This is a genomic window from Streptococcus sp. C150 (assembly GCF_000187445.1).
In the GTDB taxonomy this organism is placed as follows: Bacteria; Bacillota; Bacilli; order Lactobacillales; family Streptococcaceae; genus Streptococcus; species Streptococcus raffinosi.
Genome location: NZ_GL698449.1, coordinates 103,425 through 161,095, shown reverse-complemented (window position 1 = coordinate 161,095; position 57,671 = coordinate 103,425). Strand labels below are relative to the sequence as shown.

The 57,671-nt window shown below is 40.5% G+C and carries 53 protein-coding genes, 1 tRNA gene and 2 pseudogenes (1 of these 56 only partly in view); 4 read left to right on the top strand and 52 right to left on the bottom strand.

Annotated features, from left to right (window positions below):
* The 3 genes and pseudogenes from HMPREF0848_RS00755 to HMPREF0848_RS10785 all read right to left on the bottom strand — a co-directional run.
* Positions 1-291: pseudogene (locus HMPREF0848_RS00755) on the bottom strand (hypothetical protein) (it extends 152 nt beyond the left edge of the window).
* Positions 292-386: 95 nt separating this feature from the next.
* A complete protein-coding gene (locus tag HMPREF0848_RS00750; RefSeq protein ID WP_008533988.1) occupies positions 387-1,172 on the bottom strand; it encodes a hypothetical protein in 786 nt (261 codons plus the stop codon).
* Positions 1,173-1,237: 65 nt separating this feature from the next.
* The gene (locus tag HMPREF0848_RS10785) at positions 1,238-2,632 is read right to left on the bottom strand and encodes a hypothetical protein (RefSeq protein ID WP_232203272.1); all 1,395 of its coding nucleotides are present in this window, start codon (positions 2,630-2,632) and stop codon (positions 1,238-1,240) included.
* A 288-nt stretch (positions 2,633-2,920) separates the two neighbouring features.
* On the opposite strand from HMPREF0848_RS10785, the gene HMPREF0848_RS00740 reads away from it, so the two are divergent.
* Together HMPREF0848_RS00740 and HMPREF0848_RS00735 are read left to right on the top strand one after the other, a co-directional pair.
* Positions 2,921-3,676, top strand: a complete 756-nt coding sequence (locus HMPREF0848_RS00740; RefSeq protein WP_008533987.1) for a peptidylprolyl isomerase — start codon at positions 2,921-2,923, stop codon at positions 3,674-3,676.
* A gap of 141 nt (positions 3,677-3,817) precedes the next feature.
* Complete coding sequence (locus HMPREF0848_RS00735) at positions 3,818-4,444, top strand: hypothetical protein (RefSeq protein WP_008533986.1); 627 nt, start codon at positions 3,818-3,820, stop codon at positions 4,442-4,444.
* Between the two features lie 82 nt (positions 4,445-4,526).
* On the opposite strand, the gene HMPREF0848_RS00730 is transcribed toward HMPREF0848_RS00735, so the two are convergent.
* The 7 genes from HMPREF0848_RS00730 to HMPREF0848_RS00700 form a co-directional block, all read right to left on the bottom strand.
* Complete coding sequence (locus HMPREF0848_RS00730) at positions 4,527-5,918, bottom strand: amino acid permease (RefSeq protein ID WP_002888743.1); 1,392 nt, start codon at positions 5,916-5,918, stop codon at positions 4,527-4,529.
* A 170-nt stretch (positions 5,919-6,088) separates the two neighbouring features.
* Positions 6,089-6,346 carry a DUF896 family protein gene (locus HMPREF0848_RS00725; protein ID WP_002887595.1) on the bottom strand — a complete coding sequence of 86 codons (258 nt, stop codon included), beginning with the start codon at positions 6,344-6,346 and terminating at the stop codon, positions 6,089-6,091.
* A gap of 47 nt (positions 6,347-6,393) precedes the next feature.
* A complete protein-coding gene (gene glyS / locus HMPREF0848_RS00720) occupies positions 6,394-8,430 on the bottom strand; it encodes a glycine--tRNA ligase subunit beta (protein WP_008533984.1) in 2,037 nt (678 codons plus the stop codon).
* Positions 8,431-8,707: 277 nt separating this feature from the next.
* A complete protein-coding gene (gene glyQ, locus HMPREF0848_RS00715) occupies positions 8,708-9,625 on the bottom strand; it encodes a glycine--tRNA ligase subunit alpha (RefSeq protein ID WP_002886077.1) in 918 nt (305 codons plus the stop codon).
* Between the two features lie 457 nt (positions 9,626-10,082).
* On the bottom strand, positions 10,083-11,324 hold the full coding sequence (locus HMPREF0848_RS00710; RefSeq protein WP_008533982.1) for a YkvI family membrane protein: 1,242 nt from the start codon (positions 11,322-11,324) through the stop codon (positions 10,083-10,085).
* Positions 11,325-11,434: 110 nt separating this feature from the next.
* Positions 11,435-12,583, bottom strand: a complete 1,149-nt coding sequence (gene nagA, locus HMPREF0848_RS00705) for an N-acetylglucosamine-6-phosphate deacetylase (RefSeq protein WP_037608713.1) — start codon at positions 12,581-12,583, stop codon at positions 11,435-11,437.
* Positions 12,584-12,668: 85 nt separating this feature from the next.
* Positions 12,669-14,300, bottom strand: a complete 1,632-nt coding sequence (locus HMPREF0848_RS00700) for a Na/Pi cotransporter family protein (RefSeq protein ID WP_002887590.1) — start codon at positions 14,298-14,300, stop codon at positions 12,669-12,671.
* 447 nt (positions 14,301-14,747) lie between these two features.
* On the opposite strand from HMPREF0848_RS00700, the gene HMPREF0848_RS00695 reads away from it, so the two are divergent.
* The gene (locus HMPREF0848_RS00695) at positions 14,748-15,254 is read left to right on the top strand and encodes a YgjV family protein (RefSeq protein WP_008533980.1); all 507 of its coding nucleotides are present in this window, start codon (positions 14,748-14,750) and stop codon (positions 15,252-15,254) included.
* 18 nt (positions 15,255-15,272) lie between these two features.
* On the opposite strand, the gene HMPREF0848_RS00690 is transcribed toward HMPREF0848_RS00695, so the two are convergent.
* The 35 genes and pseudogenes from HMPREF0848_RS00690 to HMPREF0848_RS00525 form a co-directional block, all read right to left on the bottom strand.
* Positions 15,273-16,094, bottom strand: a complete 822-nt coding sequence (locus tag HMPREF0848_RS00690; protein ID WP_008533979.1) for a Cof-type HAD-IIB family hydrolase — start codon at positions 16,092-16,094, stop codon at positions 15,273-15,275.
* 23 nt (positions 16,095-16,117) lie between these two features.
* Positions 16,118-16,774 (bottom strand): glycoside hydrolase family 73 protein, encoded by a 657-nt coding sequence (locus tag HMPREF0848_RS00685; protein WP_008533977.1) that lies wholly within the window; start codon positions 16,772-16,774, stop codon positions 16,118-16,120.
* Positions 16,775-16,872: 98 nt separating this feature from the next.
* Positions 16,873-17,214 carry a P-II family nitrogen regulator gene (locus HMPREF0848_RS00680; RefSeq protein ID WP_021152223.1) on the bottom strand — a complete coding sequence of 114 codons (342 nt, stop codon included), beginning with the start codon at positions 17,212-17,214 and terminating at the stop codon, positions 16,873-16,875.
* Between the two features lie 10 nt (positions 17,215-17,224).
* Positions 17,225-18,460 carry an ammonium transporter gene (locus HMPREF0848_RS00675; protein ID WP_008533975.1) on the bottom strand — a complete coding sequence of 412 codons (1,236 nt, stop codon included), beginning with the start codon at positions 18,458-18,460 and terminating at the stop codon, positions 17,225-17,227.
* Positions 18,461-18,600: 140 nt separating this feature from the next.
* Positions 18,601-19,467 (bottom strand): 16S rRNA (cytidine(1402)-2'-O)-methyltransferase, encoded by an 867-nt coding sequence (gene rsmI, locus HMPREF0848_RS00670; protein ID WP_008533974.1) that lies wholly within the window; start codon positions 19,465-19,467, stop codon positions 18,601-18,603.
* Between the two features lie 2 nt (positions 19,468-19,469).
* Positions 19,470-19,790 (bottom strand): DNA replication initiation control protein YabA, encoded by a 321-nt coding sequence (gene yabA, locus HMPREF0848_RS00665; protein ID WP_002887582.1) that lies wholly within the window; start codon positions 19,788-19,790, stop codon positions 19,470-19,472.
* Positions 19,777-20,583, bottom strand: a complete 807-nt coding sequence (gene ricT, locus HMPREF0848_RS00660) for a regulatory iron-sulfur-containing complex subunit RicT (protein WP_008533970.1) — start codon at positions 20,581-20,583, stop codon at positions 19,777-19,779. The genes yabA and ricT overlap by 14 nt, the downstream gene beginning before the upstream one ends.
* On the bottom strand, positions 20,580-21,455 hold the full coding sequence (locus tag HMPREF0848_RS00655; RefSeq protein ID WP_008533969.1) for a DNA polymerase III subunit delta': 876 nt from the start codon (positions 21,453-21,455) through the stop codon (positions 20,580-20,582). Before HMPREF0848_RS00655 ends, ricT begins: the two co-directional genes overlap by 4 nt.
* An 8-nt stretch (positions 21,456-21,463) precedes the next feature.
* Positions 21,464-22,093: a dTMP kinase gene (tmk, locus tag HMPREF0848_RS00650; protein ID WP_008533968.1), complete on the bottom strand. Its 630-nt coding sequence runs from the start codon at positions 22,091-22,093 to the stop codon at positions 21,464-21,466.
* Between the two features lie 146 nt (positions 22,094-22,239).
* Positions 22,240-22,312, bottom strand: a tRNA-Thr gene (locus HMPREF0848_RS00645).
* A gap of 104 nt (positions 22,313-22,416) precedes the next feature.
* On the bottom strand, positions 22,417-24,402 hold the full coding sequence (gene tkt / locus HMPREF0848_RS00640; protein ID WP_008533967.1) for a transketolase: 1,986 nt from the start codon (positions 24,400-24,402) through the stop codon (positions 22,417-22,419).
* Between the two features lie 393 nt (positions 24,403-24,795).
* Positions 24,796-25,554, bottom strand: coding sequence for a triose-phosphate isomerase (gene tpiA, locus HMPREF0848_RS00635; RefSeq protein ID WP_002887577.1), 759 nt, complete (start codon positions 25,552-25,554; stop codon positions 24,796-24,798).
* Between the two features lie 252 nt (positions 25,555-25,806).
* The gene (tuf, locus tag HMPREF0848_RS00630) at positions 25,807-27,003 is read right to left on the bottom strand and encodes an elongation factor Tu (protein ID WP_002887576.1); all 1,197 of its coding nucleotides are present in this window, start codon (positions 27,001-27,003) and stop codon (positions 25,807-25,809) included.
* A gap of 243 nt (positions 27,004-27,246) precedes the next feature.
* A complete protein-coding gene (ftsW, locus tag HMPREF0848_RS00625) occupies positions 27,247-28,527 on the bottom strand; it encodes a cell division peptidoglycan polymerase FtsW (RefSeq protein ID WP_008533966.1) in 1,281 nt (426 codons plus the stop codon).
* Positions 28,528-28,792: 265 nt separating this feature from the next.
* A complete protein-coding gene (locus HMPREF0848_RS00620; RefSeq protein WP_002887575.1) occupies positions 28,793-29,209 on the bottom strand; it encodes a F0F1 ATP synthase subunit epsilon in 417 nt (138 codons plus the stop codon).
* Between the two features lie 12 nt (positions 29,210-29,221).
* Complete coding sequence (atpD, locus tag HMPREF0848_RS00615) at positions 29,222-30,628, bottom strand: F0F1 ATP synthase subunit beta (RefSeq protein WP_002887574.1); 1,407 nt, start codon at positions 30,626-30,628, stop codon at positions 29,222-29,224.
* Positions 30,629-30,703: 75 nt separating this feature from the next.
* Complete coding sequence (locus HMPREF0848_RS00610) at positions 30,704-31,582, bottom strand: F0F1 ATP synthase subunit gamma (protein ID WP_002887573.1); 879 nt, start codon at positions 31,580-31,582, stop codon at positions 30,704-30,706.
* 18 nt (positions 31,583-31,600) lie between these two features.
* Positions 31,601-33,106: a F0F1 ATP synthase subunit alpha gene (gene atpA / locus HMPREF0848_RS00605; protein ID WP_008533963.1), complete on the bottom strand. Its 1,506-nt coding sequence runs from the start codon at positions 33,104-33,106 to the stop codon at positions 31,601-31,603.
* Positions 33,107-33,121: 15 nt separating this feature from the next.
* Positions 33,122-33,658 carry a F0F1 ATP synthase subunit delta gene (locus HMPREF0848_RS00600; RefSeq protein WP_008533962.1) on the bottom strand — a complete coding sequence of 179 codons (537 nt, stop codon included), beginning with the start codon at positions 33,656-33,658 and terminating at the stop codon, positions 33,122-33,124.
* Positions 33,658-34,155, bottom strand: coding sequence for a F0F1 ATP synthase subunit B (gene atpF / locus HMPREF0848_RS00595; RefSeq protein ID WP_002887571.1), 498 nt, complete (start codon positions 34,153-34,155; stop codon positions 33,658-33,660). The genes HMPREF0848_RS00600 and atpF overlap by 1 nt, the downstream gene beginning before the upstream one ends.
* A 20-nt stretch (positions 34,156-34,175) precedes the next feature.
* A complete protein-coding gene (atpB, locus tag HMPREF0848_RS00590) occupies positions 34,176-34,883 on the bottom strand; it encodes a F0F1 ATP synthase subunit A (protein ID WP_002887570.1) in 708 nt (235 codons plus the stop codon).
* Positions 34,884-34,913: 30 nt separating this feature from the next.
* On the bottom strand, positions 34,914-35,114 hold the full coding sequence (locus HMPREF0848_RS00585) for a F0F1 ATP synthase subunit C (protein WP_008533960.1): 201 nt from the start codon (positions 35,112-35,114) through the stop codon (positions 34,914-34,916).
* Between the two features lie 355 nt (positions 35,115-35,469).
* Positions 35,470-35,621: pseudogene (locus HMPREF0848_RS10780) on the bottom strand (DNA (cytosine-5-)-methyltransferase); the annotation flags it as partial.
* Positions 35,622-35,636: 15 nt separating this feature from the next.
* Entirely contained in the window at positions 35,637-36,428 is a 792-nt protein-coding gene (locus HMPREF0848_RS00580) for a hypothetical protein (protein ID WP_232203271.1), read from the bottom strand.
* A 24-nt stretch (positions 36,429-36,452) separates the two neighbouring features.
* On the bottom strand, positions 36,453-38,519 hold the full coding sequence (locus HMPREF0848_RS00575) for an ATP-binding protein (RefSeq protein ID WP_008533958.1): 2,067 nt from the start codon (positions 38,517-38,519) through the stop codon (positions 36,453-36,455).
* A 12-nt stretch (positions 38,520-38,531) separates the two neighbouring features.
* Entirely contained in the window at positions 38,532-39,695 is a 1,164-nt protein-coding gene (locus tag HMPREF0848_RS00570; RefSeq protein WP_008533957.1) for a DNA cytosine methyltransferase, read from the bottom strand.
* 71 nt (positions 39,696-39,766) lie between these two features.
* Positions 39,767-42,418 (bottom strand): valine--tRNA ligase, encoded by a 2,652-nt coding sequence (locus tag HMPREF0848_RS00565; RefSeq protein WP_008533956.1) that lies wholly within the window; start codon positions 42,416-42,418, stop codon positions 39,767-39,769.
* The gene (locus HMPREF0848_RS00560) at positions 42,411-43,820 is read right to left on the bottom strand and encodes a hypothetical protein (protein WP_050787991.1); all 1,410 of its coding nucleotides are present in this window, start codon (positions 43,818-43,820) and stop codon (positions 42,411-42,413) included. The genes HMPREF0848_RS00565 and HMPREF0848_RS00560 overlap by 8 nt, the downstream gene beginning before the upstream one ends.
* A gap of 19 nt (positions 43,821-43,839) precedes the next feature.
* Entirely contained in the window at positions 43,840-44,409 is a 570-nt protein-coding gene (locus HMPREF0848_RS00555; RefSeq protein WP_008533954.1) for a GNAT family N-acetyltransferase, read from the bottom strand.
* The gene (locus HMPREF0848_RS00550; RefSeq protein ID WP_037608709.1) at positions 44,396-44,974 is read right to left on the bottom strand and encodes a flavin reductase family protein; all 579 of its coding nucleotides are present in this window, start codon (positions 44,972-44,974) and stop codon (positions 44,396-44,398) included. Before HMPREF0848_RS00550 ends, HMPREF0848_RS00555 begins: the two co-directional genes overlap by 14 nt.
* Before the next feature lie 444 nt (positions 44,975-45,418).
* The gene (locus HMPREF0848_RS00545) at positions 45,419-45,622 is read right to left on the bottom strand and encodes a hypothetical protein (protein WP_008533952.1); all 204 of its coding nucleotides are present in this window, start codon (positions 45,620-45,622) and stop codon (positions 45,419-45,421) included.
* 131 nt (positions 45,623-45,753) lie between these two features.
* A complete protein-coding gene (locus HMPREF0848_RS00540) occupies positions 45,754-46,374 on the bottom strand; it encodes a PepSY domain-containing protein (RefSeq protein WP_008533951.1) in 621 nt (206 codons plus the stop codon).
* 123 nt (positions 46,375-46,497) lie between these two features.
* Positions 46,498-47,382 carry an EamA family transporter RarD gene (gene rarD / locus HMPREF0848_RS00535; RefSeq protein WP_037608707.1) on the bottom strand — a complete coding sequence of 295 codons (885 nt, stop codon included), beginning with the start codon at positions 47,380-47,382 and terminating at the stop codon, positions 46,498-46,500.
* Entirely contained in the window at positions 47,375-48,235 is an 861-nt protein-coding gene (gene thrB / locus HMPREF0848_RS00530) for a homoserine kinase (protein ID WP_008533949.1), read from the bottom strand. The genes rarD and thrB overlap by 8 nt, the downstream gene beginning before the upstream one ends.
* A gap of 82 nt (positions 48,236-48,317) precedes the next feature.
* Complete coding sequence (locus HMPREF0848_RS00525) at positions 48,318-49,604, bottom strand: homoserine dehydrogenase (protein WP_008533947.1); 1,287 nt, start codon at positions 49,602-49,604, stop codon at positions 48,318-48,320.
* Positions 49,605-49,777: 173 nt separating this feature from the next.
* Between HMPREF0848_RS00525 and HMPREF0848_RS00520 the strand changes: the two genes are divergently transcribed.
* Complete coding sequence (locus HMPREF0848_RS00520) at positions 49,778-50,656, top strand: polysaccharide deacetylase family protein (RefSeq protein WP_037608704.1); 879 nt, start codon at positions 49,778-49,780, stop codon at positions 50,654-50,656.
* 41 nt (positions 50,657-50,697) lie between these two features.
* On the opposite strand, the gene HMPREF0848_RS00515 is transcribed toward HMPREF0848_RS00520, so the two are convergent.
* The 7 genes from HMPREF0848_RS00515 to HMPREF0848_RS00485 all read right to left on the bottom strand — a co-directional run.
* A complete protein-coding gene (locus HMPREF0848_RS00515; RefSeq protein WP_008533943.1) occupies positions 50,698-51,828 on the bottom strand; it encodes an acetylornithine transaminase in 1,131 nt (376 codons plus the stop codon).
* A gap of 3 nt (positions 51,829-51,831) precedes the next feature.
* Entirely contained in the window at positions 51,832-52,569 is a 738-nt protein-coding gene (gene argB, locus HMPREF0848_RS00510; RefSeq protein ID WP_008533941.1) for an acetylglutamate kinase, read from the bottom strand.
* A 26-nt stretch (positions 52,570-52,595) separates the two neighbouring features.
* Positions 52,596-53,789: a bifunctional ornithine acetyltransferase/N-acetylglutamate synthase gene (argJ, locus tag HMPREF0848_RS00505; protein ID WP_008533940.1), complete on the bottom strand. Its 1,194-nt coding sequence runs from the start codon at positions 53,787-53,789 to the stop codon at positions 52,596-52,598.
* 28 nt (positions 53,790-53,817) lie between these two features.
* Complete coding sequence (gene argC / locus HMPREF0848_RS00500) at positions 53,818-54,840, bottom strand: N-acetyl-gamma-glutamyl-phosphate reductase (RefSeq protein ID WP_008533939.1); 1,023 nt, start codon at positions 54,838-54,840, stop codon at positions 53,818-53,820.
* A 125-nt stretch (positions 54,841-54,965) separates the two neighbouring features.
* Positions 54,966-56,147, bottom strand: a complete 1,182-nt coding sequence (locus HMPREF0848_RS00495) for a pyridoxal phosphate-dependent aminotransferase (protein WP_008533938.1) — start codon at positions 56,145-56,147, stop codon at positions 54,966-54,968.
* A 9-nt stretch (positions 56,148-56,156) separates the two neighbouring features.
* Positions 56,157-56,939, bottom strand: a complete 783-nt coding sequence (locus HMPREF0848_RS00490; protein WP_008533937.1) for a carbon-nitrogen family hydrolase — start codon at positions 56,937-56,939, stop codon at positions 56,157-56,159.
* A gap of 132 nt (positions 56,940-57,071) precedes the next feature.
* The coding region (locus HMPREF0848_RS00485; RefSeq protein ID WP_008533936.1) for an SH3 domain-containing protein at positions 57,072-57,671 on the bottom strand (600 nt) is incomplete at its 5' end.

Here is a 57,671-nt window from a genome sequence, read left to right as displayed (position 1 = left end):
TTCACGATTATATTCTTTACAAATTGCAAGCATGGCTTCTACATCTTTTATCCCCTCTTTTAACAAACTTGATTGTAGACCAGTATCAATATTTGATTCTTTTGGCAAATATTTGTTAACTTTATGTTTACGGACTACATGTCCATTAATTTTATAAAATACATCGAAACTGTACAAGCTATCAGCTATTGTATAGATAAATATGTTTTCAGCTTGAGCACGTACATATTCCGATGCAAGAGAAATCATACTTATTTGGACATCCATAAATTTATCTTCAAATTGCTTCATTTTTATTCTCCATTTATATTAGGTAATTTTTTAGAAAATTCTTCCCCATCAATCTTATAATTCACTTCAAAACCTGTTGGTCTTCTCGAAGCACCCTAACCCAGCATCCTCCTATACTCCTTCGACTTCTCTCCATACCAGTCCTTAGCTGAGTAGCCAAACTGCTCTCTATATTGTTCAGAATATTTAAAGAGGTAATAGCCTCGTAGTAGATCAATAGAAAAGACATAAGTCGCAAAGACAAATATTGCTGGCATAATAGGCAACAACACCGCATCGATGCTCCCTCTTAAATTACTCCCAGTGGAGCGGTCAAACAGCACAAGTCCGGCTGTAATCCCCGTTCCACCTAAAAAGACCAAGCCATCCGAAATCTTTTCAGTCACAAGTGCTACCATGGGGCTAAACTCTGTCTGATTTTGAACGGCTTCTTTCAGTTTACGGGGAACCGTTCGAATCAAATAATAAATGGAAAGAAGAAACATGGCACCCGATAATATACTGACAATATTTCGTCGTGTCATCATCATTATACCAGCACATACTGTAAAGATAGCGAGTAAGACTACCATGTAAAAGTAAGTACAAAATTTCAGCTTCATCGGACTTTTTCTGTACCTTATTGAAAAGAGCAGATAAACCAGATACATGATAAGATACAAGAAAATCATGGGCCACTGAATCCAAGAAAATGTAGGACTTTGTTCAACGGTCAAGCCCTTTATAAACAACGGTACAGCAATGGAGGAAAAGTAAATAAGGATTGAAGTGATAAATAAACCAATAAAACGTTTCCAGCTTCCTTTTTGATTGAGCTTTTCTACGGTCTCCTTAGTGACAAGAGACTGACTTTGCTCGAATGTATAATTTAAAAATCTCAATAGTTTTCTCCTTTTATCAAGAAAAAACAGGAAGGTCTCCCCTCCTGTTTCCTTAATCAGCTTAATTAATCGCCATCTGGACCTGATTTATAAGTAAGGTAGAATGTATCACCATCTTCTGTAGTGTCAAATGACAAGTAAACACTCTTAAGTTTACCATCTTCAGCTTTAAAGTCGTTATAAGAAACGCTCAATTCTTTCTTGAACTCACCTTCACGAACGGTTGAGATGGTGTACTCAGCGTTTGAAGCTTTAGGGTGATCCTTAAGGATATCTTCGAGTTTTGTTCCGTTTGATGGATTACTGTAATCTCCCTTATTAAGAGCATCAAACTGTTCTTTCGTCCAGTCAGATTTGTATGAGTCATCAGTTTGTACAGCATCTGTAGGGAAGTTTCCTGAAGCGTGTGACAAGATAAAGGTACCATCATACTGTTTCTTAAAGGTTAGGTAAACATGTTCACTATAGTCTTTGCCAGAATAAGTCATGCTCAAGTCATCACCTGACATTTGAGCATCTGATGCTTTACCATAAGTCTTCATAATTGACTTAGCAGAGTCTTTTCCAGCTTTCAATTTCTTGAACTTAGATTCATTCCAGTCAAATTTAGCATTTTTGTCAATGTAATCGTTGACGTCAGTGCTATCACCTTTTGAGTCAGATTTTGAATCAGATTTTGAATTAGATTTTGAATTAGATTTTGAATCAGATTTTGAATCGCTGTCATCATCTTCATCATCTTTGTCAGCAACTTTTGATGTTTTGCTTGAGCCTGCATTGTCATTTGAGTTTTGAGAAATTTGGAAAATCAAACCACCAATAGAGACAAGGAGCACGACTCCAGCTACTGCCGTTGCAATGATAGAGAGCAATTTCTTGCTTGATTTAAGGCTAAAGATAAGTGAAACCATTGCCAAAGCGAGTGCAAGGACTGTCAAGATGATGAAGAGCCAAGCAGGACTAACAAACCATGACAAGATGGCAAAGATTACTGAAAGGGCAATCGCAACAATCGGCAAGATAAGGTTGAAGACAGGTTTATCTGCTGAGCTAGGTGCTGGATTAGGAACTGCTCCAAATCCTTGAGTTGTCGGAATAGAAGCCTTTTCAAACATGCTTGAATCAAATTGTGGTGTTGGTTGTTGAGCAGGCGCTTCTGGGAAGGCTGCTGTTCCAAATGGTGATTCATTGCTTGCTTGTTCAGCGACAGCATCTTCAGCTGTCTCAGCAACATCAGCGATATCGTCTTCTTGAGCGACTTTCTCGGTATCTGCAACGACTTGACCTACAGGTGTTTCTTCAGTAGCAGGCTCCTTAGCTGGGGCATCTACAGATGCCGCTTGAGCAATCAAAGCGCTAGTATCAAAATCAGCTGCTTTAGCGTCCAAAAATTCTTGGGGGCTAGGTTTACGCCCATGAACCGACTCAAAGAGTTCAGCCCATTCTGCTTTAGTTGACATAAAAATCTCCTTTTTTCAAGAAATGCAAACAAATGGACCCCTCAGCTTAGTGACGTTTTCCATAAGTAAAACATAGACACACAGCTTGCTTATCCGTGAGCATCCTACGTCTTTCAAAAGTTATGCCTCGCTCGCTGTTTGAGTGAAACAACCTTTCCCTATATCTAGTCCCTGTTCATTTTCTTGTTGATGTTTCTATTTTACCATAATTACAAACCTCTGTTAACCGTTTCCCAAAAGGTTTTTTTCTGCTACAATAATAGGTATAATGCATCAAAGGAGTTATATATGAAAAACATTAAAAAGTACATTCTCTTAGTCCTTGTACTTGTTATTGCTTGCTTAGGATTTGTCTACCGTGAAAATATTGCACGTGCCATTCGTGGAGATGCCTACGTTGACAACAAGATATACACGAAACAATTAGAAAAAGCTCAAAAATCTGATAAAAACGCCTTTCCTCAATTGTCAGACAAGGTTGGAAAGGACGAGGCTGAAGTTATCCTCCAGACATCGAAGGGCGATATAACTGTTAAGCTTTTCCCTACTCTGGCTCCTAAGGCTTCTGAAAACTTCTTGAAGCATGCCAAGGATAAATACTACGACGGTCTTACCTTCCACCGTGTCATCCAAGACTTTATGATTCAAAGTGGTGATCCTAAAGGTGACGGTACTGGTGGCGAATCTATCTGGAAGAAAGGCTTCGCTCTTGAGCCAACACCATTCCTCTACAACATTCGAGGAGCGCTTGCCATGGCAAATACTGGTGCTAAGGATTCAAATGGTAGCCAATTCTTCATCGTTCAAAACAAGGATGACCAAAGTAAACAACTTTCAAGTGCTGGTTATCCAAAACCTATTATTGACGCCTACAAAAAAGGTGGATACCCAGCCGGTGATACCAAATATACCGTCTTTGGACAAGTCATCAAAGGGATGGATGTCGTTGATACCATTGCCAATCTTGAAGTCGATCAAAACAACAAGCCAAAAGAAACGGTAACGGTTAACGCCATCAAAATTGTGAAAGACTACAAATTCTAGTAAAATAACTTCGGGAAATTTATTCTCGAAGTTTTTTGATGACTTGAAATTTTTTTATTTTTGGAGGTTAATTCTTGACCTCGTTAAGGACTCGTGATAAACTATTGTTAGTTTATAAACTAACAGAAAGAGAGTTACACGATGAAAACAAGAGCAATTATTGAATTTAAAGACACTTACGCCAGCATGGAATGCCATAATCTTGGTTATCAAACCAAGGAAACGGCCCTGGCTATCATGTTACCTACTGGACATATTCTATCAAGTACACCGCTTTTCAGAAAGGCTTATGGTTCAAAAATGACTCACATCGACCAGCTGCCTTTCCATATAGATAACCTCACTATTAAAGCGAGAGGTCTTAGCCAAAAGGCTAAAGCTAATTTGGAAGATTGGATTGCCCATACGATTATTCTTCCCATGGACTACGATAGATATTTTGCTCAACACCAAGAACTGCTACACCTCTTGGCTGAATCCCCTGTCGTTGAATCAGTTCAGGCTCTTACCTACAAAACGGTTAAGATTCAATTTTCAGAGTCGCTCAACGATGAACACATTCGTCAGCTTCAGGGATTTATTCTCAGAAAGGCTGGAATTTACAGCTACATTGGCACATCGACAGTCTCTGATCGTAACGCCCACCAGGCGCTTGAATGGGCCAAACTCGATGTTAATGGCCGTTCGCATAACGATCACAGACCTGCTATTTTCCATCGCAACAAAGGGCTATGGGGTGGCTTCTTTCATCAAGAAAGCCTCGCTTAAATAAGCTTTTGGACACAGGACAAGTACCCTGTGTTTTTTTGTGACACAAGAAAACTCACCACAAGGGTGAGTTAAACATGTTTTAGTTGTTGTGTTTCCAGTTACTATAAATACCGAAGATAATAATCCAGATTGTCGCTCCAATCGCACCGATATAAGTAGATTTTTGTAAGAAGAGACAAACAAATACAAACAAGAAGAAAGCAATTGTCACTGGGTTTAAAATCTTATAGGCTGGCATAAGGAAGCCATCTGGTAAGAACTCTTTAGATTGACGGTATCTCCAGTGAGCAAGCATAATCAAAACATAGATAGCAATGTAAACCCCTGATGATGATGCTGTAATCAAAGAGAAGGCATCTGATACACCAGGTAAGATGTTGATGAAGGCTGAGATACATACCACAACTGCTGAAGCAATGATGGCACGAGCAGGAATCCCTGTACGTGACAAGGTATCCAATTTCAACGTCTTCATCACTTTACTATTTGGTGTTTCCTTAGCAATTTGGAAAAGGTGACGACCTGTTGAGTAAAGCGTTGAGTTCAAAGATGAAGCTGCTGCTGTCAAGACAACGAAGTTAATGAAGGCTGCCGCCCACTTGATACCAACCATCTGGAAGACTGTTACAAATGGTGATTCATTAACTGGAAGTTGTTGCCATGGGAAGATAGCCATGATAGCAATGAGGGCACCCACATAGAAGATGACGATACGTACAGGGATTTCCTTAATGGCTTTAGGCAAGACCTTACGTGGATTTGCGGTTTCAGATGTTGTGACGCCGACAAACTCAATGGCTTGATAAGCAAAGAAGACCATTTGGAAAGTCATTACAAAGCTTACCCATCCTTTAGGGAACATTTGGAAGCCTTGTGTAATGTTGGCCAGACTAGCATGTCCAGCCGGTGTTTTAAAGTCAGTCGCTACCATAAAGATACCAGTAGCAATCAGAGCCAAGATAGTGATGATTTTAATCATCCCAAACCAGAACTCTACTTCTCCGAAGATTTTCACCGCAATCAAGTTAACGGAACTTAAGATCAGTAGGAAGACTAGCTGAATCTCCCAAGCTGGCCAGTGCGGAAACCAATATTGCACATAGGTCGCTACGGCAGTGATTTCTGCCATCCCAAGGAATACCAAGGATACCCAGTAGGACCAACCTGAGAAGAATCCCCAACCCTTACCAAGATATTTGGTAATAAAGTTGATAAAAGTATGTTGGTTAGGGTCCATATAAAGCATCTCACCGATAGCACGCATCATGAAATACATGAAGACGCCTGTCAGCAAATAAACAAAAATAATCGACGGTCCTGTTAAGGAAATGGAACGCCCTGCTCCCAGAAAGAGACCTGTACCAATCGTACCAGCAATGGCAATTAGCTGGACGTGACGGTTTTGAAGACCACGTACCATCCCATTTTCAGTCTGACTGTCGTCTTCTTTGTGATGTTGCTTTTGCGACATGTTTTTTCACTCCAATTCTATTTAACACGATTCATTATCTCGTGTTATTTTCACATAACCTACATTTTACCATTTTTCTAGTAAATGGTCAATTTTTTATTCGGAATATTCAGAATCTTTCGAAGTAGAACAAGAGCTCAGACATCTCCAAGCTCCTATTCTTTTGGTTTTTATGATTTGGGATCATCAAGGCTACGTCCGTGCAAACCTTTTTCACGTTGTACCTGGCGAAGCTTTTCAGGTGTAATATCGTTTCCTTCTTCGTCAACAATTTTGATCCCTTCGATGTGGTGACGAACGGAGCGACGATAACCTTCGATATATTCTTCACGAAGTTTGGCTTGTTCCACTTCTTCTTCTGGAGTCAAACCTTCCGCTTTTTTCTTTCTAGCAAGCTCATTGATACGAGCAATTTTTTCTGGTGTCATGTTAAGTCCTTTCTAGTTATCCCAAGAAAACTTAGGACAAACTCACCTTATTTTGTATTTAATTGGTTAAAGGCAGCGACTTTATTGGCTTTTGCTACTAGACTAGCAAGAATAGCCAAACGGTTATTCTTCAAAGCTTCATCTTCTGCCATGACCATGGTATTGTCAAAGAAGGCATCGATAACTGGGCTAAGAGCAAAGAGTTGAGCCAATTTATCACTAGCTGAACCTGTCAATTCGAGACTTTCTGCTGCTTGAGCGAGAGCTTTTTCTTGATCATTTTCAAAAAGACCGGCATTGACTACTACTGAAGCATCTGCTTTTTCTGCCAAGTTGAAGGCACGAGAGAGGGACTCAACAGCTGCCTTGTAACCATCAGTCTTAGCAGCTTCTGATAGGGCATTTGCTGCTTCAAGCATATCCGCAACCACGAAGTTTGAACCAGCAAGCACAGCTTCTTTGATATCTTTAGAAGTACGTCCCATCATCTTGTCCACGCGAGCCTTGATGAAGTTAAGCACTTCTGCTTGATTGTCATATGAAAGGCTATCAAATGAAAGTCCATAAAGGCTGTCGATCAACTCATCCATAGGAATGTGCCAGCCAAAGGCATCCAAGATACGAACAATTCCTTGTGTTGCACGACGAAGCGCATAAGGGTCGTTTGAACCTGATGGAATCAAGCCAACAGAGAAGAAGGAAAGAAGGGTATCCAATTTATCCGCAAGGGCAAGGATAGCACCAACCTTAGTCTCTGGAAGAGCTCCATCTGCTGCATCAGGAAGGTAGTGCTCACGGATAGCTGTCGCTACGGCTGCATCTTCACCAGCGAGAAGGGCATATTTTTCACCCATAATTCCTTGTAATTCATCAAACTCTCCGACCATACCCGTTAAGAGGTCAAATTTGTAGATTTCCGCTGCACGCGCTACGGCTGCCGTTTCTTCAGCAGTCAAACCAGCTTGTTTAGCCAATGATGCCGCAATGACACCGGCACGAGCCATGTGTTCTGAAAGAGAACCAATTTTTTCATGGAAGGTTACGTTGGCCAATTTAGCAACCAGGTCTTCAATCTTAAGTTTTTGGTCTTCACGCCAGAAGAATTCACCGTCTTCAAGACGAGCCACCAAGACTTTTTCATTTCCTCGAATGACATTTTCCAAGTGCTCAGCGTTACCATTACGGACTGAGATGAAGTTTGGTTTCAACTTACCATCAAGGTCACGTACAACAAAGTAACGTTGGTGGGTTTCCATTGAGGTCACCAAAACTTCTTCTGGAACGTCCAAATATTTAGTGTCAAAACTTCCCATAAAGGCAGTTGGGTATTCGACCAAGTTCAAGACTTCATTCAAAAGACCTTCTTCGATTTGCACTTGCACGCCTTGTTCTGCTTCGATAGCTTTGATTTGCTCACGAATCATGTTTTCACGTTCTTTGCTGTCGGCAATGACGTAAACGGTACGAAGGTCTTCTTCGTACGAATCCGCATTGGTAATTTCCACTTCATGTCCAAGGAAACGGTGTCCGCGACTCACACGACCTGAATGGATATCCAAAAAGTCGAGATCAAGCGCTTCGTCGCCCAAAAGGACAACCAAAGTGTGGACAGGGCGAATGTATTCAAAGGTGTTGTTAGCCCAGTGCATGCTAACAGGGAAAGTCAATGAAGCAAGCACTTCTGGAACGCCAGCCAAGACTTCTTTGGCAGGTTTTCCAGCTTCATGTTTCGTCACGTAGACGTATTCTTCACCCTTAACTTCACGGAATTCGATGTCGTCAACGGTCAAGCCTTTTCCACGGACAAAGCCTTGCGCCGCTTTTGAGAAGTTTCCATCAGCATCCAAGGCGATTTTCTTAGAAGGTCCTTTAAAATCTTCTGTCAAATCAGATTGTTGATCAGCCAAGCCAATGACACGGACAGCCAAACGGCGAGGTGTTGAGAAGGTTTGAATACTTTCGTATGAAAGACGGTTGTCATCCAAGAAGGCTGCCATTTTTTCACCGAGTTGTTTTTCACTTGGTGTGACAACGTAGGCTGGCAACTCTTCAAGTCCTAATTCTACTAATAAATTTTTTGTCATGTTTCTTCCTTTGCATCTTCTTTTTGATAGGCACCTTAAGTACTGGGGACGTCGCTAACTAACTTTGTGAGTCTGTAGGGAAATCTTTTATCTCCTTGATATAGATTTCCAACAGTCTCATCAAAGTGAATTTAGCCAACTGATTTTTGAACCTAAGGTTTCAAAAATCCCCATATACCAGTACGGCGGTGCCTATCCCTTTAGCAAATCTTCGACTTGCCTCTGGGTAGCCATATGGGCTCACTAGGTTCGCCCTTTTTTATTTCTAATACTCTTTTTATTCTTCCTCTTCTGCTAGGAGTTTGGCGCGTGTGGCTTCGTCAAGAAGTGGGTAACCGAGTTTCTTACGTTCTGCGACGAAGGTCTTGGCTACGACACGGGCCAAGTTACGGATACGGGCAATGTAACCGGCACGTTCTGTAACAGATACTGCTCCACGAGCATCTAGCAAGTTGAAGGTATGTGAACATTTCAAAACGTAGTCATAGGCAGGGTGAACCAGACCCAATTCCAAAGCACGTCCTGCTTCTTTTTCAAATTTCTCGAAGTTTTCAAGAAGCATATCTTGGTCAGAAACTTCAAAGCTGTATTTTGAGTGTTCGTATTCTGGTTGAAGGAAGATTTCTCCGTATTTAACGCCTGGAGCCCACTCAATATCATAAACTGAATCTACTTCTTGGATGTAAGAAGCCAAACGTTCCAAACCGTAAGTGACCTCAGAAGTTACCGGACCAGTTGCCAATCCACCGACTTGTTGGAAGTAGGTGAACTGAGTGATTTCCATACCGTCAAGCCAAACTTCCCAACCAAGACCGGCCGAACCAGTTGATGGGTTTTCCCAGTTATCTTCAACGAAACGGATATCGTGTTCCAAAGGATTGATACCCAACTTTTCCAAAGACTCAAGGTAAAGCTCTTGGATGTTTGATGGAGATGGCTTCATAACTACTTGGAATTGGTGGTGTTGGTAGAGACGATTTGGGTTTTCCCCATAACGACCATCAGCTGGACGACGAGATGGCTCTACATAAGCTGCATTCCATGGCTCAGGACCAATGGCACGAAGGAAAGTATAGGGACTCATGGTTCCTGCACCTTTTTCGTTATCATAAGCCTGCATCAGCATACAACCCTGATCATTCCAGTATTGTTGCAAAGTCAAGATAATCTCTTGGAAAGTCAATTTTTTAGACATGTTTTACTCCATTTTCTATAATTTCTTGCGACACGAGTCTGCCTCGTCGATCGTACGAGGCAAGACGAGTTAGTACTGCGTCTAGCTCAGGCACCCTAGCGCTGAGCGTGGGGCAGTCCGACTGTAAGGAGGTCTCTGCCACTGACGCAGTGGAAGGTTAGTTTTTTAGACATTGAATACTCCTTAATTTTTATAATTGCGACTTGGAATACAAAAAGAACCGTGTCTTTGCTCCCAAGTCATACGACCTAGGGGCGTCAGAAACGCGGTTCCACCCTAATTTATTACTTCATTGTATTTTACTTTACTCAGCTCTTCGCTAAGAGAAAGCGCCACTTGCTTACTTTGCCCTACTTGGCTTTCACTATCCCAAGCTCGCTAGAAAAACGCCATAAGCCTTTCTTTCTTGTCAGTATTATAGCAGAAATAGATAAACTTGTAAAATAGAATTCTAATTCTACTTCTCATCAATCCCCAATTCCTGACGAACATGGGCATGGGAATCCTCACGGAGTGTTTGATTGTCAATAATTGAGGCATCTCGAAGTTGTTCTGCCTTTTCCTTGTCCTGAGGCGTTAAATCTTGATCAGGATCATAAGCTTTCTCGACAATAGCTAAAAGATGATTTCGGATTTCTTTTTCCTTGCGAATCTTTGCTTTTTTACGATAACTTGCGACAACCAAGACAACCAGCATCAGTAATCCCATATAACCGATAATGGGATACATGACTGCGACCAATTGACGAAAACCCATAAAGGATACAAGGAAACCACTGAGAGAAAAAGCAGTCACAAAGAACTTGAACCGTTTCTCACTACCAGCTGCAAAGCGTTTGCCTAGAGCATAATAGAGACTAAAAACAGTATTGAAAATCAAACCAAAAATCACGAAAGCATAGAGGGTTGCAAAGATAGGATTCACTTCCTTAGCAATAGCCAACATAGGCACATCTGACTTGACGACCTTGTCACTATTAGCAAAAAGAATCAGGGTCGTGATAAAGAAAATCACACTAACCATGAAGCCACCCCAGGCACCACTCTTTTCAGCTTCATTAATTTTGAAAATGGAGCCCCCCATAACGAAGGCCATAGCGATGGCAGACATAACACAAACAGCAAAATAATTGACGACAGACATCCAAACGCTTGAAAAGGGGGATTGAATAGTTTGTGAAATCCTATTCATCTCCGCAAAATCCCAGTGGCGCCCTAAAACATTGGTCATAAAGATAACAGCAATCATTACCAAAATCATAGGGGTAAAGACTCCGATAACTCCGATGATTTTTTTGAAATCTAAAAAGCTGACCACAATAGTCAAGGCCGTACAGAGAAAAGCTCCTACCCAAAATGGCATGCCAAATTGTTGATTCAAATTGGCTCCTGCACCAGCCGTCATCACAAAACCAAAGATAAAGCAAGTGATAATGAGCGCAATATCCAAAATGCGATATATAACAGGATGACTAATTTCAGCAAGAACGACCGAATGATCGTCCGATTGATAATAGCTTCCCAGAGCAATCATCAAACGGCCAAAACCAACATGTAGAACTCCTAGGACAATAACACCTATCAGACCCCAGGCTCCAAAGCTGACAAAATACTGCAAGAGGTCCTGTCCTGAAGATACTCCTGCGCCAATCATTACACCGACATAGGCCAGAGCAATGCTCCAAATACGTTTTGACATATTACCTCCTGTAAAAATAAAAAAGTATTTCTATTTTACACCTTTACTGTTACAATTCTGTAAAAAATAAGAAAAAACAGCACCTTTATATAAAAGCACTGCTTAGACCATTACTTTTCCCAAGCTTTACGACCATCGATAAAAGTTGCTTGTAACTCCAAAGAGTCATCTAAAACGATGAAATCGGCTGCTAGGCCAGCTTTAAGACTACCACAAACATTTTCAAGACCAACAGATTTAGCTGGAACATGACTCGCCATTTGTAAAGCTTGAGCAACCGTCACCAGACCCCAATCAACGACGTGCTTGACACCATCTTTAAGTTGTAGGATAGAACCAGCCAGGTTACCACCTTCCTTAAGGCGTGCCGTGCCATTTTCCACAATAACAGGAAGCTCACCCAGCATATAGTCGCCATCAGGACGTCCTCCTGCAGACATACAGTCTGTAATCAGGGCAACATTTTGAGGCGTCTTCTGCTTGATAAGGACGCTACAGGCAGCTGGTAGAACATGGTGCCCATCCGCAATCAATTCACCAATAGTATCTGGACTATCAAAGGCTGCACCAACCATACCAGGCTCACGGTGACTAAAGCCACGCATCCCATTGTAAACGTGAACCCAGACTGAAGCACCAGCTTCCACTGCTGCCACGGCTTCTTCATAAGTAGCATTGGAATGTCCCAAGGCAATTGTCACACCTTGTTTAGTCGCTTCTTTAATAAAACCAGCCACTCCTTCACGCTCAGGAGCCAAGGCCAATTTGATTAACTTTCCTTGAGCCGCTTCTTGCCAGACTTGCAACTGTTCAAGGCTTGGATTGCCCATGTATTTTGGATTTTGAGCACCCTTGTAGGTTTCAGTGAAATAAGGCCCTTCAAAGAAGAGGCCTTGAATTTTTGCGCCTCTTTCCTTACCAGCTGTCTCAGCTGTCGTTTGACAAATAGCCTTCAACTCCTCAAATGGTGCGGTCAAGGCTGTCGGCAAGAAAGAGGTCACGCCTGCTGAAAGTAAGGCCTGACTCATACCTAAGAGGCTTTCCGCCGAATTGTCCATAACATCATAACCCGCAAAGCCGTGAATGTGGGTGTCCACAAGACCAGGAGCAATTTGATAGTCACTGTAATCTAGCACCTCTGCACCTTCTGGCACCTTTTTTGTCCACTCAGCAAAACGACCATCTGTGACTGCCAAGTAGCCACCTTCTTTGACCTTATGATCAAAATAAAATCGTTTGGCTGCAATATAATAAGTCATAGTACTACCTCTCATCAATTTTCTATGTTCTCAATACGCCTTCATTATATCAAAAAAAGCCGAGAAATGTTCTCGACTTTCCATATTAAATCACACCTTCTGTAACCTTTTCAACAAGGTTAATGGCATGGTCTGCAATACGTGTGTAATGCGATAAGTAATCAACATAGTTGATACCTGCCTGCGCAGTACATTCACCATTATTAAGACGTTTGGTATGAATCTTACGCAATTGTTTTGCAAGTTTTTCCAACTCTTCATGACGGAGGATAACTTGACCAGCAAGCACCTTATCATCGTCCACAACGACACGAATACTGTCAAGTGTAATACGATGAGTGCGGTTATAGACATCCGCAAGTTCCGCCTTGGCTATTTCAGAGAATTCAATTCCCTTGCTATGAATGTGTTGTGAAAGACTAGCACTAGCGACTGCAAGGTCACCAATACGTTCCAAGTCACGAACAGAATCCAGGACACTTGCCAAGATTTCATTTTCAGAAACACTAAGTGACTCGTTAGAAATATCAATCAAGTAAGTTGTCAACTCTTCGTCAATACTATTAACAGCTGTTTCAAATTTTTCAACCTTGTCAAAGTATTTTTCATCTCCCTTATCAAAGAAAGCATATGAAGCTTCCAAAGACTGGATAGCATATGACGCCAAATGCACCAATTCTTTCTTGGCATTACCAAGGGCAATGGCTGGTGCTTGCGTGATAAGCAAACGGTCCAAATAAAGTGCTTTGTACTTATTAACTTCGTCCTCACCAGGGATGATCTTAGTTACCAAGTAAGCTAAAACTCCGATGAATGGGAACTGAACAATAGTATTGGCAATGTTGAAAGTACCGTGAGCAAAGGCAATTGTCATCTCTGGTGTCAAACCAAGTACAGACTTGAACCATTGAATTAAAGCTGTGAATGGCACCAAAAGAATCAAACACAAGACCGTTCCAATGACATTAAAGAGTACATGAGCTCCTGCTACACGTTTAGCCGCAATGTTGGAACCAAGAGCCGCAAGAACCGCTGTTATAGTTGTTCCGATATTGTCCCCGAAGAGGATTGGAAGGGCACCTTGCAAATCAAGCAAGCCACCTGAATAAAGGCTCTGAAGAATACCAATGGTAGCTGCCGAAGACTGAATCAACATGGTCAAACCAGCACCAATGATGACTCCCATGATTGGGCGGTCACCTAAAGTTGCCAAGTAGTCTTTAAAGGCTGTGACGGACTTCAAAGGCTCTACCGCATCTCCCATCAGGTTAAGGGCAAAGAAGATTCCACCCACACCAAACAAGATACGACCTAGGTTGTTGAGCTTCTTATTACTTGTAAAGAAGAGAAGCGCCGCACCAATGAAAAGCACCGGAAGGGCATAATCACCTAGCTTGAAACCAATCATGAAGGAAGTTACGGTTGTCCCGATATTTGCCCCCATGACAATTCCAATAGCTTGACGAAGACTCAAAAGTCCTGCCGAAACCAGACCTACGACGATAACGGTTACCCCTGAACTTGACTGAATCAAGGCCGTCATGACAATACCAATCAAGACCCCTAAAAAAGGATTACTGGTATACTTATCGATGTAATAGCGTAACTTATCACCGGCTGCCTGTTGAAGACCATCCCCCATGTACTTAATACTGAAAAGGAAGAGTCCCAAACCACCGAGGAAAGAAAACACAATATCTTGCCAATTTACTGACACATTTTTGTCCTCATTATTCAAAAATTTTCGGTAAAACCGACCTTTCTATTGTATCTATTTATTAGGGAATAAACAAGGCTTTTCCTCAAAATAATAGAAAGAAACCAATAAAATCTGACCTTCTTAGATATCTCATTTAACTCTCAAGTTCATGATGTCTAATACCACTATTACTCATATCAGAAATCCATCAAGGCCCGTCTCGAATATACTGCTTTTTTCTTTGATACTTGTCACCAGGTTTCAAGCAAAGGCAATCGAAAAACATTACTAGCAGTGTTTTGAAAATTCCATAAATGAAAACTACCATAGCAGTACCATCATCCGTTGGCGATGTTTTTTCAGTTACTACTACATCTTTCGGGACTTATAAATAACCGATAAATATTCTTGAAATAAATCCTTCTTTCTTGTGATATAATAAAGGCAAAAATTGGAAGTGACATCATGACAATCTACCTTCTAGCACAAGTATTCTCAGCCATCGGAGCTCTCTGTGTCGCCATATCCTCTTTTGCAAAATCAAAAAATAAGATGCTCGTCTGGCAAATTACCGACTACATTTTCACTGCCACTGCCAACCTCTTATTGGGTGGCTATACTGGGGCTTTAACCATCAGTATTTCCATCATTCGAAATAGCCTGATGGTCAAAAAGAAGATGACCAAGACTATCTTGACCATCCTCATCATTATTCAAATCATCGTAGGATCCTATCTCAATCAGCTTGGACTTATTGGCTATTTGCCAATCATCTCTTCAGTCTCTTATAGTCTAGCCATTGCCATCACACGAAACCTTCAGTGGCTTCGCTGGGTCATTATTGAGAATATGTTACTCTGGCTAATATACGATTTGACCATTAAGGCTTATCCCGCTGCCATCACTGATATTACCATCACGCTAACCACTCTCATTGCCATTATCCGAAATCGAAAAACCTTTAGCAGATAGAAGCTAAAGGTCTTTTTCTTATAAAGCCCAAGTACGAATAGCGTGGGCCACACCTGCCTGGTCATTTGTCAAGGTTACATATTTACTCAAAGACTTGATGTCATCACTAGCATTTCCCATGGCGACGCTCTGACCAACAAATTCAAGCATTTCAATATCATTGGCCGCATCTCCCAAAGCCATAATCTGTTCGGGATCAATCCCCAACTTTTCAGCTAAATGCTTCAGTCCACTAGCCTTGGTTGCTCCTTGTGGCATAATTTCAAAGATATAGTCTTGACTGCGAACCGTACTATAGTGCTGACTAAGACTTTCTTCCATGGCATTTTGGAAGTCATCAAGCGGTTTAGATTCCGCCATATACATGGCTTCAAAAATGACCTGACCTTCCGCAAAAATTTCTTCCAAAGATTTGGCCTCAGCCACCATATAGACTGTCCCAGCATCATAGGCAACTAAATCAGGCACTTCATTACCAACAACATAGTAGGTTTTTTCACCTGTCAAGGTTAGAGTTACATCTGGAAAATCCTTACTCACTTGAAAAAGGTCTTCCAACTCCGTATGAGATAAGCTTTCATGTTGAAGCAGGGTCCAATTTTTAGTTTCATAGGTCGAACAACCGTTGTTCATGATAATATACTCTTCTTCACTAAGACCCAATTTTTCAAAATGGGGAACAATGCCTGAACGTGGACGACCCGTACAAAGGACAATCTTAATACCTGCCGCAGCGGCTTCCTGAATAGCCTGAATGTTTTCTACAGGTATCTCTTTTTGACTGTCTAAGAGTGTACCATCCATATCAATGGCAATGAGTTTCACTTGGTTCTGATTCATATTCTTCTTATTCTCCTTTGACTCTAATAAGTGTCATAAATAGTTAACTGATATTGTTCAATGATGCTGTTCAACTTATCACCATAAGTCGTGTCAGTGGCATAAACGCCTGTTAGGGCCGCTGTTGCATCTTTATAGCTTCTCGTTTTGGAGCGGTGCACTCCCACATAGTAGCTTCCCTCGAGAAAGTCCACATAGTCCTGCAGCGAATTCTCAACGGAGCCATAGGAACGAAAGGCAGCATCGATATGGTAGGGATTTCCCTTACCATCATCCTCCCAGGTCGGTAGCGTTACACTTTGACCATTGTATTCTCCTTTAATTCCAAAGAAATTGTAGGAAGGCTTTTGACTTAATTGTGACTGTCCCGAGTCCGATTCTAGGATGGCCTGGGCAATCATGACTGAGGCATAAAGATCGTTTTTCGCTGCTAAATAGCGTGAAGTCTCTCCAATCTCAGCAATAAAAGCAACTGTCGTCTCATCTGTAGATGTCATATTCTTTTCCATTGTCAACTTTGGAAAATTCAAACTAGCTAGAAGCCCAAGCAAAGCAAGTAAGCCAATAATGATCAGGCTCCATTTCTGTAAAACTCTAGGAAAAAGCAGAAAAGACTTCTTTTTCTTCTTAGTCTTCTTAAATTTAGCTTTCGACCTGCTTTTCTTTTTTCCTTTTGCCAATCAGTCACCCCCTTCATCCTTAATAATCTATTTTAGTATACCAAAAATCAACAAAAAAGGCCCAAACCAACTGGTTTAAGCCCTAATCCAATATGACATTAAATAGCGTCTCCACCCCGCTCGCCAGTACGAATACGAATGACATCATCAATAGGAACAATAAAAATCTTCCCATCACCGACTTCACCCGTCGCCACAGCACCACGAATAGCATCAACAACCTCATCAACTGCCAGGTCTTTGACTACTATTTCCACCTTAACCTTGGCCAATAAGGTTGGAACAATCCGTTGTCCACGAACGAACTCCGCAAAGCCACGTTGGGTTCCATACCCCAAGACCTGACTTACAGTCATTCCCTTGGCTAAACCACTACCAGTCAAGGCATTTTTCAAATCTTCCAATTTGTCCGAACGAATAATCGCTTCTATTTTTTTCATCAGTATCCTCCTACGAATCCATACCCATAAAGGTTGGATAAGCTGTTTCCTTGTGTTCACAATCATCAAGACCAATAGCTTCATCACGGTCACTGACACGTAAAGGCATATAACGGGCAATGACTTTTATGATACCATAGGTTACCATCCCCGACCAAGTAGCTGTGAAAATAATGGCCAAAACTGTCACCAAAAACAAACGTGCATTCCCATAGATGAGTCCAACATTAGCCTTATTTAGGGCTAGATTTGGTGTTGTAAAAATAGCTGTAACCAAACCACCAAAGATACCTCCGACACCGTGGCAACCAAAAGCATCCAAAGCATCATCGTAGGCAAAGCGTTTTTTCAAGACAGAAATGGCATAGAAACAAACCGGACTAACCATAGCTCCAATTAGAATGGCACTCCAGATGGAAACGAAACCAGCTCCAGGTGTGATGGCAACAAGTCCGGCTACTAAACCAGTCGAACCACCGACCAAGGATGGATGACCTGTCACATATTTTTCAAGAGCTAGCCATGAAAACATGGCAGCTGCTGCAGAAACATGTGTGGTCACAAGAGCATGAACTGCTAAGCCATTGGCTGCTAGGGCTGAGCCTGCATTGAAACCAAACCAGCCAAACCACAGGAGACCCGCTCCCAACAGAACAAAAGGAACATTATGAGGACGGTGCTCTAAGATGCCATAGTCACGACGTTTCCCAACAACAATTGCCAAAACCAAGGCTGAAACACCAGAAGTAATGTGGACCACATCACCACCCGCAAAGTCAATTGTTCCCCACTTGGCAAGAATTCCGTCTCCCCATACCATATGTGCAAAAGGATAATAGACCAAAAGTAGCCAAAAGACTACGAAAATAGCTAAAGGGGTAAAGCGCATACGCCCCACTACTGAACCTGTCAAAATCGCCACACAGATAATGGAAAACATCATCTGAAAAGCCGCAAATAAGAGATCAGGAATGGCTAGACCACGACTTGAAGCCGTTTCAGAGACACCGTGTAAAAAGAGATGACTAATATTCCCAAAGAAATAGCCATGCCCCCCAAAAGAAAGTGAATAACCAGCAACAACCCACAAGAGGGAAGCAATTGCTAAGGGAAGAACAGACATCATCATGGTATTAATGACATTTTTTCGACGCCCAAGGCCACCATAGAAGAAGGCCAAAGCTGGTGTCATCAGGCACACCATGGCTGAACATATCAATATAAAGGCACTACTACCTGTATCCATGAAACCACTCCAATCCAAAGGAATTATTTTTTATGTTAGATAATATAACACAAAAATAAAGAGTCTACAAGTTTATTTATGGAATTTTTTGATAATTCTTTCTTTTCTGACATCTTATGTCGCCACAAAAAAAGAGCTTCTTAGACCCCATGAAAGAGATTATAAAGCTCTTGTCTATTTAGTTTTCGCTCTTTGGCAACCGTTTTTATAGCTTGATTAGGCTTCATACCGGAAGCAATTAAAGCTTCAACAGCCTCAATTGGAGTAACATCTGATGTCAGGTTTTCTTCCCTTTCTTCATCCGATGCACCAGCTACAATCAGCAAACATTCCCCCTTGAGAGGATTGATTGCAATATAATCCAAAATTTCGGAGATGCTACCTCGCTGGTATTCTTCGTAAAGCTTGGTCAGTTCTCGAACTAGAGTCAGCTGACGATTGCCATAAACCTCACGCATATTTTCAAGAGTATCAGCTACACGATAAGGTGACTCATAGAAAATCTGCGTCTCAGGATAAGACAGCTTTTCCTTGAAGAAATCAAGCTGCTGACCCTTTTTACGAGGAAGAAAACCATAAAAAATATGAGGTTGAGGTGCCAAACCACTGGCAATCAAGGCTGTAATCCCAGCTGATGCACCAGGTAAAGCCACCACAGGAATATCCTCAGCAATAGCAGCTTTAACCAAATCATGTCCAGGATCAGAAATGGAAGGCATACCAGCATCTGAGACCTGAGCCAGGGAAAGCCCTGACTTCAAGCGCTCCAATAAATCCGGAATTTTCTCATAAGCATTATGCTCGTGAAAAGAATACTGCTTAGTCTCAATCTCAAAATGTTTGAGTAATAGCCCCGTATTGCGCGTGTCCTCCGCACAAATAAGATCGACATCTTTGAGAGTTTGAACGCTGCGAAAGGTCATATCCTGTAAATTTCCAATAGGAGTTGGGACAAGATAGAGGGTACCATAATGAGACTGCCCCTTAAAACTCTTTTGAACCTGCATCTTTAATCTCCGTACAACAATTCCGCACAGAAGCCACAGGCTTCATTATTATCACGACGTTGACCATAAAAATCTGGGCAAATATGGAAGCCATCATCATAAATCGCCTCGAGATTAACCTTACCATGAGACATTTTCGTGCCCGTTTCTTCTTGAACCACTTGACTCAAGTGCTCACGCAACTTGTCGTTTTCCAACTTAAGAGCTGTATTTTCATCAAGAATGCCTGAGAAGTTCGCCTTAATTGCCTCAACTTCTGCCAACATAGACATCAAATTTTGTGATAATTCCTCAAATTTATCATACAATTCACGCTTTTCCATTTAGCTGAACTTCCTCCACTCCATAGGTTAGGGGAGCACGCCCCTTATCAAATGCAACCTTAATAGTCCTTGCAATCACGTCAATAGCAACAACATGCCCTTTGCCATCCTTGGTTTCAATTTCATCACCTAAATCAGGATAACTCGCCTTACTATCTCTGTAAAAGTCATCTTCATAACTGAGACAACACATGAGACGCCCACAAAGACCGTTCATCTTACCAGAATTTAAGGACAAACTCTGATTTTTAGCCATTTTAATAGATACTGGTGGGAATTCGCCCAAAAAACTAGAGCAACACAGGGCACGCCCACAAGGTCCTAAGCCACCATAAATTTTCGATTCCTCACGACTCGAAATTTGGTGGAGCTCAATACGTGTTTTAAAATAAGCTGCCAAATCCTTTAGTAACTGACGGAAATCCACTCGCTTTTCAGCCACAAAATTAATCAGCACATAAGAACCATTTAAAGGAAAGACGATATCAACCACCTTCATCTCCAGCTGATTTTGAAGAATTAAGTCAGCCACTACAGCCATACTCTTTTCAGCCTTCAAAAGGTTGTCATTATATCTAGCAAAGTCCCCCTCTTCAGCTAGTCTTTCAACCCGATTCAGATCATTAGGTAGACTGACCTCAGGAAAATCAGTATTCTCCACGACCACCTGAGCCAAACGCTTGTCCTTTTTTTCCAAAACGACCACAAAGTCATCTTTGGCGTAGTGTCTATCTGGAATGACGTATTCTACCATTCCATTTTCTTCAAATTTGATTCCAATGACCTCTGTCATGATAATACCATATACTCCAATGCATTTTGAAAGCTGACATTGGCTAGCCACATGTTACGGGCCTCATAAACCAATTCAAGCCATCGTCTTGCTTTTGGATTTTGTATATCCTTCCCCAATTGATAAGTTAAGAAACCCCAAACCATTTCTTGCTCTGATTTTTCACCACACTGAACAGCCAATTTTGCAAGATCCAAATAAAGCAAATCTTGATTAGCCAGCAAGGACTGTGTCAAACGCTCCACTACATTAATCAAATCAAGAGCCTTATTATCCTTAGCCAAGTGCAAAGCTTGAGCTTCATCCTTGGCAAAGTCTGCCAAGACCTTAGCTTGACTAAGTAACAGACCTTCCCTCTGTAACAAGTCCTCCAAATAGGCCCGATTCTTAGGAAAATAAAAGAGTTGCGCTCGACTTTTAATCGTCGGTAAGATACGACTATCATCAGCCGTCAAGAGAAAAATGTAAATCTGACTCTGGGGCTCCTCAATAAACTTCAAAAGACTATTGGCCGCATTGACATGCATCTTATCTGCATCACGAATGATAAAAACCTGAGCCTGTCCTTCAAAACTTGATTGACTAAACTCTCTGGTCAACTGCCGAATCGTATCTGTCTTAATAAGTTGCCCTTGAGGTTCCACCAATTTAACATCCGAAAACTCCCCTTGTGCAATCAAGCGACAGGGACGACAGTTACCGCAAGGTAAACCATCTTCAGGCGTCAGACAAAAACGACTCTGTGCCAGCCAAATAGCCATATCGAAACTTCCGAAATCACCCGAGAATAGATAGGCATGACTCAAACGATTTTCTCTGATAATTTGTAAAAATTCTTCGAACAGCTTGCTCTGACTTTCAGCTAACTTCATTTTGCTCCTTACAAATAGCTCTTGATAATTTGCCAAGCATCCTCTATCACTTTATCAAAGGGTTGCGAAGCATCAATCAACTTGATCCGTTCTGGTTCGACCATAGCCAAGTCTAAATAACCTTTACGAACACGTTGATGCATATCAAGCTTTTCCAAATCCAAACGATTAACTTCACGCTCACCATTTGCTGCAATACGTTTCAAGCCAGTTTCGGAATCCACATCAAACAACAAAGTGACATCAGGCTTATGACCATCCGTCGCATAGGCATTTAACCAAGCAATCTCAGTCTGATCCAAGCCACGACCAGCACCTTGATAGGCAACCGATGAATCAATAAAACGATCCATGATAACCATATTGCCTTTTTCTAGCTCTGGAAGAACCTTTTCGACCAGATGTTGACGACGGGCAGCTATATAGAGCAAGAGCTCTGTCTTAGCATCCATAGCCGTATTATCTACATCCAAAATAACCTCACGGATTTGCTCTGCAATAGCCACTCCACCTGGCTCACGTGTCGTTATAACCTGACCAGGGTAAACTTCTTTTAAACGAGGTAAGAGTGCCTCTAAAACTGAGGTCTTCCCAGCCCCATCTGGCCCTTCGATTGAGATTAATAACCCTTTTGACATGATACTTCCTTTATTTTTTATTATCTTCTATTTTATCAAATTTTAGCTTAAATGAACATTACCAAAATTATTATAGAGCTTTGAAAACTATATTAAAAAAGAAGTCCATAAAGACTCCCATTACACATCTCGAATGCTTCAAACCATGCCGATTGCAGGGATCGAACCTGTGACCTACGCGTTACGAGTGCGTTGCTCTACCAACTGAGCTAAATCGGCTAACACAGTCATTTTAGCACTCTCTCCCAAAATGTCAAGCGCCATGTAATATCACATCACATTGACATGAAAAAGAACTCGGACTAGCCAAGTTCTTTCGTTTCTTACAATGATTTATATAGTTGACTTGCATTTTCAACAGTGAAACCATACTCCTTAAAGATACGGTCGCCAGGTGCTGAGGCACCCCAAGTATCGATAGTAAGTGTTTTGCCTGCAAGACCAACGTATTTGCCCCAACCAAAGCTAGTTCCAGCTTCAATAGCCAAACGTTTTGTCACAGCAGCTGGAAGGACTTCTTCTTTATAAGCAGCATCTTGTTCATCAAAGAGATTTTGTGATGGCATAGATACGACACGAACATGAATACCTTCAGCTTCAAGAGCAGCTTGTGTATCAAGAGCCAATTTCACCTCAGAACCAGTGGCAATGATGATACCATCAAGATTACCTTTAGCTTCTGATATGATATAAGCTCCTTTATTGACACCAGCTTCAGCATTTTCAGCTGTACCATCAAGGACTGGCAAGTTTTGACGTGTCAAGACAAGCATTGTTGGACGTTCAGTCTCAGCCAAAGCACGTTTCCATGCAGCATTAGTTTCATTACCATCTGCAGGACGGATAACGTTAAGGTTAGGCATTGAACGCACACTTGCCAATTGTTCGATTGGTTCATGAGTAGGTCCATCTTCACCAACTGCTACTGAGTCGTGTGTCATTACATAAGTTACTGGCAGGTTTTGAAGAGCTGCCATACGTACCGCTGGAAGCAAGTAGTTTGAGAAGACGAAGAAAGTACCACCATAAACACGAGTACCACCATGAAGAGCAATACCATTCATCGCTGCAGCCATAGCAAATTCACGCACACCAAACCAGATATTACGTCCAGCATAGTTGTCTGCTTGGAAATCAGACTCAGCCTTAACCATGGTATTGTTTGAAGCTGAAAGGTCTGCAGAACCACCCCAGAATGAAGGAACTTGTTCAGAAATTTGTTGGATAGCTTGTTGGCTTGACACACGACTAGCTACAGCTGTGCCAAGTTCATGAGCGTTCAATTCAACAGTTGCTGACTCATTTGCAAAAGCAGCCTTGTATTCAGCAGCTAACTCTGGGTAGGCAACTTCATATTCAGCAAATTTAGTTTGCCAAGCATTTTCAGCAGCTTCACCACGGAACTTAATACCAGCTTGAAAACGACGAGCTACTTCGTCAGGAACAGTGAAGGCAGGTGCATCATAGCCGTACACGCTTTTGGCATGATCAATACCTTCTTGACCAATCGGTGCTCCGTGAACAGCTGACGTTCCTTGTCCTTCAGCTCCATAACCAATAATAGTTTTTACTTCGATGATAGACGGTTTATCTGTTTCTGCTTTAGCTTCTTCAATAGCTTTGGCAATGGCTTCCAAATCATTTCCATCTTTAACGAGAATGTGTTGCCAACCATAAGCTTCAAATTTAGCCTTAACGTCTTCAGTGAAAGCCATTGATGTTGGACCATCCAGTGAAATATCGTTTGAATCGTAAAGAAGAACCAATTTACCAAGTTTAAGGTGACCAGCAAGACTGGCAGCTTCTTGAGAAACACCTTCCATCAAACAGCCATCGCCATGTAGGGCATAAGTATAATGGTCAACAATATCAAAATCAGGTTTGTTGAATTTAGCAGCCAAATGCGCTTCAGCCATGGCCATACCAACAGCATTAGCAATCCCTTGACCAAGAGGTCCTGAAGTAGCTTCAACACCATCAGTATGATTAACTTCAGGGTGTCCTGGAGTCTTAGATTCCCATTGACGGAAGTTTTTCAAATCATCCATTGTCACCTTATAACCAGAAAGGTGCAATAAACTATAAAGCAAAGCAGAACCATGACCTGCAGAAAGGACAAAACGGTCACGGTTTGTCCAATTACGGCTAGTCTTTGGATTAACATTCATTACATGGTTCCAAAGTACGTAGGCCATTGGCGCTGCACCCATAGGAAGACCAGGGTGTCCTGAATTTGCGGCTTGAATAGCCTCAATTGAAAGCGAACGAATAGTGCTGACCGCCATTTGGTCAATAGCATCAAAAGTCATGATTTCTAATTCTCCTCTTCTTGGACAATGCAGAGCAAATAAACACTTAGGGTCTGTGCTCTAGTTATACTGCCTTTATTATAGCACATTATCTGACTATTTGGGCAATTCAATTCTATTTGAAAAGGCTTAAGTTCATTTATGACTAGACCTTATTTATCCGATTTACAAAGTGGCAGTTTTTGTATATGGATAGAATGACGTTTTGGAAACACGATTGAACTGATTATAAAAAATCAAAGATCCTTTAAGTGATAAATCAGTAGATAAATTGATTTTCAAGTTAAAAGCATAATGCTATCAATCATACTCCACCCGATACGAAATCCATAGCAACAGCGTGACTTTCCAAGACATAAGAAAAAGCCGAGGAAACCTCGACTTTATAAAAGATTATTTAACGAAGTCAAGCAATGCCAAGAAGCTATCAGCTTGAAGTGATGCACCACCTACAAGAGCTCCGTCTACATCTGGACAAGCCATGTATTCTGCAACGTTTTCAGGTTTAACTGAACCACCGTATTGAACACGTACTTTGTCAGCAACTTCTTGACCGAAGTCAGCAGCAACAACATCACGAACAACTTTACACATTTTTTGTGCATCGTCTTGTGAAGCTGATTTACCAGTACCGATAGCCCAGATTGGTTCGTAAGCGATAACTGTTGAAGCTACTTGTTCAGCAGTCAAACCAGCCAAAGCAGCTGAAACTTGAGCACCTACGAATTCTGCAGCTTTACCAGCTTCATAAGTTTCAAGTGTTTCACCACAACAAATGATTGGAAGCATGCCATTAGCAAAGATTGCTTTTGCTTTTTTGTTGATGTCTTCATCAGTTTCGTGGAAGTAGTCACGACGTTCTGAGTGACCGATAACAACATAGTCAGTACCGATTTCTTTCAAAACTTGTGGGCTAGTTTCACCAGTGAAGGCACCAGCATTTTCAAAGTAAGTGTTTTGCGCAGCAACTTTAAGGTTTGAACCTTTAGCAGCAGCAAGAACAGCTGTCAAGTCAACGGCAGGAGCCGCAATACCAGCTTCAACAAGATCAGATGAAGGAAGTTTTGATGCTACAGCTTCAACAAATGCTTTTGCTTCTTCTGGATTTTTGTTCATTTTCCAGTTACCAGCGATAAATGGTTTACGTGACATTTCACATACCTCTTCTTCTATTTATTTACAAGTTTATTCTATCACAAATCCCCTACTATTACTAGGATTTTAGGAAAATTCCGAAAACTATAGCCACTTCATACCGACTAATGACCTACAAAACTGCTTCTCTTCTAAGATACTTTCATAAAAAGAAGATCAAATAGGTAATTAAAAACCAAAAAGAGCCGAGTAAACTCGACTCTCTCAATTATTGTCTGACGAATAATTGTATTGGGAACTTAATATTAATTAAGCTTCGATTTCAGATACGATACCTGAACCAACAGTACGTCCACCTTCACGGATAGAGAATGTTGTACCTTGTTCAACGGCGATTGGGTGAATCAATTCAACATCGATAGTCACGTTATCACCAGGCATAACCATTTCAGTACCTGCAGGAAGTTCGATAGAACCTGTTACGTCAGTTGTACGGAAGTAGAACTGTGGACGGTAGTTGTTGAAGAATGGAGTGTGACGTCCACCTTCTTCTTTAGAAAGGATGTAAACTTCACCTTTGAATTTAGTGTGTGGGTGGATTGAACCAGGAGCAGCCAATACTTGACCACGTTCAATTTCATCACGTTGGATACCACGAAGAAGGACACCGACGTTATCACCGGCAATACCTTCGTCAAGTTGTTTACGGAACATTTCAACACCAGTAACAACTGCTTTTTGGATTTTTTCCTTGATACCAACGATTTCAACTTCGTCATTGACACGAACAACACCACGGTCAATACGTCCTGAAGCAACAGTACCACGACCAGTGATTGAGAATACATCTTCGACTGGAAGCAACAATGGTTTATCAGTGTCACGTTCTGGTTCTGGAATGTAATCGTCAACAGTATCCATCAATTCCATGATGATATCTTCGTATTTAGTATCACCTTCAAGAGCTTTAAGTGCTGAACCTTGGATAACTGGGATTTCATCACCTGGGAAATCGTATTCTGAAAGAAGGTCACGGATTTCCATTTCAACCAATTCAAGCAATTCTTCATCGTCAACCAAGTCAACTTTGTTCATGAAGACGATCAAGTGTTTAACACCAACCTGACGTGAAAGAAGGATGTGTTCACGTGTTTGTGGCATTGGTCCATCAGTAGAAGCTACTACAAGGATCGCACCGTCCATTTGAGCGGCACCAGTGATCATGTTTTTAACGTAGTCCGCGTGTCCTGGCGCATCGATGTGAGCGTAGTGACGTTTAGCAGTTTCGTACTCAACGTGTGCAGTGTTGATTGTGATACCGCGTTCGCGTTCTTCTGGAGCAGCGTCGATTGAAGCGTAGTCTTTTGGTGTGTTGACTGAGCTTGGAAGACGACGTGCCAAAACAGTTGTGATAGCAGCTGTCAAAGTAGTTTTACCGTGGTCAACGTGTCCAATTGTACCAATGTTAACGTGTGGTTTACTACGATCGTATTTTTCTTTTGCCATTTAGGAAAAGCCTCCAATAAAATATATTTTATAGATAGACAGTAGGCAATACAGTCTAACTTTACTCTACTATTCTATCAAAATGTCATAGAATTGCAAGTATTTTATATGGTTTTCAGATTTTCTTTTTATTTAGAAGCCATCATGAATTTTTCATTAAGAGATGATACTCTCGTACCATTACATTACTGACACCCTTATATCATCTATCTTCTTTACCTACATGCAAAAAGAAGCCGAACTTCAACGGCTTCTTCTTAGAGGTACTATTTTTTCGTCTTGTTTTTCTAATTCCTGTGTCTGGCTCAACTCTTCTTCAATGGCTTGAACAATATTGTCACGCTTTTCGTTAGCAGCAATATTCAAGACAAAAGCAATCCCGACTGATGTCACTAAAAGCGAGTTACCACCTTGTGAAAGGAAAGGGAAGGTAACCCCTGTGGATGGAATCAAACCTGAGATCCCTCCGATATTGACAAAAACCTGCATAAGCAAAAGGGATCCGACGCCAAGAGCCATCATAGAGTTAAATGGATTTCTAGCCTTAACCCCTACAATCATAATCCGAAGAATGAGGAAGAAAAGCAGAGCAAGGATTAAACCTGCACCAATAAGACCTAATTCTTCGATAACAATTGAAAAGACAAAGTCAGTTGTAGCTTCCGGTAGATAACCTGTTTTCTCAATTGAATTTCCGAGGCCAAGACCGAACCAACCCCCATTACTCATAGCATAATAAGAATGGGATAACTGAAGACCTGAACCTGTTAAATCCTTAAAAGGATTAAAATAGGCTGCAAAACGCTTGGCAACATAACCAAAGATTGGTACTTTGGACATGGTTTTTACCCCAACCAAAGCGATTAGTCCCAGAAATGCAGATGACAGACCAACAATACTAGCAAAAAGAGCTGTAAACCAGCGATACCCAACCCCTGAAATTGAGAACATAATGACCGTTGTTAATACAATAATGGCCGCATTCCCCAAGTCAGGTTGGATGGCAACTAAGCCAATCATAACCAATAAATAATACCGCCAGTCATTAAGTTGACTACGTTTTCTAGGGATCCATCTATTCTTAGTTAAGGCCTGATAATCATAGTGTTCTATCGCAGACTGTTTCTTTGAAAATGTGTGTGCTAAAAACCAAACTACAATAATCTTAAGGTACTCTGCTGGCTGGAATGACAAGGGACCAAGTACAATCCACCCATTAGCACCATTAATTTCTTTGGTAAAAAACTTAGCAACAACCAGAAGAAGAACTTCAAATAAAATAACGGTTCCTAAAACTTTATCTTTTCTGAGGAAATTCAATTTCAACCGATAGATGAAAAAGATAAAAAATAAGGACACTAGCCAAAAGACTCCTTGGTTGATGACGGATGCAAATGGGTTAGCACCAAAACTTACTAAACGAGCACTCGTCGTTGAATATACCACAATCAAACCGACTACGGACAAGATTAAATAAGGTATTAAGATGGTATAGTCCAAAAGATGCTTCTTTTCAATTTTCATATCTTAAAAAACTCATACTTTCTATTACGTCACTCTATAGTTTACAAAAAACACAAAGCTAACAGCTTATATTATAACACTTTGATACCTTAAACTAAAGCAAAAGCTTAATTAACCGTTTTCAAACATTAAATTTTTTCAAATCACCTTATAATAAAGCCTTTTTGATGCAACTCTTACTAATACAGCTCTATAGTCTTCAATCAACACCGCACTCTTTTAGCTCATATAAAAAAACGAGAACAAAGTCTCGTTTTCTTTACTCTTATTTAGTACCGACACTGATACGGTTAAGTGCTCTACGAAGAGCAACTTGAGCACGTTGAACTTCGTCAACACGATCAGATTTAGTTGCTTCTTCCAAGTCACGTTCGGCACGTTGCTTGGCACGTTCGGCACGAGAAACGTCAATGTCGCGTTCACGTTCAGCTGAATCGGCAACGATAGTAATGAGGTCATCTTTGACTTCAATAATACCACCATTTACGGCAATCCAGTCAACGTGGTTTTCATCATCCACACGACGAACCTTGAGTTCATCCACTTCAAGTGGTGCAATCAAGTTAATATGGCCTGGCAAAATACCAATTTGACCATCTTTAGTAACCGCATGGATAAAGTTGGCGTGGTGGTCGTATTTAAGACCATCTGGAGTTACCACTTGTACGGTCATTTGTGCCATATCTTCACCTCATTAGTAGCCCATTTCTTTAGCTTTGGCTACTACATCCTCAATTGGGCCTACGCTACGGAAGGCATCTTCAGGAAGATTGTCATACTTACCTTCAAGAATTTCTTTAAAGCTACGAACAGTTTCAGCAACTGGTACATAAGAACCTGGTTGACCTGTGAACTGTTCAGCAACGTTGAAGTTTTGTGACAAGAAGAATTGGATACGACGTGCACGTCCAACCAATGTCTTTTCTTCGTCTGACAATTCATCCATACCAAGGATAGCGATAATATCTTGCAATTCACGGTAACGTTGAAGCACACGTTGAACTTCAGTCGCAACAGCATAGTGTTCTTCACCAACAATTTCAGGTGAAAGGGCACGTGAACTTGATGCCAATGGGTCAACGGCTGGGTAGATACCCATTTGTGTCAACTTACGTTCAAGGTTGGTTGTTGAATCCAAGTGAGCAAATGCTGTAGCTGGCGCTGGGTCAGTATAGTCATCGGCTGGAACATAGATGGCTTGGATTGATGTAACAGAACCTTTTTTAGTTGATGTGATACGTTCTTGCAATTGACCCATTTCAGTAGCAAGTGTTGGTTGATAACCAACGGCTGATGGCATACGACCAAGAAGGGCAGAAACCTCAGAACCTGCTTGAGTGAAACGGAAGATGTTATCGATGAAGAGAAGCACGTCTTGACCTTCAACATCACGGAAGTATTCCGCAATTGTCAAACCAGTAAGGGCAACACGCATACGTGCTCCAGGTGGTTCATTCATTTGTCCAAAGACCATGGCTGTTTTCTCGATAACGCCTGATTCTTTCATTTCCCAGTAAAGGTCATTACCTTCACGTGTACGTTCACCAACACCTGTAAACACGGAAATACCACCGTGCTCTTGGGCGATGTTGTGAATCAACTCTTGAATAAGAACGGTTTTACCAACACCGGCACCACCGAAAAGTCCGACTTTACCACCTTTAAGGTAAGGGGCAAGTAAGTCGATAACTTTAATCCCTGTTTCAAGGATTTCAGTAGATGTTGACAATTCATCAAAGGTTGGTGCTTTCTTATGAATTGGTTCACGCTCTGCATCATCTGCAAAAGGTGCATCCAAGTCAATCGTATCACCAAGGACGTTAAAGACACGTCCAAGAGTATCCTTACCAACTGGAACACTGATTGGACGACCTGTGTCCAGAACTTCTAGTCCACGAGTCAATCCATCAGTAGATTCCATGGCAATGGTACGAACCACACCTTCTCCAAGTTCAAGAGCTACTTCGAGCACGATACGTTTAGACTTTTCTTCATCAGTGTAAACGACCAATGCATTGTTAATCTCAGGAAGCTTTTCACCAGCTGCAAACGCTACGTCTACAACAGGACCAACAACCTGAGCAATTTTGCCTGAGCTCATTGTTTTCTCCTTATGATAGTTTTCTGGATGACAATCATCCCTTTTTCTTGTATGTCAAATAAGACAAATCTTTAGCTATTCAAGTGCACTAGCACCACCAACAATTTCAGTGATTTCCTGAGTGATGGCAGCTTGACGCGCACGGTTGTATTGGATTGTCAAATCGTTAATCACATTCTTAGCATTATCAGTGGCAGTCTGCATTGCAGTCATACCAGCTGCATGCTCAGCTGTTTTGGCATCTACGATAGCACCGTAGATAAGACTCTCAGCATACTGCGGTAAGAGTTGATCCAAAATAGTATCACGATCTGGTTCCAACTCAAATTTGGTCAATACATGACCTTCAGATTCATTAGGATCCAAATCAGCAATAGGAAGCATTTGTTCCACACGAACTTCACTAGTCAAACTGTTGACGTGGTGGTTGTAACACACATAAAGTTCATCAAACAGTTCGTTTTGATACATTCCTACAGCTTTGGAAATGATTTTACCGACTTGATCAAAACTAGGTTGATCTTCAAGGCCTCGAAGTTCAAAAGCAACATTCATGTTACGGGCTTTGAAGAAATCAGACCCTGTTCCACCAATAGAAATGATAGCATATTCATCTTCAGAATCATGGTCACGCTTAATCATGTCCAAAACAGCTTTAAGAATTGTTGAATTGTAACCTCCAACCAATCCCTTATCTGAAGTAATGACAATGTAACCTGTCTTACGAACTGGACGTGCATCCAACATTGGATTTGACGAACCATTAATCAATTCTGAATGTAGAAGATCTGTTGTGATCTGTCTAATTTTTGAGGCATAGATTTGGAAATCTTTAGCAGCTTGCTCAGAACGTGTCAATTTTGAGGCAGAAACCATTTGCATGGCTCCTGTGATTTGACTCGTTTTCTTAGTTGAAGCAATTTTTGCTTGGATTTCTCTTAGAGAGCCTGCCATATGCTGTCCTCCCTATTTCTATTTGTATTCTGACTGATCTTTGAAAGCTTGGATAGCTTCATCAAGTACAGATTCCTCAGGAAGATCCTTAGTTTTACGGATAGTTTCAAAGACGTCTTCATGATGGCTATCAAAGTAGTCATAAAGTGCTTCTTCAAAATCCAAGATTTGATCAACCGGAACACTATCCAAGAAACCGTGTGTCAAAGCGTAAAGGATAACAACTTGTTTCTCAACTGGAAGTGGCTTATGAAGCGGTTGTTTCAAAACTTCGATTGTACGACGACCACGGTTCAATTTCGCTTGAGTCGCAGCATCCAAATCTGAACCAAATTGCGTAAAGGCTTCAAGTTCACGATATGAAGCCAAGTCAAGACGAAGCGTACCTGCAACCTTCTTCATCGCTTTGATTTGCGCTGATCCACCTACACGTGATACAGAAGAACCCGCATCAATGGCTGGACGAATACCTGAGTTAAACAAGTTTTCTTGCAAGAAGATTTGTCCATCTGTGATAGAAATAACATTTGTTGCGATGTAAGCTGAGATATCACCGGCTTGCGTTTGGATAATTGGCAAGGCAGTGATTGAACCACCACCAAGATCATCTGAAACCTTAGCTGAACGTTCCAAAAGACGTGAGTGGAGATAGAAGACATCCCCTGGATAAGCTTCACGACCTGGTGGACGACGGAGAAGCAATGAAAGTTCACGATAAGCCACGGCTTGTTTAGATAAATCATCATAAACAATCAAGACGTGTTTGCCATTATACATAAACTCTTCGGCCATTGCTACACCAGCGTAAGGCGCAATGTAAAGCAATGGTGATGGTTGTGATGCAGAGGCAGTCACAACGATTGTGTAATCAAGAGCACCATGTTTACGAAGCGTTTCTACTTGTGTACGGACAGTTGATTCTTTTTGACCAATAGCCACGTAGATACAGATCATATCTTGACCTTTTTGGTTCAAGATTGCATCAATGGCTACTGACGTTTTACCAGTTTGACGGTCCCCGATAACCAATTCACGTTGACCACGTCCAATTGGAACCAAGGCATCGATGGCCTTAAGACCAGTTTGCAATGGTTCAGAAACTGATTTACGTTGCATAACACCTGGAGCAGGTGTTTCAACTGGACGGAAACCTGTTGTTTCGATGTCACCAAGACCATCAACTGGTTGCCCAAGTGGGTTTACTACACGACCAATAAGGGCTTCACCAACTGGAACTTCCATGATTTTTCCAGTACGTTTAACAATATCGCCTTCACGAATTGCAACGAAATCCCCCAAGATAATGATACCAACATCATTAGTTTCAAGGTTTTGGGCCATACCATAGGCACCATTTTCAAATTCGAGCAACTCACCACTCATGGCATTATCAAGACCACGAGCACGTGCGATACCGTCACCGATATAGGTAACGACACCAGTTTCAGTGACGTCAAAGTTTGGCTGGAAGTTTTCAATTTGCTTTTTAATTAAAGCGCTAATTTCTTGTGCGTTAATTGCCAAAAGTCACACCACTTTCTATTTCAAATTCGTTTTAAAGGCTTGCAATTGACTACGAATTGACGTGTCAACAACCTTATTTTTTGCTTTGATGACGAATCCTCCGATGAGGTTCTCATCAATATTTTCTACTAAACGACGTGTCTTAATCTCAAATTTTTGTGAAACAATCGCCAAAAGTCGTGCTTTTTGGTCTTCAGACAAGGGACTTGCTGAGGTCACAGTGACATCGTAAGTGTTGTCTTCTTGATCAAAGAGCTTAAGGACCAACTTCAACACATCATAGAGAATGTTAGCTCGGTCATTAAGTAAGATTACCTCAAGAAAGTTGTTCATATATACTGAACAAGACTCTTGAAACAAACTCAAACTTTCTTTCTTAGCCTCGCTTGTCACATTTTCCTGTGACAAGAAGGTTTTTAGTTTTGTTTCAGCAAAAACGGTTAGGATTTGCCTTACTTCTTCTTGGATTGTTGACACGGCGTCTTGTTCAAAAGCGACTTCTACCAGACTTCTGGCATACTGCTCAACAAGAGCTTGTGTTTTCTTATCCATTAAGCATCTCCTAATTGATCAAGATAGCTATCAATCAAGTCAGATTGCGCTTTGGCATCAAGGTTTTGTTTCATAACTTTTTCTGCCAAGAGGACAGTCAAGTCTGCTACTTCACCTTTAACACCAGCAAGTGCTTCCACACGACTTTGAGCAATGTCTTGATTAGCTTTATCTTTTAAGCGTTTAGCTTCATCATGTGCTTCTGCAATGATTTTTGATTCTTGAGTTTTACCAGTTTCCTTGGCCCCATCAATAATTTGAGCTGCTTCTGTGCGAGCACCAGCTAACTCATCTTGACGTTTTTGTGCCAAGCTTTCTGCTTCTTGACGAGCATTTTCAGCACTATCAATATCTGTGGCAATTTTCTTTTCACGAGCAGCAAAGATTCCTGTAATTTGATCCCATGCGAATTTACGAATGAGGTAATACAAGAGAAAAACAGAGCCGAGCGTAATAATGATATTACCAAGTGTCGTACTATTAATCAGTAATGACATTTAATTTCTCCCTTTCTTAATTATTCTTCGTTGACTTTATCACCAATGTAGTTTGAACTTAGGATAATAAAGACATAGGCTTGAATGAAACCGATAAAGGTTGAAAAGGCAACCCAGACAAGGTTCAAAGCAAAGGATACAGGTGCCGCAAAAGCAGACCATGTTACCAATTGAAGAATCAAGCCAGTTAGTACCTCACCAGAATAAATGTTACCAAACAAACGCAAAGCCAATGACGCAAGGTTGGTTAATTGTTCCAAAATGTTCATTGGGAGCATTGCCGGATATGGTGAAAGGTAGCCTTTGAGATAGCCTTTAAACCCTTTTTTACGAATCCCCTCAATATGACTAATGAGGGTAACAATCAAAGAAAGAGTGATAGTAACACCGAAATTCGATGTTGGAGAAGACCAAAAATTGTAATGCTCACTTTTAACAGATACAAGCAGACCTATGTTGTTTGCTGTAAACACAAAGGTGAAAATTACAAACAAGAGCAAACTATAATTCTTCGTGAACTTTCCAAGATTTTGAGAAATGGTACTGTTCACAAATTCATAGATAAACTCAAGTACATTTTGTTTTCCCTTTGGTTTAATAGACATCTTACGACTTGCCCAAAAAACCACTCCAAAAACGATAATTACTGTCAAGAGAGACATGGCAAGGACAGTCAAGTCAAAATCAATCCCAAATACTGAGACGGTTGGATTACTTGTAGTTTCCAATGCTCATCCCTCCTTCATCTTTTAATTTGTCTATTTGACAATGTAGCTAAGGGCAAACAGTACGAAGAAAGTACCTTCGATAAAGGCAACACCAGTAAACATCAATGTTTGAAGTTTGCTAAACATCTCAGGTTGGCGAGCTGCAGCTTTAGCGATATTGGCAACGAGGATACCCTCACCGATAGATACACCCATAACGGCCAAACCGAGGCCTAAGATAGTTAAACTCATAGTAGAATTCTCCTTTTAAATTTTTTTACCCTGTTATTTTAGTCCTATTTTCTGCGAAAGTCAACGAATTACTGGTTTTTTAGACGTTTTCACTGACTTTGCCTAACGTTTTCATTTTACCTATGTAAGTGTTTGCCTTTTTAATGAAACTTCATCTGTTATTTCAAAAAAAGCCTAACCACAGTGGGCTAGACTTCTTGGGAGATTATATGAAGAAAAGAAAGATTCACTGTCTGACTTAAAGCCAAGGACTGTGAGTGCTACTGAACCAAGTTCAGCGATACTTATTAGGATGGCTATAGTATAGCTTGGGTTGCTTAAAGAAAGCTGAAGGGATATTTGAATTGTTTAACTAATAAGTCTGACGAGCATATTTATCAAACTCATTGGCGTGCACCACTCTGAAGCCATTGGTCTGTTCAAATTACAATTCAGCCTCCCCAAAAGCTGAAAAAAGGCAACAAGCTAATACTTCTCAGGTTGGTTCGGTCTTACAGAATTTAACAAGTAATAACTTGCTTTCTAAATATTCAATTTCTCTCTCAAATCTCTTAACTTACTTCTGTGTGTATCTAAATCATTTTCAAATATTTTTATCCTAGAATCTTCATTAGATACAATATAGAAGCATTTTTTCCTATGATCAAATGCTTCCCTAACATGTGCTAAAGCATTTCGAATCTTTCTTTGTTCATCCCACAATGTTTGAATATCTTTAGGAATGTTTTCTTTTGTACAAAAATAACCTATCTGTTCTTCATAACTGCCGGATATTCCTTTTTTCCTTAAATGATATTCGATCTCAGCATGTTCACACATATACATTCCTCGAATAGCGTTTAATTCGTCCCATCTTGCTAATCCAATATCTATAGACTCTTTAAATTTCTGTTTAACATGTTCAATCGTATACTTATCATCTGTCGCAATAGATATAAATGAAAAATTAGTAAAAAGATTAACGTTACTCTCATCTTTTAATTTTTCAATAACTTTTTGAGAGATTGTTGAATACTCATTTCGAGAATACAATACAAAAAATCGCTTATAATTTTTTGATTTTCTTACTTCTACTAAATAATCTAATCCTTTTTCAGCTTCTGTTCCTCCCCCTAAATCAAAGTCAGAAATAAAAAAGTCATATCGTTCTTCCCCACCTCTTATCGTCAATAAGCGTTTTGCTTCACTAATATTAGTAACAACTTTGATATTAGGTTGATATCCCTTAGATTCTATGTGTTCTTCTACTGCTTTAACTCTACTTTCATGAGGTCTCTTATTTGCACCTCTTATAGAATCTTCTAACCAAATCACTCTCACTTCATTTCTCAATTTCGGTTACTCCATTTTTATTTCAAAATTTACATTTGATGCATCTTGAGATACATCTATTTTCCAATTATACTCGTCACAAATTTCTTTAACCAAGTATAATCCGACACCTGTCCCAAAATTTTTTGAACTGACTCCTAGGTCAAATATTTTTTCAATGGGTTCTATCTTTATTGGTGCTGTGTCTGAGCTAATAATTAATTTGTTTTCATTATCTAAAAAAGAAAAATTAATAAAAGTTGCATTGTTATCAATAGCATTTGAAATTAAATTATCTACTAAAATTGCAAACTCAAAAACATCTATTTCTTTTCCAAATTCTCCAGGACTTATCTCATCAATAATTCTTTTTCTATGCGGGCTAACCTTAAGATAGCTCTTTAAATATGACTTAATATCAATTAGTTGCTTACCTATTAAATCATATGTACCTAATTTCAAAAACTGTCTTTTTATAGTACTAAGACGATCCGCACTTCTTTTGAAATCAATAATATATTCACTAACCCTATCATATTCTTTAGTTTTTCGAAAATCTTCGGCTAGATCACTAATGGTATATACCAAGTTATCGCTGATTGTATTTAATTCATGAACAAATAATTCCTGTTTTTCTGGATCTTTTTCTTGTAGCATTACTTTTTGAATAGTATTTTGTGTTTCTAATTGAGCATTTGTTTCTATCAGGTGTTCATTTTTTTGTTCCAGTATCTCAGCCTTTTGTTCAGCTATTCTTTTTTTTCTTTCTTCTTGTCGCCGAGCTTCTCTTTCTTTTCGTCTTTCCTCCCTCTCTTTTTCGAGCCTTCTTTCATCTTCCATGCGATCTTCAGCACTAATTTGCGTAGCAACTTTATTTCTTTCACTCATCAACTTACTAATAATTGGTTTCAAAATATTAATTAGTAGCTTAACTCGTTCATCTTCTCTTGAAAATCCTTCACGAGAAGATGTTGAAATATCTTCAAGTTCATCATTATCCAGGATATCAAAAGATATTTCTCCTTCTAAATAAACTTTCATTTGTTGAGTATTATCTAAATACTCAAGAAAGTTTTCCACAGCTAACTTATCACGAACATATAATTTCAACCTATTAGGTGTATGAACACCATTTTTAACAAAATTTGGATCATTTTGTTTAGCTTCATTTGTATTTATTGTTGAATGAATACCAATCCAACCTTTAAGTTCATAGGGAAAAAACTTAGATTCTCCAGAGGTAGTTATGAACCTTCCTATACCTTCTATATTTTTAAAATCTTCTTTTGAAAATTTGACAACATCCCTTCGTCTGTTCCTAAACTCTGGATATTTGCTATTTGGGATTAATACACTTTTCGATAATTTATTGGATAAATTATTTTCTAAATCATTTTCAAAAAAGGCAAAAAAGTTTTTGAACGCTATTTTTTTCTCTACTTTTTCAAATGTTGCTCTTTGTCGAGAATCTGTAATATAGGCCACCTCTATCCCTGCATTAATATTATCTAAAAGATAGTAATCGGCCAAGCGAAGTTTTAAAGATTCGAATTTTGTCTCAGCAAATCCTGACATATTTACATCCACTAGTTTAACAAGAGTTCCTGTATCATATTGTTCCCATAATTCTCTATTTTCAATTCCAACTTCTGAAGCATTTACCCTTATTAATTCTGGAACATCATTATCATTTTTATCAGTTGAATCTAACATCCATGCAGTTGTGACACCAGCTTTTTTTGAAACAATATAGTACTTTTTAGATAGAAATAACGTAGCTAGTTTACCTATTCCCTTACGTCCTTTAATCCTATCCGACAATTCATTTTCAGACAAGCGCTTATTCCTACCTATTAACACATATTTTGTAGCCAAGTCATTATAAGACATACCACTCCCATTATCTATTATCTCCAAAATAGATTTTTTTTTATTAATAGAATTAATATATAATTTTACATTTGTTGCGCCAGCATCTAATCCATTTGCTACAAGTTCAGAAATAGCACTCCATCTATTACTGTACATCTGTTTACCAAGTAAATTTAAAGCATAGTATGAAAAATTGAATTGGATTGTATTTTTTTCTGTCATATTTATTCCTTTTCACAAATTATTTTCTTCAAAGAAATCTTTTATTCTATTTGCTAAATGAATACTTAAAATTGGAGGGACAGCATTACCAATCTGAGTATTAATTGCTTGTAGGCCTCCGACAAACTTATAATTATCTGGAAAAGATTGTATTCTTGCACCTTCTCTAGCAGTTAAGGCTCTATTTTGACTAGGGTGAATACAACGTAAGGAAGATGGGGTTGATAAATTATTTGTAATGGTTGTAGATGGCTTATCCCACCACAATCTACCATAAGTATTATTATAGCCAGAAGTCAAGTATAAATCTTTATCTAAAATACCATCTTCAACCATCCTATTAATATCGTTTTTCCCCTGCCCCTCTCCAAGAGCCCTCATTATTTTTTGTAATCTCTCACCATGATTTCGACTAACATGATTAAGTAGCTCAGTTTGATTTCCTCTTAATAAAGCTTGATACTCTGTTCTTGGTTCACATATATAATTATATTTTTGTTCATTATTCCCTAATATAGGTAAATCACTAATTGCATCTCTTAATGTAATTTCATTATTCAAGGTCATTGCTTCTGGAAATATCCACTCTGACTTAATTTTTAAATCCTTTCGGACTCCTATCAAAAAGACACGTTCTCGATTTTGAGGAACACCAAAGTCTTTTGCATTAATCAACTTAGTATAGACATTGTACCCACTGACATCACCAAAACTCGATAAATCATTAAAACTTTCTTTTACATTTCGAATAATCGGTCCATTCTGTTCATTTTTCATAGTTAAAAGGCCATAAACATTTTCAAAAACAAACATCTTTGGTTGAATGAAAGAGAGTATCCTTCGATATTCTCTATACATTTTGGCTCTTTTATCATATTGCCTTTTACCAACCGTACTAAAGGATTGGCAAGGTGGACCACCTATAACTAAATCGACTCCTTTTGAGCTGATTCCTTTGGATTTTAAAAAACTTTCATCTATATTAGCAATGTCATCTTCAATCATAGTAATTTTAGGATAATTCAGTCTGAAAGCTTCTGCTGCGTCACGATTGAATTCATTTGCAAATCTAATATTAAAGTCATTTCTAAAAACAAAATTATTATTTTTTATTGTATTCTGAAAGCCAAAAGTCAATCCTCCAGCACCAGAAAATAAATCTATAACTTCAATCATATTAATTCCTTTACACTGTATACTTAGTATATTATACCAAAAAAACACGGCATTCCGCCGTGCTTCTGTGTTTATTTCACCAATTTTTTCATTTCTTCAATACGTACGACTGTCGCATCGTATTTAGCTTGGTAATCTTCTTGTTTGTCGCGTTCTTTTTGGACGACTTCTGGTTTGGCGTTGGCTACGAAGCGTTCGTTGCTAAGTTTTTTACCAACCATGTCGAGTTCTTTTTGCCATTTAACCAATTCTTTTTCAAGACGAGCCAATTCTTCTTCAACATTGAGAAGGTCAGCAAGTGGCAAGTAGATTTCTGCACCTGTGATGATGCTTGACATAACCAAGTCAGGTACTTCGACATCTGCTGCAATTTCCAAGTGTTCTGGATTGGTGAAGCGTTTGATGTAGTTGACATTGTCATTGAAGAAGGCATCAAGCTTGCTGTCGCTAGTCTTAATCAAGATAGTGATTGGTTTGCTTGGCGCTACGTTCACTTCTGCACGTGAGTTACGGACTGAGCGAATCACATCTTTAAGTGCTTCAACGCCAGCTGCTGCTTCTTCGTTTTCAAACTCTGGACGAACCACTGGGTATTCCGCAGTCACGATTGTTCCTTCAGAGATTTGACCGTAGATTTCCTCAGTCACGAATGGCATGATTGGGTGAAGGAGACGCAAGATTTGGTCCAAAGTATATAGAAGGACAGAACGAGTGATGACTTTTTCGTCCTCATTGTCGCTATAAAGCACTTCCTTAGTCAACTCAACATACCAATCCGCAAACTCATCCCAGATGAAATTGTAGAGGATGTGACCAGCCACACCGAATTCAAACTTATCAAAGTTTTCAGTGACTTTACCGATTGTTTCGTTGAGGTTATGGAGAATCCAACGGTCTGTGACGTTTCCTGCTTGACCAGCAGCGACTTTAGCCACATTTTCACGTGCCGCATCAAGGGTCAATCCTTCATTATTCATGAGGATGTAACGAGAGATGTTCCAAATCTTGTTAATGAAATTCCATGAAGCATCCATTTTCTCGTAAGAGAAGCGCACGTCTTGCCCTGGTGCAGAACCGTTTGAAAGGAACCAACGAAGGGCATCGGCACCATATTTCTCGATAACATCCATTGGGTCAATCCCGTTACCGAGAGATTTAGACATCTTGCGTCCTTGCTCATCACGAATCAAACCGTGGATCAAGACATTCTTAAATGGTTGGCGTCCTGTAAATTCCAATGATTGGAAGATCATACGAGATACCCAGAAGAAGATGATATCGTAACCTGTTACCAAGGTTGAAGTTGGAAAGTAACGTTTGAAGTCTTCTGCTTCCACATCAGGCCAACCCATAGTTGAAAATGGCCAAAGGGCAGAACTAAACCAAGTATCCAAGACATCTTCGTCTTGTTTCCATCCGTCGCCTTCTGGTGCTTCTTCGCCAACGTACATTTCACCCTCAGCATTGTACCAAGCGGGGATTTGGTGACCCCACCAGAGCTGGCGAGAAATTACCCAGTCGTGGACATTTTCCATCCATTGGAGGAAGGTATCGTTGAAACGAGGTGGGTAGAAATCAACCTTATCGTCTGTGTCTTGGTTAGCGATGGCATTTTTGGCCAATTGGTCCATCTTAACGAACCATTGTGTAGACAATCGTGGTTCAACAGGCACACCTGTACGCTCTGAGTGACCAACCGAGTGAGTCATTTTCTCGATTTCGACAAGGGCACCGATTTCTTCCAATTTCTTAACAACAGCCTTACGTGCTTCAAAGCGGTCCATACCGTTGAATTCGCCAGCCAATTCATTCATGGTACCATCATCGTTCATAACGTTCACTTGCGGAAGATTATGACGTTGACCAACTAAGAAGTCGTTAGGGTCGTGGGCAGGAGTGATTTTAACCACACCAGTACCGAATTCAGGGTCTGCGTGTTCATCGCCAACGATTGGGATTGGTTTATTTAAGATTGGCAAGATAACATTTTTACCAATCAAGTCTTTATAACGATCGTCATTTGGGTTAACTGCAACCGCAGTATCCCCAAACATGGTCTCAGGACGAGTTGTTGCTACTTCAAGGGCACGTGAACCGTCTTCCAACATGTAGTTCATGTGGTAGAAGGCACCTTCAACATCCTTGTGAATAACCTCGATATCAGAAAGGGCTGTACGGGCTTTTGGATCCCAGTTGATGATAAATTCACCACGGTAAATCCAGCCTTTTTTGTAAAGTTCTACAAAGACCTTACGAACGGCTTTTGAGAGACCTTCATCAAGGGTGAAGCGCTCACGAGAGTAATCCACCGAAATCCCCATCTTGCCCCATTGTTGCTTGATGGTTGAAGCATACTCGTCTTTCCATTCCCAGACTTTATCAAGGAATTTTTCACGGCCAAGGTCATAACGAGAAATACCACTTTCGGCCAAACGAGCTTCAACCTTGGCTTGAGTAGCAATCCCAGCATGGTCCATACCAGGAAGCCAAAGTGTATCAAAACCTTGCATGCGTTTTTGACGGATGATGATATCTTGCAAGGTTGTATCCCAAGCGTGACCAAGGTGAAGTTTACCAGTTACGTTTGGTGGTGGAATGACGATAGAATAAGGCTTGGCCTTTTTATCGCCTGAAGGCTTGAAAACATCTTCGTCAAGCCATTTTTGGTAACGACCAGCCTCAACCTCGGCTGGATTGTATTTAGGTGAAAGTTCTTTAGACATTATTTTTCCTCCTTTTGTGAATGTTTTTTCTATATTTATGATTATTTAAAACATTGGGTGTGATATTTCTAAATTCGTAATATCTATTATATTTATCTAGATAGAAATATTTTAACAACCAAATTATTACCCCACCAACAACTAATGATAGCATGAAGCAAAAGAGAATAATTAAAGTTGATGCAAGAAATTCGGCCATCCAATCAGCTGATGGATTTATAAATTTAGCTAATTCCAATTTTATACTCAAACCCGAAATAATTTCAATTAACTTTGGAATAATACTCAGCATTAATAAAGTAAGAAAGCCATATAGTTGAATTCGATAGAGATGTCTATCCATTTTCTCAGTTCTTATTGGTTTTTTCTTATATCTTTTTGTATCAAACTGAGAATCTATTTTCCCTATTAGGCTAGGAATTAATATTGGTAAAAACCAGGTTAAAGCACTTATTAATTCATTTTCAACTTGATTAAATGTCGCTAGCACCAATATACAAATTGTTCCAGTTAACCAAGAAGCTACCACTTCTTTTATATCTTTTGCTCCATATTTAATTTGATTATAAAACACCCTCCAACATATTAAATAAGATACTATAAAGAAAAAGAATATGAAGATATCCAATATCAAATTTGGTTTAAATCTAAGTACTCTGGAAATAAAATAATAAAGATAGATAAAAAGCCAAAGAAACGAAGCAATAAACATTGTAGCATGTACATTCCATAGTGTTTTTCCTTTAGGAATATATATTTTATTTACATTCTTAAATATTTTAATCGACACTATAGTTTTTATGAAGGAATATATAAACGGAAGTATTATAATTAATAAAATACTTATCCAATTACTCATCTGAGCTCCACTTATTTTATGACGTTTCATAAAGTAGCTTAAAATTGATTCAACTTGATCTAAATGATATAAAATAAATATTAATATCCCACAAAAGATTGTATCCCACATATTCATGAAAGCTAAAACTTCAGTGCTTTCTGTAAGAAACTCCTTAATTTTTTTAAGCCAAGTTGTAAAATGAAATATACATATCAGTGTCAATGCAAATTGAAAAAGAATTAAAAACTTGAGTTTAGTGAACAAGAACATAATTAAAGATACAATGGAAATAATCCAATATGCAAAAAAAACTATCTTTAACAAGTTATTTTTAGAGAGATATTTAAAATAAAAACCTATCAAGAATAAAAAAATGCTTATCTCTAGAATTAAAAGTACAGTATCCTTACTAATTAGCAAACTTAGTAAAGCGGCAGGAATTACTATTCCTAAAATAGAAACAAAAAACAGTATTGGAAAATAAGCAAGGGTATTCATAAGTATTTTCCAAATTATAACCAAAAAAATCCGCAATCTAACTTTTGCCTTTTCATAAAACATTATCAAATATCCCCCAAGTTTAGTAACTATTTTTCACCTCCCACTCACTCTTCAGCAAGCCATATATCAAATCATCACAGCGATTGCCTTGGGCATCTTTGCGGTCTCGGATACGAGCTTCAAGAGTAAAGCCAAGTTTTTCCGCAACTCGTTGACTTTGGACATTGTAGCCAAAGCAAGTCAGCTCAATCTTGTGAAGATCCAGTTCTTTGAAAGCTAGGTCAATCAAAGCACGCGCTGCTTCTGGCACATAACCTCGCCCCCAATAGTCTGGGTGCAAGGTATAGCCTATCTCAAGCACATCATCTTCGTGGCGATGGTTGAAATCAACAGAACCGATGACCGTATCTGTCCCTTTGACCACAATGCCATAGCCTGCTGGGAGATTGTCTTTTTGATTACGCTCAGGGAGGAGATGTTCTAAATAATAGATTTCCTCTTCAAGGGTCTTGACGGGTGGAAAACCAGCTGGATAGGAGACTTCTGGACGACTGGCAAAGTCAAAGATTGCCTCTGCATCCGCCAATGTACGATTTCGTAAGACGAGTCGCTCCGTTTCGATTCGTTCTGACAACTCAGCTCTTGTCATCCTTCTTCCTCGCTTTCTTGATGAAGCTTCCCATGGGGTCGACACGATTATCGAGATAGCGATAGACACGCTTATGCCCATCTCCCATAAAGTAAGTCGGTGCAAAAAAATCATTACGGAAATGTCCCTTGTCATCTAACAAATCAGATTCCGCAAGGCGGTCTAGGATCTTAGCAAAGATATGACAGATACCATCTTCCTCAATAATTCTGTCAACCTTACAATCTAGAACGACTGGACAGGCATTCAGGATAGGTGCTTGTGTCAAATCAGAAGGTTGAAAATCTATGCCGAGTTTAGCAATCTTTTCACGGTGACTAATAAATCCAGCCTGCTCCATCTCAAGCATAAAACTTTCATCAGGAATATTCACTGTGAACTTCTGATAATATTTAATCTGGTCTGCCGCATTTTCCTCACTACCGACCCCTATTACGAGCCAATCTCCTAGACTATAGGAAGAACTACAAGTCGTCACATTATAGCCATGTGCCTGGTCTTGGTAACCCAAGATAAAAATGGGAAAACCATAGTACAATTTACTGGTCTCAAAAGATTGCTTCATGTCACCCTCCTCTGATAGGAACGTAGACCTCGCTTTCGCTCCGTCTGCATCAATATCTCTAAATTCACCTGCGACCTTCGGTCTTGCTTCTTTAAAAGCTATAGAAAATCCCTGCCATAACCATGACAGGGACGAATGTGTATCCGCGGTACCACCCAGTTTTGAGTGGCAACCACTCACAGCTTTCTTGATTCAATTTGACCATCAGCAACCAGCTTTGACATTTGTGCGGATTTCTCAGTACCACCGCTTCCTGTGACAAATGGGCTTCAAAGCACCTCTGAATGGTCTTATTTTATCACAATTTTAAGACCAAGACAAATGAAATTGTGGGGTCCTGAAGTTGAAAATAAGTCAGACTACATATTTCACCTTTGAATAGGAATCCAATTCCTCATTTTATTCTCATAAGAAAAATCCCTGTCTACTGACAAGGATTTCATCTTATTTTTCTTTCTTAGTTCTTTCTTCTTCAAGCCATTTTTCATAGCTTTCGAGTAGATTGATAGCCATTTGAGTGGCTAAGGCTAGTGAGAAGGCTTCGGTGCCTTCGGTCGTTTCATCTTGAACTTTCAGTTTGCTTTCTTCGTAAATGGCTTTGAGAGCCTTGTTGCTAAGCGTGTCTTTAAATGCTTGAAATTCTTTCATGGTCAAAGCCTCCTTGATTATGGGTAACTTTCGAAAATGCTGTTACCGTTTTCACCTTAAGTTTACACCATTTCAGAGAAAATGCAAAGACTTTTGCTAATAACTAGGAAGGTTTTCAGACAACTAAAACGCTATTGGGCTGGGGTTGCAGCGCTTCCTGAGATGTACTCTGTTGTGTAGGCGACGATAGCTCCTGACTCGGCATTAACTGCGTATTTATAACGTAGACCACTAGCTGCGTAGTCAAAACTGATATTATAAACTTTACCGTCTCCTTCAGTCTTCAAATCTGTCGTCAAGTTCGTAACAGAACCAGCAGCTAAGCCGGCATGATTAAGGGCTGTCGTTTGAGCAGCATCTTTAGATACCGGTGGGGTATCTTTATCTTCGCTAGGTTGTGTCTTGTCTTTATCGTCATCAGTCTTTTGAGCATCATCTTCATCATTAGAAGTTGGATGGTCGCTCTTCTGATTCAAAATAGACCCAGATTGACCATCAATGGTGTAATCAAAGTGGTTGTCTGGTGTTGTAAAACTAACCTTATAACTGCCATGCAAGCCTGTACGTGTTTTTGAGACTGTTGATTGGGAAATCTCAGAGGTTTTAACACCTGCATTTTTGTAGGCAACATCTGCTGCATCTTGTTCTGACAAGCGATAACCTGAACCGTTATAGATAAACAGGGCTGCAGCGATGACAACTGGGATAGCAAGTAGGAACACATAGCCCACAAGCTTTTTCATTTTTCGCATAAAATTCTCCGCTATTTTAATCTAATACTACTATTATATCTTAAAGTTCTAAAATTGTCAGATAAACTTGGTCTTTTTTTATGACAAACTCATAAAAAAGTCATAAAAAGTCCCTGACAGACATCAGGAACTTCTACGAATAGTCACTAATTGACCGGTCACAAAAACCAAGATAGCTATCCAAATAAAGATGAACCCCTTCAATTCTCCCACAGTAACAGTCTCACCAAAAATGAGAATAGCCACAAGCAGTTGAATGGTAGGATTAAGATACTGGATAAAACCGATAAGATTAAGCGGTGCCCTTTTAACTGCCTCAGAGAAGCAGAGGAGGGGAACAGCCGTCACCACACCTGAGATGGCTAGGAGAAACATTTCCATGCTCGAGTATGAGGAAAATGACTCTGGTGAAAAGAAGGCCAAATAGACTACTACAAAAGGAAGAAGAAAACCACTTTCCACTAACATAGCCACATCACTAGACAACTTGACCCCCTTCTTGATCAAGCCATAAAAACCAAAACTCAGGGCTAATCCTAAAGAAACCATGGGAAGTTTTCCTGTATTAAGAACAAGAACCAATACTCCTATAAAAGCTAAAAATACTGCTGCCCACATGGTTCTGCTCAGAGATTCTCGAAGAAAAATAAGAGCAAATAGGATAGAAATAATAGGCATAATATAATAACCTAAACTAGCTTGTGTCGCTTGCCCATGACCCACAGCATAGATATAAATCAACCAGTTGGCTGCTATGAGAAAGCTGGCAAGCAACATACGAAGCAAGGCCTTCTTATCTTGCCAAAGTTCTACAAGTTCGACTTTAAAACGTGTATTTTGTTTAGCTATTAGCGCATAACCCAGCATGGTCACTACAGTAAAGACAATCCGCCATGAGAAGGTGTTATAGGCTGAAACACCTGCTAAAAGCTTCCAAAAAAGGGATAAAAATCCCCATTGAATATAGGTTGCTAGTCCAAAGAGCAACCCTTGATTCTTTCTAGTCAACGACAACACCTGCTTTATCCACAGATAGGATGAAGGTTTCACCGTCTAATCCAAGACCATCGATAGCTGCTTTGAAGGCTTCAGACTTGTCCTTGGGTGTCAGAGTCATTACTGTTGGACCAGCACCTGATAGATAGGTTGCATAGGCACCGTATTGGCCTGACAATTCCTTAATGGTCGCAAATTCCTTGACCAATTTTTGGCGGTAGCGTTCGTGGAACATGTCTCCTTGAATGGCACGTCCCGCTTTAATCAAATCCCCTGCAAAGAGCGCAGCAATAGCAACATTGGCAATGGATGATGCAGCTACAGCTTCTTTGTAAGGCAAGTCACTTGGAAGCACCCCACGTGAATCAGAGGTCTTGAGTTCATAGCTCGGAATAAAGGCCACAAAGGCACACTCTGGAAAATCTGCCACGATGCTATTAACATGTTCATCCACATAAGAGGCTACAACAAGATTTCCAAAGATAGCTGGGGCAACATTGTCTGGGTGGCCTTCAATCTTGGTTGCAATATCAAGTTTATCATCATCTGATAGCTTCAGATCTGCCAACTGATTGGCCAACTCAATCCCTGCGACAATAACAGAGCTTGAAGAACCAAGCCCACGCGCCAAGGGAATATCTGATGTCATCACCAATTTATGAGGTTGCAAATCAGACTTAACTTGCAAGGCTGTTGAAATGAGGAGATTGTTTTCATCTGACGGAATATCTCCCAAATCATGTTCAATATGCCATGAATCTGCCGGTTCAAGCACCTCGATTGTCAAATATTTAGAAACGGCAACACCCACAGAGTCAAAGCCTGGACCAATATTGGCAGATGTTGCTGGAACAGTAATTTTCATAATAATACACCAAAAGGAGGAAAGCCATCAGCGACTTTTCTCCTTGATACCTTTCTTATACGCACCAATACGGGCTTATCAATTAGTTAGACAAAACTTTCAATGTGTTAACAACAGTGAAGTCTTCTGCTGCTTCAAGTTTCTCAGTAACCGCTTGGAGTTGTGTCTTAGACATAGCATGTGTAATCACAACGATACGAGCTGTTGTGCCATTTGCTTTTTGTTGCAAAACTTGTTCAAATGAAATATCTTCTGAGTTGAAGATTTGAGACAAGTGAAGGATTTTTCCTTTTTCGTCTGGCGTATCAAGGGCAAAGTAATAGTTGCTCTTAACGTCCGCTGGATTAGCCAACGGCAAGTCACGACGGAACTCGTTGAATGGTTTCCCAACATTGCCATCTGAAAGACGACGAGCAATACGGATAATGTCTGCCAAAACAGATGTTGCTGTTGGTTTTTGACCAGCACCTGGACCGTAGTACATTGATTCGCCAATACCGATAGATTCAACAAAGACTGCATTCATAACATCGTTGACACTAGCAAGTGGGTGATTTTTTGGCAAGAATGTTGGTGATACTTCTGCTGAAATCCCTGATTCTACTTCACGCACATCACCAACCAATTTGATGACATAACCCAATTCTTGAGCGACAGCTACATCATCAGTAGAGATGTTCGTAATTCCCTTGTGAGACACATCGTCAAAATCAATTGTAGCACCAAATCCAAATTGGCTAAGGATAACAGCTTTATAAGCAGCGTCAATACCTTCAACGTCGTTGGTTGGATCACTTTCAGCATAACCAAGTTCTTGAGCAGTCTTGAGGGCATCTTCGTATGACCAACCTTCGTCAACCATCTTAGTCATCATAAAGTTAGATGTTCCGTTGAGCACACCAAGGATACGTGTCACCTTGTCAGATGTCAAAGAGTTAGCCAAAGTACGCAAAATTGGAATACCACCAGCTACGGCAGCTTCGTAGTAGAAAGCCACACCCTTATCTTGAGCAAGGGTAATCAACTCTTTTCCATGAGTGGCAATCAAGTCTTTATTGGCAGAAACAACGTTTTTACCAGCTTCGAGCGCTTTAGTGATGAAGGTGCGGGCTGGCTCGATACGTCCCATCAATTCGACCACGATTTGAATGTCATCGTCGTTAAGGATTTCGTCAACATTTGTGACAAAATTGTAGTCGTTACCAGCAGCAAGAAGTCGATTTTTTTCCTCGTCATCTTTAACCAAAACTTTTGCAATTTCAAGCTGATCACGTGAGGCTGCAAGAACCTTTTCACCATTTTCCTGCAAGAGGAAAGGAATACCACTAGCTACTGTACCAAAGCCAAGTAATCCAATTTTAATAGACATTTACGATTTCTCCTTAAAAACATACATTTTTTTAATTGTACCATATTTCTGTCGGAATTGACAGAATATTGTTGCCATTTAAGGTGGCAAGTATCCTTTTTTACTGAAAATTCTGTGCAATTCCACCTTATTTTTGTTAAAATAATAGTTAGACCTATTTGAAAGGGGATACAATGACTTTTCAAGCTCAAAAATCAACCAAACCTAAACGAAAGAAGATGAATTTTCTTCTACTTGTCATAAATCTGGTACTTCTGGGTATCCTGGCCGTTTTTATATTAAACCGTCCAAACCAGTCGAAAACCAATCAAAAACAGGCCCAGACGAGTCAGTCTAAGGGTACAGCCAATTGGAAGACCTATAACGATCCTGTTCAAATTCCTATCCTCATGTACCATGCTGTTCACGTTATGGATCCATCTGAGGCCTCTAACGCCAACCTCATTGTTGCTCCGGACAACTTTGAAGCACAAATAAAGGCCATGGTAGATGCGGGTTACTATTTCCTAACTCCCGAAGAAGCCTACAAGGCCTTGACTGAAAATGCACTACCTGCTAAGAAGGTTGTCTGGCTGACCTTTGACGATGGTAACGAAGACTTCTATACGATTGCCTATCCTATTCTCAAAAAATACAAGGCTAAGGCAACCAATAATATTATCACTGGCTTTGTCAAGAAAGGGAACGCTGGAAATCTCACTGTTAAACAGATGAAAGAAATGATGGCACACGGCATGAGCTTCCAATCTCATACGGTTAACCACCCTGATTTGTCTGTCAATGACAAGGCAACGCAAAAGGCTGAATTAACGGATTCTATTGACTTTCTTGAAGATAAACTCAATACCAAGGTTAATACCATTGCCTATCCGTCAGGTCGCTACAACCAAACGACCTTGGACTTGGCTAAGAAAACTTACAAGTTAGGACTGACTACCAACGAAGGACTAGCTAGTGCTAAGGATGGCCTCCTCTCACTTAATCGTGTCCGCATCCTACCAACAACAACCTCTAAAGGACTTCTCAGCGAGATTGCTACTGACAATAAGTAAAAGAAATCACTTGATTAACGGTCAAGTGATTTTTCTATTGTCTAGTCAAATAATTCTGATAGAATGGTCACACCCTTTTCAATTTCAGCATCACTTAGTGTGATTGGTGGCAAAAGACGGATCACATTGGTCCCTGCAGTTAAGACAATCAAGCCCTTATCTCTGGCCGCTTGAACCAATTCTCCTAGATTGCCAGTAGTCTCGATTCCAATCATATAACCCAAGCCACGGACAGTGGTAACCGTCTCTTTATCAGATAAAGCTGTCTGCAATTTTGCTTGTAGCTTGTTTCCATTTTCAAGAGTAGTGTCAAGAAAACCAGGTGCTAACATAACTTCAAGCGTGGCCTTGGCCGCCGCCATAGCCAGCTTATTGCCTCCAAAGGTAGAGCCGTGACTTCCGTAAGAGAAGGCTTCTCCAAGAGACGACTTAGCAAGCATGGCACCAACTGGCACCCCATTTGCCAAACCTTTAGCTAGGGTAAAGATATCTGGTTCAATACCGTAGTGTTCATAAGCATAAAGCTTACCAGTACGACCGATACCAGTCTGAACCTCATCTACGATGAGATAAATACCCGTTTCCTTACAAAAATCAGACAAAGCCTTAACAAAGTCCTTATCCGCAGGCTGCACACCTGATTCCCCTTGGACCAACTCTAGCATAATGGCCGCCGTTTCTTCATTGGCTAGGGCCTTAACACTGTCTATGTCATTGAAAATGGCATAGTTAAAGTGGGGTACACCTTCACCAAAACCTTGTTTAATTTTATCCTGACCTGTAGCAGACATAGATCCAAAGGTTCGACCATGGAAGGAATTTTGGAAGGTAATGATTTCTTGTTTACCCGATGCCTTACGGGCGATTTTAATGGCTGCCTCATTGGCCTCTGCACCACTGTTACAGAAAAAGGCCAAATAATCCTTGTCACCAATTAAAAGTCCAGCAACATCTTCTTGCAACTGATTGTGATAAAGATTAGGCTGGTGCAAAATCTTGCCCACCTGCTCTGTTAGAGCCTGATTGACATGAGGATGATAGCCAAGGTTAGTTACCCCAATACCAGATGAAAAATCCAAGTAGGTCTTGCCAGTTGTATCTGTCAAATAATTACCATGGGCCGAAGCAAAATCAATCGCTGCCCGTTTATAATTTGAAAATAGTTTTGTCATCGTTTACTCCTTGATTATGGTACCATCTGTCAGGTTATCACCAATAATGACCTGCTCAACACCAGATTCAACCGTCTGAACAGCACTTTGAATTTTAGGAATCATGCCCCCAGTAATCACACCTGAATCTATTTTTTTCTGAACGTCCACAAGATTCAGATGCTCCAAAACTTGTCTATTCTCTAAAACACCTTTGACATCTGTCATAAGAATAAGCTTTTTGGCACCTAGACTAATTGCCACAGCTCTAGCAAGGTAATCGGCGTTAATATTGAGCAAGTCACTCTGCTCACTGTAACCCAAGCTAGGAATCAAGGGAATCTTACCTTGAGCAAGGAGTGCCACTAGGGTCTGATTAGTGATATGGCTGACCTCACCCACAAAGCCATAAGTCTCTTGATCTAAGAAATCAGCATGGACAAGGTCTGGAAGCTCATCTATGACCTGATAGGCTGGCAAACCTGCCTGTCTCAACTGACCTGCTAAATTTTTCCCAACCATATCAACTAAGGCTTCTTTGATTAGACCCATATCTGACTGACTCGTCACCCGCAGACCATTGATCTTGTGGATTGGGATGTCATGTTCCTCCATGAGTTGATTGATCGCAAAGCCACCCCCATGGACGATGATTATTTTTTGACCAGCCTGCTGCCATTCTGACAGTTTAGTCAGTATCTCAGGAGTTAGCTGTTTACTGGCTACTCCACCAATCTTAATTACAATATATTCAGTAGTCATCAGTTAACTCCTTTTCCTTAGACAGTCTAAGTGTGATAGAGGGCATTAATCTTAACGTAATCGTAAGAGAGATCACAACCCCATGCGGTTCCTTTTTCATGTCCAGAATGAAGATCTACTGTAATGGTGACTTCATCGACATGCATGATGTCTTTCATTTCCTCATCATCAAAGGCAACAGGACTAGAAGCTAGCATAACTGGCAGTCCGCCAATCATAATATCTACATTATCCACAGGCACATCCACACCAGCATAGCCAACAGCAGCTAAAATACGTCCCCAGTTAGGATCTTCACCAAAAATGGCTGTTTTGACCAGACTGGAACCGACAACAGATTTTGCCATCATACGGGCATCAAGGGCATTCGGAGCATTAACCACATCAACCTGTATGAGCTTATTGGCACCTTCACCGTCCTTGGCAATCTTTTTAGCCAGTTCTTGCATCACAAAATTCAGCATTTTTGAAAATTTATCGAACTCAGGTGTATCCGGCAGAATCTCTTCGTTGAGCGTGCAACCATTTGACATGACAAGCACCATATCATTAGTCGAAGTATCTCCGTCAACCGTAATCTGATTAAAGGTCTTTTCTACATTTTGACTCAAGGCTAATTGGAGAGTCTCACTGGAAATATTGGCATCACAGGTAATAAAACCGAGCATGGTCGCCATATTAGGGTGAATCATACCTGAGCCCTTAGCAACACCAGCCATAGTCACAACATCACGTCCAAAAGTCTCCGTCACAGCAATGGTCTTAGTCGCTGTATCTGTCGTCAAAATTGCCTTGGCAAAATCATCAGCATTACCATTAACCACTATCTTGGAAAGACCATTTTTCAAGGTATCCATTGGTAGCAACTCACCGATAATCCCTGTAGAAGCCACACCAACCATATCAGGTTCAACACCTAGCTTTTCAGCGGTCCACTCCTGCATGGTGTAAGCATCCTCCAATCCTTGGGTCCCTGTACAAGAATTAGCCACACCTGAGTTAACAACGATAGCCTTCATTTTCCCAGCCTTTTTTACCGAGGTCTTGGTCACAATCAAAGGAGCTGCGATAACCTTATTAGTCGTGTAAACCCCTGCCACGCTGGCTGGCTTTTCAGATACAATCCAACCAAAATCCATTTTTCTCTTTTTAAATCCTGCATGTAGCCCATCTGCTGAAAAACCAAGCGGACTAGCAATCGTTCCATCTATGACTTTCATATTTTTTCTCCTATTTCTGTTCTTATCTCTACAAGTATGACGGTGTCATAAGCAAGCCTTCTGTCTCATCCCACCCCTGCATGAGGTTGAGATTTTGAACTGCTTGGCCAGCGGCACCCTTGATCAAATTATCAATCACTGAAATAACCGTCAGAACATTGGTTTTCTCATTATAGGCAAAGCCAATATCTGTAAAATTCGATCCAATGACATTATGGAGCTCTGGTAAATTATCTTGCACACGTACAAAAGGTTTATCATCATAAGCTTTTGCAAAGGCTGAAGCGACATCAGAGACAGCTACATCCTTCTTTAATTTGCAATAAACGGTAGCCATAATCCCACGATTAACCGGTAAAAGCGACGTTGAAAACTGAATCTCCGGCATATCAGCATCAAAAGCCCTCAAAGTCTGGACAATCTCTGGAATATGCTGATGATGATTGAGCTTATAGGTCACATAATTATCGTGAACATTGACAAAATGGCTATACTCACTCAGCGCCTTACCAGCACCAGTCAAACCAGACTTAGCATCCACGATGACACTATCTATCTCAATCAAACCAGCAGCAACCAAAGGAATCAAGGCCAATTCTGTCGCCGTCGCGTAACATCCAGGGTTGGCAATAAATTTTTTATCCTTTACATCTGTATATTCTGACAATGCATATGTAAATTTATTCAAAATCATTTCCTTAGCAGGTGATTTTTTATACCATTTTTCATAAATGGAAGCCGGCAAGCGATGATCTCCAGATAAATCAATAATAGGAAAGCCAGCCTGAACAAATTCTTCTGCCAATGAACTAGCAACACCAGAAGGTGTGGCAAAGAAGACTAAGTCTGCCTTTTCCATAATCTTTTGGGCATCGAAAGCTTCTATTTCTAAATCACAAACACCTGTCAAATAGGGATACACTTCAGACAATCGTCGGCCTACTTCCTTGGTTGCGTGAATAGAAACAAGTTCTGCTTTTTTATGATTATTCAAAATTTTAACTAACTCTAAACCACTATAACCAGTGATACCAACGATTGAAATTTTCATTTATGCACTCCTTTTGAATAAATATGTGATTAGTTTATTGTATTTTTATTCATTTGTCAAGAGAAAGATGCAAAAATATGAAAAAACAAGCAGTATTTTCCAACTACTTGTTTCATAAACGCTATTTAATAATCAAATAAATGCAAATCTGCAATACGATTGACGGCCTCGACAAGACGTTCAGGCTCTACTAGCAGTCCGATACGAACATAAGCATCTCCCGCTGGTCCAAATCCTTTGCCTGGTGCCACAGCAACATGAGCCTTCTCAAGCAAAAGATCTGCAAAACTTTCACTGGTGTAGCCCTCAGGTACAGGCATCCAAGCATAGAAGGAACCTTTAGATGGAAAGGCTTGCCAGCCAATCTTAGCAGCTGCTTGTGTAAAAGCATCTCGACGGCTATCATAAACCGCATTTAGTTGGGCCACCGCCTCCTCAGATTTATGATCTAAGAGAGCCGCAATCCCAGCATCCTGCAAAGCGGGAAAAATTCCCACAAAAAGGTGGTCCTGAATGAGGTTTAAGGCTTCAACCATCTCAGCATTTCCAGCCGCAAAAGCCAAGCGCCAACCTGCCATATTAAAGGTTTTTGAGAAGGTATAAAACTCAATTCCCACATCCTTGGCACCGGGTACCGATAAAAAGCTAGGATTCTCATAACCCTGATAACCCAAAGCCCCGTAGGCCAAATCACTCACCACTCCTACCTCGTAGGTCTTAGCCCAGGCAATCAATTTTTCATAAAAAGCCTTTGTCGCGACAGCCCCCGTAGGATTATTAGGGTAATTGATATAGATAAACTTAGCACGACGAGCTGTCTCCTCAGGAATAGCTTCCAAATCTGGCAAAAAATCATTTTCAGCCGTCAAAGGAAAGGTCTCATAGGTTACACGGCCCAGACTCACTCCCGACAAGTAATCAGGGTAACCTGGGTCAGGCAAGAGCAAAAGGTCACCAGGATTCATCAAGGCTAAAGGCAATTCCACAAGGCCAATCTTAGCCCCACCCGTGACACAAATCTCACGCTCCGCATCCAAATCAATCCCATAATGTTTCTTGTAAAAACTTGTAGCTGCTTCCTTGAAGGGACGATTGCTACGAAACTGAGAATACTTGTGGCTAGCTGGATTATGGGCTGAGGTACATAAGGCCTCAACAATATGGTCATAAGTCGGCTGGTCTGGATTTCCCTGGCCAAGGTTGATCACATCTGCGCCTTCAGCTACCTTGGCATTCACCTTGGCTACCAACCCTGCAAAAAACTGTTTTGGCAATTCTTTCAATAAATCAGATTCTTCAAATAACATAAACACTCCTTAATGATACAAGTCCGTGCGACGGTCCTCAAAAACGGGAATTTGGCCTCGAACTCGGTCCACCTCTTCAAGATTAATATCAGCCGTAAAAATGCCCTCCTCATGTTCCTTGGCCTGCAAGACTACATTTCCCAGAGGATCTATAACCATGGAATGTCCCGAAAAGACATCTTCTGGTCCTGCTCCGACACGGTTAACAGCTACCACAAAGGCTTGGTTTTCAACCGCACGCGCCTTGAGTAAAATCTCCCATTGTTGCACACGAGGCTCAGGCCACTGAGCTACCACAAAAAGCACCTTGACCCCTTGCGCCATCTGTGTTCGCACCCATTCAGGAAAACGAATGTCGTAACAAATGACACTAGCCGCTGTCACACCATCAAGCTCAAAAACAGACTCCTTAGCCCCAGCCGACATATACTGGTCCTCCGCCATCAATCCAAAAAGATGGACCTTACTGTAGGTATTGATTAAGTCCCCAAACTTATTGTAGACATAGGTTGTATTGTAGAATTTGTCATCTTTCTCAATGGCAACAGACCCTCCGAGAATAGCCACAGCATGTTCTCTGGCAAAATGAGATAAGAGAGCTTGAGATTCCAGTCCATCCTTATCCGCAATACCGTCAAGTTCATCTAAAGCATAGCCTGTATTCCACATTTCAGGAAGCACAATAACATCGGGATTGTCATCAAGCGCCCTTTTCAACATCTCTTTCACGTGTTTTACATTTTCAGCAGGCTGTCCGTGAGCAACATCCATCTGTACTAATGCGATTTTCATAGTAACCTCGATTCTATATTAACCATTATAGCACTCCAAAAGACGTCACAAAAATTGAAAAATTCAATCTCCTGATAAAGAGAGGCTATCAAAAAAGGCTGGACACGTTGTCCAACCTGATTCTTTATCTCATTAAGCAATATCGACGTAACGACGAGCACCACTTGCTGTCATGTATGAGAGCCATGTGTGACCATCGGCTGTCAAAACCTTATCGTAGTTAACGCTCATACCCTTATCATAGTAGGCCAATTCTGGACTTGAAACCTTGGCTTCTGCCTTAATTGACGCACGGCCTGTGAAGGTATAACGGCCTGACTCTGGGAGACTTGGTTTCGCAGTTGGTTGACTTGCTTCAGCCTTGGCTGTTGCAATATCGACGTAACGACGAGCACCACTTGCTGTCATGTATGAAAGCCATTGATGACCATCGGCTGTCAAAACTTTGTCATAGTTAACGCTCATACCCTTGTCATAGTAGGCCAACTCTGGGCTTGAAACCTTAGCTTCTGCCTTGATTGACGCACGACCTGTAAAGGTATAAGTGCCTGATTCTGGCAGACTTGGTTGGTCCGCTGGTTTAGCAACCGGTTTGGCTTCTGGTTTAGTTTCTGTAGCTTTAACTGTTGCAATATCAACGTAACGACGGGCACCGCTTGCTGTTACATATGAAAGCCATTGATGACCATCGGCTGTCAAAACCTTATCGTAGTTAACGCTCATACCTTTATC

Bases quoted from the DNA above. Each gene is read 5' to 3' on its own strand.
- tuf (WP_002887576.1), bottom strand. From the start codon at position 27,003: ATGGCAAAAGAAAAATACGATCGTAGTAAACCACACGTTAACATTGGT.
- HMPREF0848_RS00560 (WP_050787991.1), bottom strand. From the start codon at position 43,820: ATGTTTTATGAAAAGGCAAAAGTTAGATTGCGGATTTTTTTGGTTATA.
- atpF (WP_002887571.1), bottom strand. From the start codon at position 34,155: ATGTCATTACTGATTAATAGTACGACACTTGGTAATATCATTATTACG.
- HMPREF0848_RS00520 (WP_037608704.1), top strand. From the start codon at position 49,778: ATGACTTTTCAAGCTCAAAAATCAACCAAACCTAAACGAAAGAAGATG.
- atpD (WP_002887574.1), bottom strand. From the start codon at position 30,628: ATGAGCTCAGGCAAAATTGCTCAGGTTGTTGGTCCTGTTGTAGACGTA.
- glyQ (WP_002886077.1), bottom strand. From the start codon at position 9,625: ATGTCTAAAAAATTGACTTTCCAAGAGATTATCTTGACTTTGCAACAA.
- HMPREF0848_RS00730 (WP_002888743.1), bottom strand. From the start codon at position 5,918: ATGTCGCAAAAGCAACATCACAAAGAAGACGACAGTCAGACTGAAAAT.
- argC (WP_008533939.1), bottom strand. From the start codon at position 54,840: ATGAAAATTTCAATCGTTGGTATCACTGGTTATAGTGGTTTAGAGTTA.
- HMPREF0848_RS00610 (WP_002887573.1), bottom strand. From the start codon at position 31,582: ATGGCAGGCTCTCTAAGAGAAATCCAAGCAAAAATTGCTTCAACTAAG.
- HMPREF0848_RS00525 (WP_008533947.1), bottom strand. From the start codon at position 49,604: ATGTCTATTAAAATTGGATTACTTGGCTTTGGTACAGTAGCTAGTGGT.
- ricT (WP_008533970.1), bottom strand. From the start codon at position 20,583: ATGACAGAGGTCATTGGAATCAAATTTGAAGAAAATGGAATGGTAGAA.
- HMPREF0848_RS00515 (WP_008533943.1), bottom strand. From the start codon at position 51,828: ATGACAAAACTATTTTCAAATTATAAACGGGCAGCGATTGATTTTGCT.
- HMPREF0848_RS00550 (WP_037608709.1), bottom strand. From the start codon at position 44,974: ATGAAGCAATCTTTTGAGACCAGTAAATTGTACTATGGTTTTCCCATT.
- HMPREF0848_RS00565 (WP_008533956.1), bottom strand. From the start codon at position 42,418: ATGTCTAAAGAACTTTCACCTAAATACAATCCAGCCGAGGTTGAGGCT.
- HMPREF0848_RS00725 (WP_002887595.1), bottom strand. From the start codon at position 6,346: ATGACACCAGAAAAAATTGCTCGTATCAATGAGCTTGCTAGAAAGAAA.
- HMPREF0848_RS00555 (WP_008533954.1), bottom strand. From the start codon at position 44,409: ATGACAAGAGCTGAGTTGTCAGAACGAATCGAAACGGAGCGACTCGTC.
- argB (WP_008533941.1), bottom strand. From the start codon at position 52,569: ATGACTACTGAATATATTGTAATTAAGATTGGTGGAGTAGCCAGTAAA.
- HMPREF0848_RS00690 (WP_008533979.1), bottom strand. From the start codon at position 16,094: ATGAATCAGAACCAAGTGAAACTCATTGCCATTGATATGGATGGTACA.
- HMPREF0848_RS00710 (WP_008533982.1), bottom strand. From the start codon at position 11,324: ATGTCAAAACGTATTTGGAGCATTGCTCTGGCCTATGTCGGTGTAATG.
- yabA (WP_002887582.1), bottom strand. From the start codon at position 19,790: ATGGAAAAGCGTGAATTGTATGATAAATTTGAGGAATTATCACAAAAT.
- nagA (WP_037608713.1), bottom strand. From the start codon at position 12,583: ATGACTTATTATATTGCAGCCAAACGATTTTATTTTGATCATAAGGTC.
- HMPREF0848_RS00620 (WP_002887575.1), bottom strand. From the start codon at position 29,209: ATGGCACAAATGACCGTACAAGTGGTAACTCCAGATGGTCTTAAATAC.
- HMPREF0848_RS00570 (WP_008533957.1), bottom strand. From the start codon at position 39,695: ATGATTGAAGTTATAGATTTATTTTCTGGTGCTGGAGGATTGACTTTT.
- HMPREF0848_RS00585 (WP_008533960.1), bottom strand. From the start codon at position 35,114: ATGAGTTTAACTATCTTAGGCCTCGGTTTGGCCGTTATGGGTGTATCT.
- tmk (WP_008533968.1), bottom strand. From the start codon at position 22,093: ATGTCAAAAGGGTTATTAATCTCAATCGAAGGGCCAGATGGGGCTGGG.
- tkt (WP_008533967.1), bottom strand. From the start codon at position 24,402: ATGACTTTTGATGCTATTGACCAAATGGCGGTCAGCACTATTCGTTCG.
- rsmI (WP_008533974.1), bottom strand. From the start codon at position 19,467: ATGCAGGTTCAAAAGAGTTTTAAGGGGCAGTCTCATTATGGTACCCTC.
- HMPREF0848_RS00680 (WP_021152223.1), bottom strand. From the start codon at position 17,214: ATGAAAAAAATAGAAGCGATTATTCGTTCGGACAAATTGGAAGATTTG.
- HMPREF0848_RS00600 (WP_008533962.1), bottom strand. From the start codon at position 33,658: ATGGATAAGAAAACACAAGCTCTTGTTGAGCAGTATGCCAGAAGTCTG.
- HMPREF0848_RS00575 (WP_008533958.1), bottom strand. From the start codon at position 38,519: ATGACAGAAAAAAATACAATCCAATTCAATTTTTCATACTATGCTTTA.
- HMPREF0848_RS00545 (WP_008533952.1), bottom strand. From the start codon at position 45,622: ATGAAAGAATTTCAAGCATTTAAAGACACGCTTAGCAACAAGGCTCTC.
- HMPREF0848_RS00495 (WP_008533938.1), bottom strand. From the start codon at position 56,147: ATGTTATTTGAAGAATCTGATTTATTGAAAGAATTGCCAAAACAGTTT.
- HMPREF0848_RS00740 (WP_008533987.1), top strand. From the start codon at position 2,921: ATGAAAAACATTAAAAAGTACATTCTCTTAGTCCTTGTACTTGTTATT.
- HMPREF0848_RS00490 (WP_008533937.1), bottom strand. From the start codon at position 56,939: ATGAAAATCGCATTAGTACAGATGGATGTTGCTCACGGACAGCCTGCT.
- HMPREF0848_RS00735 (WP_008533986.1), top strand. From the start codon at position 3,818: ATGAAAACAAGAGCAATTATTGAATTTAAAGACACTTACGCCAGCATG.
- HMPREF0848_RS00695 (WP_008533980.1), top strand. From the start codon at position 14,748: ATGACAATCTACCTTCTAGCACAAGTATTCTCAGCCATCGGAGCTCTC.
- argJ (WP_008533940.1), bottom strand. From the start codon at position 53,789: ATGAAAGTCATAGATGGAACGATTGCTAGTCCGCTTGGTTTTTCAGCA.
- HMPREF0848_RS00655 (WP_008533969.1), bottom strand. From the start codon at position 21,455: ATGAAGTTAGCTGAAAGTCAGAGCAAGCTGTTCGAAGAATTTTTACAA.
- thrB (WP_008533949.1), bottom strand. From the start codon at position 48,235: ATGAAAATTACTGTTCCAGCAACATCTGCCAATATTGGTCCAGGCTTT.
- HMPREF0848_RS10785 (WP_232203272.1), bottom strand. From the start codon at position 2,632: ATGTCAACTAAAGCAGAATGGGCTGAACTCTTTGAGTCGGTTCATGGG.
- glyS (WP_008533984.1), bottom strand. From the start codon at position 8,430: ATGACAAAAAATTTATTAGTAGAATTAGGACTTGAAGAGTTGCCAGCC.
- tpiA (WP_002887577.1), bottom strand. From the start codon at position 25,554: ATGTCACGTAAACCATTTATCGCTGGTAACTGGAAAATGAACAAAAAT.
- HMPREF0848_RS00540 (WP_008533951.1), bottom strand. From the start codon at position 46,374: ATGCGAAAAATGAAAAAGCTTGTGGGCTATGTGTTCCTACTTGCTATC.
- HMPREF0848_RS00675 (WP_008533975.1), bottom strand. From the start codon at position 18,460: ATGGATACAGGTAGTAGTGCCTTTATATTGATATGTTCAGCCATGGTG.
- ftsW (WP_008533966.1), bottom strand. From the start codon at position 28,527: ATGAAAATTGAAAAGAAGCATCTTTTGGACTATACCATCTTAATACCT.